Consider the following 57,671-nt stretch of genomic DNA (forward strand, 5'->3'; position numbering starts at 1 on the left):
AACCCGCAATAATTTTTTCAGCACCATTTTCATCAGCCCAAAGTAATCGCTGCATGTCTGTCTCAGTTGAACCAGGAGAAACTAAATTACAGCGAATACCATATTCCGCAAGCTCAAGACCAAGACATTTTGTAAACATCGTTGCAGCAGCTTTCGATGCTACATAAGCAGCCATTTCCATTCTAGGTACACTCGCAGCGTTTGATCCTACAGTCACAATTGCACCAGATTTACGTGACATCATACGTTTACTTACTGATCGAGAGACATAAAACACACCTGTAGCATTTACAGAAAACGTCTTATCCCAATCTTCATCACTTAAAGAGTGAATGGCACTCATCTTCAACACACCAGCAACGTTAACTAAAATATCAATTGGGCCCATTGTATCCTCGACCTGATTTACTGTATCTTCCACCGCAGAACTATCACTCACATCTAAAGGGAACGCTTTCAGGAGACCGCCTCTTGTTGCATGATAATCCGAAAGTTTATTGAGACCTAACATATTCTGATCAACCGCTGCGACCTTTGCCCCTCTTTCCGCAAGCATGTTTGCTACAGTTTCACCAATTCCTTGTGCTGCTCCAGTAACTAAAGCAACCTTCCCATCAAATTCCCCAAAGTTCATATTTTCAATTCCTTTCCTTACAACGAATTGATTCTCTTTATCTTGTATGTTCTCAATGGTAGATTAATAAAGTTAACTTGATTAATCTATAAAAACATTTGAACGAATATCACCAATCAATAATGATATTGAAAATCATTATCAATTAATTCACAAAAATCATACACATATTAAACTGATCAGTCAAGTACAGTTTAAAAGTAATTTCATCTTCACTTATCTAGATAATACTAACCGCACAAACTATGAGAATGATTTTCATTTTCTTTCGCTACAACGAAATGATAATGTTTCTCAATGTTCTTGTCAATCTTTTTTTATTTTTCAGATAAAATATTTTACTATCGTAACATACCAACTCACAGAAAAAATCTTTAATTTTATTATAAATACAGACTTTTCTTCTGTAATTTCTATAAAAATCTTACATAAAAAAATTTAAATTAAAGCTTTAAAATTTCCTTACAATCTATTGTAAAATTTATTATATTTTACATAAAAATCTTTTTTATGAAATAAACTGCATTTATACCGATGTTAATTTTCTCAATAAATTTCTAAAAAATTATTAGAAAAAATTTAAAACTAGATCATGAATATACATCTAAATAGATGGGGTTTTTTGTAATTTTCGTTAACATTCACTATAAATATAAAATAAGAGAAGATGACTTATGAGTGATTTTTGGAGAATTGTAATCCTATTAATAGCTATAGCATTCCTTATACTCTTCGTATTCTTAATATTAAGAACTTTATTCCCAGAGAAAAAATTTGAAAAGAAAGTCGGGATATCTCTAGTTGTGTTAAGTATCCTAACTATACTAATCAATATTTTTTTGATAGGCGGATAGGAATGTCTGGGAATTAGATTTATTGCTGCTTTTGTCCTAGGCGGAACACTCTTAGCCATGCTTGCAAATACAATCATCAATTTATTCTTATCCAAGAAAGATAAGCCCAAGACATACTAATGCCCCTCCCCTTCTGCCAAAAGAAAATTTGATATGATTTAAAAATAAAAACGTTCATTAATTATAAAAATAATTAGTGAACGTTTTTATTTAAGCAACTGAGTTCGCCAAATGGCTGTAATTAATATAGACCTTCTAACACAGGAAGCAATAACATATCCATAGACAAAAAAACTATTTTAATTTGATAAACAGGTTTTTACTTTTCGTTCAATATTAGATATTAATCTTTATCGCAACTATACATTTTTAATTTAGCATTTAAAACATTAAGAACATATCTACACAAAAAAGGTAAGCAAACATATTAAACATAAATAATATGTGCTTACCTTCTATTTTTAAGATTTTATAACATTGCTAAAACTCTTTCTCTTATACTCTTACAACTGTTTCCTCAAAAGTAATTGTCGGTTCTGCAAGCTCCATCATATCAAAGGAGTTTTTCACACGTCTTATAATTGTTTCTTTCAATTCATCACATTTATGTTGATCTAGTGATTTTACAAAAACAAAATTCTTGTAATATAACACATCAGAACCTTTATCTAAAGGGTTTAAAAACATCCCCTCTTTTGTAACAAAAGCGTTAGAGTGTCCAGATAAAGTAGAAATAAATGCTTCTAAAATTCTAGATTCTCTATCTGAAAATTCTTCTTCACATACTACTTTTAAATTCATTTCTGTTATCATTTACACAATCTCCTAACCAAAGTTTTTCCACAAGGAGTCATTTGGCTAGCGTATTTATTACACTTCACTTTTTAAATGAATGTCTTTTTGCAGTTCATAGAACTCACCCGAAAAACTGTAGTAACACTTACTTTCATTACATGATCTTTTTTATCCATAACAAATCTCTTCTTTCGTAATATTATAATTCTGCATTATATTTATAATTCCTTTTTAAAATCCAAAGTTTTTTTATATGTTTTGTACACTTTCTTAACATTCGTATTTTTTGTATACTTTAAATGTTAAGATAATTCGATTTTCTAGGAGGTTATTTTTTTTATGTCTACATTAGATAAAAGATCCATTGTTGAAAGTGTTCCACAAAAAGGATTCTTTGGCCATCCCAAAGGCCTATTCACGCTTTTCTTTACAGAATTTTGGGAGCGCTTTTCTTATTATGGAATGAGAGCAATTTTGCTCTTTTATATGTATTATGAGGTTTCAAAAGGTGGTTTAGGGATTGATAAGGCAACAGCCGCTTCGATTATGGCTATTTACGGTTCACTTGTATATATGTCTGGTATTATTGGCGGCTGGATCGCCGATCGTCTATTAGGGACAAGCCGAACTGTTTTTTACGGCGGCGTTTTAGTTATGTTTGGTCATATTGTTCTATCTTTCCCTGGCAGCATAACTGCATTTTTTGTATCTATGGCACTTATTGTCATTGGTACAGGATTATTAAAACCAAATGTATCTAGTGTTGTAGGAGACTTATATAGCGATGAAGATACAAGACGTGATTCAGGATTTAGTATCTTTTATATGGGAATTAATTTAGGTGGACTTCTCTCTCCTTTAGTTGTTGGTACACTCGGACAACAATATAATTTCCATCTTGGTTTTGGTGTAGCAGCTATCGGAATGCTGATTGGTCTTATTGTATTTGTTGCTACAAAAAAGAAAAATCTTGGTTTAGCAGGAACACAAGTACCTAATCCATTAGCACCTCAAGAACGAACAAAAGTATTTGGAAGAATCGGTATTGGTGCTCTTATTATCATTGTCATTGGTGCAATTACGATTACAACTGGTATTTTAACAATAAAACGTTTTACTATGGTAGTGAGTGTGTTAGGTATCATCATCCCAACTTGTTATTTTTATGTGATGTATCGTAGTCCTAAAACGACTGAAGTAGAGCGCTCTCGTCTTCTTGCATACATACCTCTTTTTATCGCAGGTATTATGTTCTGGTCTATTCAAGAACAAGGATCAATTATTTTGGCGAGATATGCAGATGAACGTACACAATTGCAATTTGCTGGCCTAGAATTACAATCTTCTTGGTTCCAATCTCTTAATCCATTATTCGTTGTATTATTCGCACCTGTATTCGCATGGTTATGGGTGAAACTCGGAAACCGCCAACCATCGACTTCTAAGAAATTTTCTATTGGACTATTCTTTGCTGGAATCTCTTTTTTAATCATGATTATTCCTGCTTATGTAAATGGAACTGAATCACTAGTAAACCCAATCTGGCTAGTACTTAGCTTCTTCCTTGTTGTAATTGGAGAATTATGCTTATCACCAGTTGGACTTTCTGCAACAACAAAATTAGCACCGGCTGCATTCTCTGCCCAAACGATGAGCCTATGGTTTTTATCTAACGCATCAGCTCAAGCGATTAACGCTCAAATTGTTCCACTATACAAACCAGAAACAGAAATTATATATTTTGGTGTAATTGGTAGCATTTCTATTATTCTAAGTGCACTTTTATTTTTACTTTCACCAAAGATTCAAGGATTTATGAAAGGTGTACGTTAATTCTGTTATATAGCACAATAAGAGAGACTAGTTGCTTGCTAGTCTCTTTTATTCTTCCTTTTTCTAAATACTTGTTTTTCCTGTACGTAGAGAGAAAAGAGTGGTTATGGTAAAATATAACTATCGGGAGGTAAAGAACAATGCAACTACCAAAATGTACGAATTGTAGTCTCAATCTTTCTTGGACACAGACATGTAAGCAAACGATGATTGTAAAGAAAGACCCTTTACAATGCCCACATTGCAGCCACGAATTATTTTTTACTGCCAAATCGAAAAAGAGATTGTTTTTCTTAGTCGTACTTTTTCCTATCTTATTTGTGGCTTTAACAGCCTTTCAAGCTCCAACAAGTATATCTCTTCCTTCTTTCATTATCTATCCTACTGTAGTTGTGTTCATTACACCATTTCTTATTGAAGTAACAAAAAATGAAGAAGCTCTATTTTAAAAAGGACGAATCATCTCGTCCTTATTCTAAGTTAACCAAACTTTATAAACGATAGACTTCGGTGTGATATACTCCTCATCAGCATGAATTTTATAATTTGCTGTAGACGATGTACTTGCTTTAACTAATTCATAAACCAATGCGTAAGCAATTTTGGCATCAGTCGTCCTATATCCATCATATAGATTGCCAATTTCATTATAAGCCCACTCATGTGCTTCGCGCTGTGTTTCAAATGTTATTCCATCTTCATGCCAACGGATATTCATGAATAAACCTCCCCCGTTTTAAACGCAAATTTTATATTATTTTTTTTCTTCTCTCCCACATAATCTTTGCTTCCAACAACCTCTTTACACACAGAATATATATTCCTATTGTACAAATATTACGGCTCTCGGATAGTTTCTTAATCGTATATTAGCTACAGTTGACATACATTTGTTACACTAAAAATCATTATGATGAGTAATACGTGTATCAAAGAAAGACACCTTTCATTTTTTAGCATGCTACATCTTTCTACAATCCAATTATATATTTATAAATAAGTAAATACAGATCTTTGCTTTAAAACCTCTACTCCATTATTCTTCATTCGAACTCTAGTCTCTCAATAAACCGTTTTAAAATTTGGGAAGGCTGTTTCTCCTTACGAAGTACCCACCCATAAGAAAGTGGCTTAAGATTAGGAACTACTAAATCAATAGAGACAATTTCTTTTTGATCATTCAATGGATTATTTGCGAATGAATAATCTACACCAATCGTAATGGCTAACTCTTGCTTTACTGCATTATGTATCGCCTGCGCATTATTGGAAATGAACAATATATCCGCTTTTCCATACTTAGAAAACAAATCATTGATACTATCTCGAATATATTCATCGTCATATAGGACCAAGGTCTGGTTTACCAATTGTTCTGGTATAACTGTTCTCTCTAAGGCTAGTGGCGAATTCTTATTTACACCGACAACGATTTTCACCTCTAATAACCGTTCAAATATAAAACGAGTATGTTTTTCCCTCAGCTTTTCTGATAATGCAATAAATCCAATATCAATCTTACCTTGCTGAAGATCGTCTAATATTTCTTTATGTCCCTTTTCATATATTTTTATGTTTACGTGCGGATGATCCTTTTTAAACTTTGCTACGATATCTATTAATACATGCATAGGCCCTGGTATCGTCGCAATTTTTAATTCTCCGCTTAATGTATTGTTGTAGATTTGCGCTTCTTCTTTTAAATCCTTCACTTGCAGTAAAATATCATTGGCTCTCCGAATAATCGTTTTCCCTTCTGCGGTTGGAATCGCACCTAAACCACGCGAACGAGTAAAAAGCATCACTCCGAGTTCTGTTTCAAGTAAAGAAATAGATTGACTAATTGCAGATAACGTAACGTGAGATTGTTGAGCCGCTTTCGTAAAAGAGCCGGTTTTTGCTACTTCAACAATATACGCCATTTGTTCAAAATTCATTGTACTATCCCCTTATTAAGTATTACTTAATTATTAGTAAATATATCTAAATTTTAATGAATTACAAATAGCGTTACAATACAGATAGTTATTATTTTTCTATGAAATAGTAACTTGCATCAACACATCCTAAACAAATTGCAGATTCTGTTTATTTACTTTCTTTAGAGGAAGCAAGTGCAGTAAATGGCAGTGTTGTTATGGTTGACCAAGGATATGCATCTTTTAAATAAAGGTTACCTGTAAAACTATAAAAGATTTTTTAGTTTACTTTCTTTGAAATTACAAATGAAATCAATAGCTAGTTACTAATCTATTTAAAGGTAGGTATAAAACATGTGCGGAATTGCAGGATGGGTAGATTGGTCAATGGACCTTTCCAATCAAAAAGAAACTTTAAAAAATATGACGGATGCTATCGTTCATCGCGGACCAGACGCAGAAGGTTTTTGGTTCTCAGAGCGCGCTGCATTGGGGCACCGTCGTCTCATCGTCATCGATCCAGAAGGTGGCCTTCAACCAATGTTGTATAAAGAGGGAATAGCTACAATTGCTCTAACTTTTAATGGGGAAATCTATAACTATCAAGAACTTCGTATTGAACTCGAAGAAAAAGGTCATGTATTTCAAACAAAATCAGATACAGAAGTATTACTTCATGCCTATCTAGAATGGCATGAAGACTGTGTGCAACATTTAAATGGGATCTTCGCCTTCGGTATTTGGGATGAGAGATTACAACGTCTGATGTTGGGCCGTGATCATTTAGGAGTAAAACCTCTCTTTTTTGCTCAGCGTGGTGACGCCATTCTCTTCGGATCTGAATTAAAAGTATTACTTTCTCATCCACTTGTAAAAGCAGAAGTAGATACAGAAGGGCTTGCCGAAATCTTTTGTCTTGGACCGATGCGTACACCTGGTCATGCCATTTTCAAGGATATACATGAAGTACGTGGTGGTCATTATATGCTATTTACTTCTAATAAAACAAAAACAATACAGTACTGGACACTTAAAAGTAAAACACATACAGATGATCTCGATACTACTGTCGAAACAATCCGTTCTATTTTACAAGATACAGTGAAACGACAATTAGTCGCTGATAGACCTGTAGTATCTATGCTTTCTGGTGGATTAGATTCTAGTGGTTTAACAAGCCTAGCAGGTAATGAATTTATAAGGAATAGGAAGACGCTTCATACCTATTCCCTTACTTTTACGAATGAAGAACAAGACTTTAAAGAAGACTTCCTTCGCCGCGACCGTGATGAACCTTGGGTAAAACGTGTAGCTGAACATGTGGGAACAAAGCATCACTCTATCGAATTAGGTTCAGAAAAATTAATGAAAAATTTATTAATTCCAATGAGAGCGCGCGATTTACCAGGTGTAGGAGAACTGGAAACTTCCCTATATCTTTTGTTTAAAGAAATGAAAAAAGATGCCACGGTCGCTCTTTCTGGAGAATCAGCAGATGAAGTATTTTCTGGATACCCATGGTTCCATCAAGAACAATTCTTAAATGCGGAGATTTTCCCTTGGCTTGTAAACTATTCTTCTATTGCAGATATTTTATCAGAAGATTTAAAAGCAAAAATCAACCCAAATCGCTATCAAAAACAACGCTTCCAAGAAGCAGTTCATGAAATTCCCTTTTTAGAAGGAGAAAATGATCTACAAACGAAACAACGTAAAATGTCTTATATGTTTATAACACGTTTCTTACCATTTATGTTAGAACGTAAAGATCGTACCAGTATGATGACAGGCTTCGAAGTACGCGTTCCATTTTGTGATTATCGCTTAGTAGAATACCTTTGGAATGTTCCATTTGACATGAAAAGCATTGATAATATTGAAAAAGGGATTTTACGCCGCGCTTTCCAACCTGTACTCCCAGAAGATGTGTGTTATCGTAAGAAAAGTGCGTATCCAAGTACAAAGGATGACACGTATTTACAAGGAATTAGTGATTGGATGCTGAATGTGTTAAATGATGCTACATCCCCTATCCTGCCACTAATTAATGTGGAAAAATTGCGAGCGATCGCAAAAGGAAAAGATGAAGTTATCTTCGGTAATGAAGCAAGAGGTTTAATAGATTACCTCCTTCAATTGAATAGCTGGCTTCAAGAATACCAAATTAAAATCGTTTAAATATATTAAATTACATGAAAAATCCCATCCGTGATACACAAACAGATGGGATTTTTCACTTAAAGAAAGTAATCATTCTTGTTCCAAGCTCATTAAATAGATTATTCCATTTAAGGTAAGCTTCACTTTCCTTATGCCTTCTTTAGAATATAACAATAGAAATTCGTTATTTAATCTCTTTAATCCGAGAATACTCCCCTCTTCTACTTGCCATATTTGAAAACACTCTATCCTTTCAGAATACAATCAATACGTCTAATAGCTTCTTCTGGTCCCCCACAAGCTAAGAAACTTTCATTAATTTTTTGTATCCCCTTTTTATATTTTTGATTAGAAAGAACTTCCTTTACAGCATCCCTTAAAGAATGAATATTAATATTGTCTTTAGATAATCTATACCCTGCTTCAAGATCTTCTAATCTCTGTGCTACCATAGGTTGATCTTTATCATGCGGTATAACAACTAATGGTACATGAAAGTGAATTGCTTCATTAACACTATTCATCCCACCGTGTGTAATAAAGACGTCAGATTGGCTTAATACCTCTAATTGAGGTACATATGAAGAAATTATAATATTTTCTGGTACTTGCTTCAGTTTAGTAAAATCTGTTTTCTCTCCAACTGCTATTACAACTTTCCCCTCAAAATCAGCAAAAGCATCCATACAAATATTAAAAAATTGCTCTACTTTATCGAGAACTGTTCCCATAGAAATATAAAGAACTTTCTTGCCTTTTAATTCTTCAAGTGGAAAATGATTTTTTGTCTTTCTTTGTGGAAAGCTTGGTCCAATAAAAATATTATCCTCTCCAAAATCGCTACTATTTGGCTGAAAATATCGGCTTGTGTATACAATACTTAAAGTACCTGTATTATTCATAAATTGAAGCATATTTTTTGGTGAAACACCGAATTCCTCATTCATTTGAGATAATAATTTTTCAGCATTTTCATTACTTTTCAAAGAAAATTTTTCAAAAAATTCTTCCGGCATCAAAAATGATGATGATGATGAAATACCCGGAATATTTAAGTAATCTCTTACTAATTCTCCTGCACCGAATTTATCATAAATAACTAAATCAAAATTAATAGTTTCTGATAATTTTTTAGTGATTCTTAGAATATCCAGAGAAATCTGAATATGGATATTAAAAAATTCTTGAATACCAGAAGGAATTGAAGTATTTATTGATGCTTTTCTAATTAGATCGGAATGAAGATGAACTATCGCCCCAATCCCTTCAAGTCTTTCTTTAAATTTTTCTGTAGTAATGTAATGTACATGATCCCCTCGTTCAGTAAATGCTTTTACCATACCTAGGGTTGGATTGACATGCCCCTCTGCAGGGAAGCCCACTATTAAAATATTTAACATCGGTTATTCACTCTCCTTACATTTCCAAATAATTTAATTGTTATCTAGTGGCTGTTCATTATGTTCCACATTTCTCATTTTAACTGTATCTATATCACTTATCTTCATACAAAAGTCGAAACACTCTCTACAACTTTAGACTCATACGAATTTTGTACGATCCAAAAAGCTGCCTTCAACTTTGGAAGGTGTATTTTTTCTTTTCAACCCTATCAGACCTACACAGGACATTTCATTCAAATATTTTTAGTCATACAATATCAGGTTCAATACTTTAGAGAAAATCAAAAAAACTGTAACTTCTCTCAAAAAGAAGCTACAGTCTTTTCTATTCCTAGCTATAGTATAAAAGCATCAACATGCCACGATAATAACGGTGATATATAGAACGGAAATACATTAAGATACTTAATTACATTTCATAAAAATATTTCAAATAACCCTTGACCTCAACTTAGGTTTAGGTTGTATTCTTTCAATTGTAACGTACTTAGTATAGAATTTGGAGGAAATAAATATGAAAAAATTTGCTTTTGTAACAGGTGCTAATAAAGGAATTGGATATGAAATTGTCCGTCAATTAGCTGAAAAGGATTATCACGTATTTTTAGGAGCTCGTAATGAAGAACTCGGACAACAAGCCGTACAATCTTTAAGATTTTCAAATGTTTCGTTTATTCCAGTAGATATTTCTGACACACATTCCATTCAAAACTCTGTATATAAAATTCTTGAAGTAACTGATCACTTAGATTTGCTCATTAATAACGCTGGGATAATCCCTTGGTAATAAAGGATAAATAATATGAATTATACGATCGGGCAAGTCGCAAAAATGAATCATCTAACCATTTCACAATTACATTACTATGATAATCAAGGCCTATTACCATTTCTCAAAAGAACTGAAAAAGACAATCGAGTTTTTGACGAGGAAGCACTTAAATATTTAGAAATGATCTTATGTTTAAAAAATACTGGAATGACAATCCAAAAGATTAAACAATTTATTGATTGGTCAATGAATGGGGATGATACGATCCCTCAACGATTAAAAATGATGAAACAACAAGAAATCAACGTCCTACAACAAATTCGTGATACTGAAGAAAATCTTAAAAAAATCCAACAAAAAATTGCAAAATATGAACATGAGCTAACTTCAAAAAATCACGATGAACAGTAACTAATGATTATTTCCGTAAATTTAAACATAGCAATATAAAAAACTAATGTACAAACTTAAAGTAAATCCAATTATTATTCACGTAAGAAAATATTGCATATATTTACCGCTAATACTGCTAGAAAATTCATGTTATCATTCATTTATCGAGTTTACATTACTCGAAATGTCTTCCTACACAAAGACATTATACTCTCTTCCCTTTGAATCTCTGTCGCTACAGGGGTTCTTTTTTTTGGAAACTTAGCTAAGTTAGATTGATGCCTAGAACATTTGGGTTATTGCCTTCGTATATTGGAGTGTAGTAAAAAAAGGAGGGATTTTATGTATTGGCAATCACAATCTATTCCTAATTATACAAATTATTCACATCCATATGAGTATCCTCATCAATTTGCTCATGAGACTGATTTCCGCCAGACACTAACCGGTAGATGGCTATGTGATGACGGTGGTCTTTACCATATACATCAGCCTAGTGGTACATCAGAAATATATTGGCTTGGATTAAGTGATGGTGGATTAGGAACTAATTTTACAAATGTATTTGTTGGGGACATTCGACCAGGGGGAATTATAGACGGAAGATGGGGAGATATCCCTATTGGTAATATTATGCAACACGGTAGATTAAGACTACAGGTAGAAGGCGGCGGCACACGATTAAGAGCCCTACAAAAAACAGGTGGATTCGGTGGATCGATTTGGACTAAACAATAAAACAAGCATACGTATGATTCATCTCCTTCATATATCAGTAAAAGAACCGAATCTCCCAGATAGTTTATGGCCCGTAAAAAAGCAAGAATGGCACAAACTATATCGATTTAGACTTAGTCCTTTCTTCAAAATATCGGAAATCTTCAGACTCTCGTTAAAATACAACGAATATAATTCTTTATCAGCCGGCAGTACATGAGATTCGAAATAGTCACATCGTTTACTTTCGAATCTCACTTCTTTATCTCGATAATACATCGAATGCAAAAACGGACATTTCGCCTGGTATATACAATTACCTTCTTTCGGAGTGTAGCAAGCACATGTTTCTCGGATCAATCGTTTTACTCGTATTTCTACTCTCGTAATCTCGCTTCCTTTCTTCTATAAATAAAAAGACGTGAAATGATATTTGCATTTACACGTCCTAATTTATCTGGATATATCTCCACAGTATGCCATTGTCCTCGATTGATCTTACCGCTATCATTTTTCGATAAATGCAGAATAACGCAAAAAATCCGCCCTTTTTTCACGATATTGATAAGGAGAATCTCCCTTTGTATATAAAAATAATATCATACATTAGTTTTCAATAAGTTCCATTATTTTAATAGGAGTATTTAAAAAATCTGTACAGTTGATAACTATTTTTTAATAGTCTAAAAGATGCTTTAGTGGAACACCTATAGAGTTTTCTACAAAAATAGTAGTATTTTTGTTGTAATATAAATATTAATTTCAAATCGACATTAGTAACCACAAGCTGTAATAAATTCTTCTATTTTATTGTTCAAGTCACTTACATGCATGTATTTGTTTACATTTGGATTATTTTCATCATTAAAGTCGTCTTCTTCAATGATTAATGGTGTAGAAGGTAAATGCGCTAGGTGAAGAAGATATTGTGGATCGAGATTAGCTCCATTCAAGCCAATTTCTTTAAACATTGCAGTACCTATCGAATGATATCTTGCAAAATCAGCCTTATGTACCCCTTTCATCATATCACTACCAATTCCTCTCATTACTTTTTCAATAGATGTTTCTAAAACTTTTTGTTTTGGTAAGCAGTTTATACTTAAAATTTTTTCAATATCCACATCTCATTCACATTCCGAATGTCTTACTGGAAGAATTAAAAACTCATCGTCAATTTATTAAATATGAAAAAGAAAAAGCCGGTGATAAATACACCGACTTAGATTTAGTACTTCCTTCAAAATATGGTAATTCTTTAGATCAACGTAGTATTCGCCGATCATTTTATCATATCAGTGAAAAACTGGGATTGCCTCGAATAAGGTTCCACGATTTAAGACATAGTCATGCTACAATGTTGATACAACAGAATGTGAATATCAAGTTAATCTCTGAACGTTTAGGTCATTCGCAAATACAAACAACACTAAATATCTACGCTCATGCAGTACCGGAGTTACAACGATCCGTAGCAGAAAAAATCGATCAGGTTTTCGAAAATTGTGACCAATAACTAAAATCGAGCCAATTCGAGGGTTACTTCACCACAAACCTCGTCTCACTACACCCATCCTTCTGCTTCGTTACTTCTAAAACAGCTGGCATTGCGTTCTTCAACTCTTGTACGTGTGAAATAACACCGATAAATCTTCCTGATTTTTGTAAATCAATCAATGCATCAACTGCTTTTGTTAATGACTCTTCGTCTAATGAGCCGAATCCTTCATCGATAAACATTGTTTCGATAGAAATACCGCCTTCATATGCCTGGATGACATCCGCCATACCGAGTGCTAGACAAAGTGATGCATTAAATTTCTCACCGCCGGACAATGTTTTTACGTCACGCGTTTGGCCTGTGTATGCATCATATACATCTAATCCTAATCCACTTTGACGATTTCGCTTTTCAACTCGTTCACTTCGTTTTAAATAGAATTGTCCGTTTGATAGTTTACGAAGTCTTTCGTTAGCGATTTGAACAATTTGTTCTAGATACTCAATTAAAATGTAACGTTCAAAGGAAATACGACTTTCATTATCTCCTTTCATTACTTCATATAAGTCAACAAGCTCTTGGAAAGCTTTTTCTTCTTCATGAATTTGTTCATCGATTCGTCTAATATTTTCATGTAAATCAGAAATATATACAACTGCACTTTGAGCGCGTTGACGCTTTTCTTTTGTAATATCAAGTTGAATTTCTAGCTCTTTCATTTGTTCTTCTAACGATGTAATATCCGTCCATTCTTTTCCGCTCAATTCACTTGCTAGTTCTTCAATTTGTTTCGCTAATACTTCAAGAGATGAATAATATTTTTGAATTTGCTCGTGTAGATTTTTCATTTCTACATCAGTTAATTTTGCTTCTTTATAAGCTTGCTGGTCTATAAATCCGCCCTTTTCAAGCTCTGTCATAAAGCGAAGTAACGTTTCTTCCTTCTTTTCTTTTGCATGATTTACCTGCTTCACGGATCCATCATATTCAGCTTCCACGCGTATATTTTCATTTTGCCAATGTTGATAAGCTTCTTGGACTTTCTTCCACTCCTCTTCCATAAAGCGAAGTATGCTAGTAGCTTGATCAAATTGCTGCTTCCACGCTTCTAATGTTTGTAAGTCTTCAGGGATTTTCTGCTGATCATGTTCATAGGACGTACGAAGTTGCATGCACTCCATTTCAGTACGGTGCTGCGTTACTTCAGCTTCGCGTTTTTGCTTCTGTAACTCTTCTAATTGTTCTTCAAATTCCTTTAGACTTAGTGCAAGTTGTTTACGCTTTTCTTCACTTGCTTTTAGCGTGTTTACCTCAGCAACCAGTTGCTTTCCATTTTGCACCAACGTACGATATGTTTCGACTAACTCTTCTGAACGGTATCCACGTTTTACGACTTCTTCTATTACTTGCTCATATTGCAATCTGTAGAAGTTCCATTTCTCTTCTACTTGAACATGTAGTTTTTCCGCAACTGTTTTCTTTTCACGCAGTTCATTTAACTGTTTTTCATCAATGGAATCTCCGCGTTCTGTTGCTTTCTTCGGATGATCCACACTACCACATACCGGGCAAGATTCGCCTTCGTGAAGATGAAGAGCTAACATTCCTGCTTGTTCGTTTAACCAACGATGTTCCATCTCTTCATATGCTTTAACTGCAACTTCCACCTTTTGATTTGCAGTTTCTTTCTCTTGTTCATATTTTTGTTTTTCTTGCCAAACATCACATGCTTGCTTTAATACTTTTGCATCTTCTCGCATATTCGTTAATTCTTCTACTTTTGTTACGTACTGCTCAAGAGCTGCTTCTAACTGCTGTAATTCTCCAGCAGTTTGTTGTTTTTTAGAAACCTGTCCTTCTAACTCTTGCTCAAACCTATGAATACCCGCTTTCAGTTTTTCACTCTGAAGTTCGGCCTGTTGTAATTTTGATTTTTTCTCTGCTAATGAAGCAATGATTGGCTGTAACTCTTCTAATCTTTGTACAGTTTTCTTACCTTCTTCACGCACAGACTCCTTGCCCTTTAATTCTTCATACTTCTCCTGTGCAAGTCCAAACGCCTTGGCTGTTTGTTCTTTCTTTACAAATATTTGTTTCAATATTTGCTTTGCATTTTGTTCGCTTTGCACCGCTTCTTCATACCATTGTTCAAATGGTAATAGTCGTTTTGCTTGTTCTGCACGTTTGAAGCGTTGTTCTGCTGTTTCTATTTGTGCACGATTCTCTTGTAAAACCTTTTGTTGTTCTTCTTTCTGCTGCAAAGCTTGGAACTTTTCATTAATAGATTTAGCTGCATGGAAATGAACTTCTACTTCTTTTAATTGCTGCGTTTGTACGGTTTGCTGCGTTTGCAATTGTTCAACTTCCACCTCATAGCAATTTGTTTCCTGTTCAAGAGCCTCAACTACTTGGTGCGTATTTACATGTTCCTGCTGAACTAATGTCTCTAATAATGAACCATCTCGAATCGGTAACTTAAAAACATTACGGAAATATACTTCTCTTTCTTTTTGTTTTTCTTGAAGAACATCTTTCCATTGTTTACGTTTTTGATCTAACAATTCACGCATTAATTTATAACGATCTGTTTTAAAAATACGGCGTAAAATCTCTTCTTTATTTTCTGTTTCAGATGTTAATAACTTTCGGAACTCCCCTTGCGGAAGCATGACAATTTGACTAAATTGATGTTTGCTAAGTCCGATTAAATCTTCTACTTTTTTATTCACATCTGTCACATGAAAACGATCCACACATGGAACCTTCTCGTCATCTATCACTGCATATAATTCAACAGCATGTCCCGTAATTGTTTTATTCCCTTGTTTTTTATGACCAAGCTGCCTCTTTATTTCATATTGTTTTCCTTTCAACTGGAAGGTTAACTCTACACTTGTGTATACATTATCATCAGCAAATTGGCTACGAAGCATACTTGTATCACTACGTTCTTCCCCACTCGCTTCTCCATATAATACATAACAAACCGCATCAAATATCGTTGTTTTTCCAGCTCCTGTATTTCCTGAAATCGCAAAAATACGATGGTCACCAAGATCATTGAAATCGATAACTTCTCGCTGTTTATACGGACCAAACGCCGTCATAATAAGCTGAAGTGGTCTCATCCTCGTTCACCTTCCCGTTCTTGCACTGTTTGTAATACGTCTAAGAAAAGACGTTCTTTCTCTTCTGATAAATCTGAGCCCTTCATTTCTCTATAAAAAGCTTTCAAAAGAGATAAGTCATCTGTTTTATGTCTAGAAATAGTAACTTCATTTGTTTCTGTAAATTCGCGTCTTTGAATAGAACGTTCAACATGCATTGCATTTGGATAGACGGAACGAATTTTCTCCATCGGTTGCAATACAGGATTCTCATCTAATAGTTTCACGAATACATAATCTTCACTTGTTGGATGCTTTAATAAATCATCTATTTTCGCTTCTACTGTTCGCATTTGGCGACGAGGTGTAAATAAACGTTTTTCTATTGTCGTTTGACCTGCTTCATCTAGTTCAACAATATAGTATCCTTTTTTATGTCGTTCTTCAGAAATGGAATACGCAAGTGGCGAACCAGAATAACGAATTGTTTCATTACGTACAAAATGCGCTTGATGTAGGTGACCAAGCGCCGTGTAATGAAACTTGTCGAAATAGTGACTATTTACATATTCAGCACCGCCGATTGAAAGCGGTCGTTCTGCATCACTCGTATTTTCTTCTGCCTCGCCCGAAGAAGTAACAAATGCGTGTCCTACAAATACATGTCTTGCTTCTTGATCCATTGTTTCCGAAAGTTCATTCATGAAAATTCGCATCGCATCATCATGAGAACGAATATCTTCATTTTTCATAACATATCTTACAATACTTGGATCTGCATATGGGACTAAATGAAAATGAACTTCTCCGTGCTTGTCATTTAAAACAACAGGCTCATATGGAAATTGAAATTGTCCAACAATATGTAATCCTTGTTTCTTCATTAAGCTACTTCCAAAATGAATGCGATCGGGACTATCATGATTCCCTGCCACCGCGATTACTGGCGTTTGTAAATCAATTACTATCTTTTGTAATACATCATTTAATAAGTCTACTGCTTCTGTTGGTGGAATTGCTCGGTCATATAGATCACCTGCAATAATTACAGCATCCGGTTTTTCTTCTTGCACAGCTTGAACAAACTGATCTAACACAATTCGTTGATCTTCTGTCATGTACACGCCGTGAACAAGTTTCCCTAAATGCCAATCCGCTGTATGAAAAAGCTTCATTTTCCCCTTCCTTTCTCTCCTCTAATTTACTGATTGTAATGAAACAAGCTGATAGTTAAGTGTTGTTTTTCCATTTTCCCACTCTAACTTTTGAATGATTGCACTACCTATTCTTTCTTGATCTGATTTATATAAAGGTAATATTTCATACACAGCAAATAAGTGATAACCATCTAATATTAATTGGAATACATTTTCTTCTATATGTAATCTCGTTTCTTGTTCATTTGAAATAATCTTTGTATGCATTTCAAACTTCATATACATGCAACCCCTTTTCTCTACTCGCTATACTTTAATAGTATAGTGGCTATTCCTGATTGACAAGTGAATACATGGTGAAGAATACACTTTTATATTTGTTATCCCTTTTTTATTTTTTCTATTACAATACGGTATGTGAAATTATGACTATTTACAAAAATAAAAATGCCCTTTCAGGCACTCTTATTTTTGTAAATAGTCCTTCATTATATAATACAATACAGTAATTAAAATAATCGCTATAAAAAACGAGAATAATGTCACAATATATCCATCTTTATTTAATATAAAGCACAATGAAATAGATAATATAAAAACCGGAAATACGAGACGTACTTTATCCTTAACTTCTTCTGTCGTATCTGTATGATGAAAATACTGTGTAATTCCTACCATGAGAGAAGACAAAATAATAACCGATAATAGCAAAGGCCCTGGCATTCCGATCTCTCCTTTCTCTATTCCCTATTATATACAAACTCTCGCGTCGTTAAAAGTTAGACAATTCAGCTAATACAATAAAATGAAGTTTCTTTCCCGATCATCCCCATACTAATTAGTCATTTTTCTTTTAGTTAAAGATAATACATATCGTATTCCCTTCGTTTTCAATAACTGATGTTGTAATATTCCTTTTCATATGTTGAAATCCTGCAAATATAACTCGTCAAAATATGCAATAGTACAAAAACCATTTCACTACACTTTCTACATGTAAATTTGTTTAGACATTTAGACAGTTTACTCCTATCCTTTCTTTTTAATTAAAGGATTCAAACCTGGCACATTACTTGCATATTTTAAATGATAAAGGACATTTCTACTTTCACCGAGAAATAAGAACTAGACAATATATAAGAGGAGGATTCAAAATGACCGAAAATGTTTTATTTTCCATTGTTGAAAATGGTATTGCATCGATTACTTTAAACCGTCCAAAAGCACTTAACTCTTTATCTTATGATATGTTAAAACCCATTGGCCAAAAACTAAAAGAATGGGAAAAAGATGATCGTATTGCAATTATCGTCTTAAAAGGTGCTGGTACAAAAGGATTTTGTGCTGGCGGTGATATTAAAACATTATATGAAGCTCGCTCTAGTGAAACTGCATTACAACATGCTGAACAATTCTTTGAAGAAGAGTATGAAATAGATACTTATATATATCATTATCCAAAACCAATTATCGCTTGTTTAGATGGAATTGTAATGGGTGGTGGTGTCGGCCTTACAAATGGCGCTAAACATCGAATTGTCACAGATCGAACAAAATGGGCCATGCCTGAAATGAACATTGGGTTTTTCCCAGATGTCGGCGCCGCTTATTTCTTAAATAAAGCACCTGGACAGGCTGGCCGATATGTCGCTTTAACAGCATCCGTTTTAAAAGCTGCTGATGTATTATATATAAATGCTGCTGATTATTATATGGCATCTGAAACATTACCTACTTTCCTTACCGAAGTTAAAAATGTAAATTGGCATAATCAAGATGTACATACAACTTTAAAAGCACTCATTCATAAATTTGCAACCACTCCTAATACTGAAAGTGAACTTACTTCCTTATTAGAAGAAATTAATCAACATTTTTCATTCCATACCGTTGAAGATATCATCCATTCATTAGAGAATGACGGAAGATCTTTCGCTTTAAAAACGAAAGAAACATTACTATCAAAATCCCCGTTCTCTTTAAAAATAACACTAAAACAATTAATTGATGGAAAAGAAAAATCAATTGAAGAATGCTTTGCGACGGATCTGGTGCTCGCTAAAAATTTCATGCGACACGAAGATTTCTTTGAAGGAGTACGTTCAGTCGTTGTCGACAAAGATCAAAATCCACAGTACAAATATAAACAATTAAGTGACGTTTCAGATGAAGATGTAAACCGCTTCTTTAATCTTCTTAATGCATAGCGAAAAAAGCTAGATGAAGCAGCTTATCCACTGCCTCATCTAGCTTTTTCATTCTCATATTATACATTATTAAATTTTCTTTAATCCCTATCTTGAATTGTGTTACACTACTTTTAATTCAATTTTCAAAAAAACGAACAAAGAAAGGTGGAGGGATTGTGGAGAATTATTTTCTTTTTATTATCATGTCTATTTGTCTTATTATTTTACCTGGCCCTGATACTGCAATGGCTACGAAAAACACTCTTACTGCAGGAAAAATAGGAGGAATAAAAACTGTTTTCGGTACATGTATCGCCCTTTTAATTCATACTTTAGCTGCTGTAATTGGGCTCTCAGCTATTATTGTTAAATCCGCTTTCTTATTTTCTATCTTTAAATATGTTGGTGCGATTTATCTAGTCTACTTAGGCATAAAAGCACTTTTATCTTTAAAAAACAAAAACAGCATTGATACGAATGAGCTGCCTATGAAACATGCAGTTGAAAACACATCTTGCTTCCGACAAGGTTTTCTTACGAATCTTTTAAATCCAAAAGTCGCTTTGTTCTTTTTGACCTTTTTACCGCAATTTTTAAATCCTAACCATAATACATTCATTCAATTTCTCATCATGGGACTTACTTATTTAGTTTTAACTGCAATATGGTTTGCCTTTTATATATTCTTAATTGATAAAATAAGTGTCTTTATGAAAAAGCCAACTACTCAAAGATACGTTCAAGGACTTACCGGCATTATTTTAATTGGATTTGGTATCAAATTAGCCTTCGAAAAAAATAGTTAATGATAAAAAATAGACCACTCTCTACTGAGGGGTCTATTTTTCGTACATGTAACAAGTTACATATTACTATTTGTCTATTAAAACCAGCGCTCTGTCACAACTTTCTTACGTGTATAGAATTGAACGCCATCTGTTCCATTTGTTCCAAGATCACCATAGAAGGACGCTTTATTACCAGCAAATGCGAAGAATGCCATCGGTGCTGGAACATTAACATTTACGCCAATCATGCCTGCATCAATATTATCACGGAATGTTTGTGCATGTTTACCACTTGATGTATAAATAACTGCACCATTTGCAAATTTTGATTGATTTGTTAGCTTAATTCCCTCTTCTAAATCTTTTACTCTCACAATACTCAGTACTGGAGCAAAGATTTCATCTTGCCAAATTTTCATATCTTGATTTACTCCATCAAAGATTGTTGCTCCAACAAAATACCCTTCGCCGGCCTCTTCATTAATCTTACGACCATCTACTAATAACGTAGCTCCATCTGCCACACCGCTATTAATATAGCCTAATACACGCTCTTTATGAGATTCACGAATTAATGGCCCTACGTAATTGTCCTCATGGAAGCCATCGCCTACTTTTAATTTACGTGTTTCAGATACTAGTACATCAATAAATTCATCAGCAATTTCATCCACAACAGCTACAACAGAGCATGCCATGCAACGCTCGCCACTGCTTGCAAAAGCAGAACCAATTACACCTTGCACTGTTTTTTCAAGATTACAATCCGGCATAACAATTGCGTGGTTTTTCGCTCCTGCAAGTGCTTGTACTCGTTTTCCATATTTCGTTCCTGTTTCATATACATAGCGTGCTACTGGCTCAGAACCAACAAACGAAACAGCTTGAATGTCCTTATTTTCTAGAATGCTATTTACAACGTCTTTTCCGCCCTGTACTAAGTTTAGGACTCCTTTTGGGAAACCAGCTTCATAGAATAATTCTACAAGTCTCTCAGCTAAAAGCGGTGTTCTTTCCGATGTTTTCAGTACGAATGTATTACCACAAGCGATTGCCAGTGGGAACATCCATAAAGGAATCATCATCGGGAAGTTAAATGGTGTAATACCAGCAACAACTCCGATTGGATAACGCCAAATCGATCCATCAATTCCACCTGCAATATTTGGAAGTGCTTGTCCCATCATTAAGTTTGGTGTTGATGTTGCAAGTTCTACAGCTTCAATACCACGCTGTACTTCACCGCTCGCATCTTTTAATGTTTTTCCATTTTCTAATGTAATAATTTTTGCAAGCTCATCTTTGTTTTCTTGTAGAAGTTGTAAATATTTATATAACTGTCTTGAACGATTCGGAACTGGAATTTTTGACCATGTTTCATAAGCCGCTTTGGCAGCTTCTACAGCACGATCCACATCTTCTTTTGGAGAAAGCGGAACATAAGCGATGATTTTTCCTGTTGCAGGATTTGGGACAGCTTCGACTTCTGTACCAGTAGATTCTACCCATTCACCATTAATATGATTTTTCACTCGTTTAATTTCTGTTGTAATCATTATATTCGCTCCTTTTTGTTTTTAAAAGTAGAGATTCTTTCGTAATGAAAGTATAATCAGCGCTAGAACCATTCATTATTCATGACTAGAGATGAGTTGTTCACTTACCTTCTTATATAAAGCAGCCATGTCCTTTTCACCATATCCCGCTTTACCAGCTTCATCATACAAATTCAATAGCATTTCACTTACTGGCAAGTGAAGTTCACTTTCTTTCGCTAAATCAACTGCAAATCCTAAGTCTTTCTTTAGTAGATTTACAGTAAATCCTGGCTCATAGCTTTCTGGTGCAATAAAACTTTTATAATTACGCTCGTAAATTCTACTTTGCCCGTAACTAACATTTAAAATATCAAACATTTTATCTAAATCCATATTATTTTTCTTCGCTAAAGTCAAAGCTTCACTTACACCTGCTGTGTAGAAGCCTATTAGTAAGTTATTAATGAGTTTTACAGTCGTGCCACTATCAATTTGCTCACTGACATGAAAAACATTCGCTCCTAATACTTCCATCACTGGTAAACCCTTTTCATATACTTCTTTCGATCCACCAACCATAAAAGTTAATGTGCGATTTTCTGCTCCAATTACACCACCGCTAACTGGTGCAGCTAAGAAATCTACTTTCTTATCATCCGCAGCTTCTGCCAATCTTTTATTCAATTGCGGTGCTACTGTACTTGTATCAATTAGGACAACATTCGGATGGCTATTTTCAATCAAGCCTTCTGCTCCGAAATAAACACCTTCAACAGCCCGCGGGGATGGTAAACTTGTAAAAATCAAATCACATGTTTCTGCTAATTTTGCGATGGATAAGCCAATAATTCCTCCTTCTTTCTCAAAGGAAGCTTCAGCATCTTTATTTAAATCGACACCATACACAGTGAAATTAGATTTAACTAAATTTTTAGACATTGGAAAACCCATATTACCTAAACCAATAAAACCAATCTTTTTCATACTGTACTCCTCCTATTTAAACAATATATTTTCCGCGATTTATAATGGCTTTCGCAATTTCTCTCTTTTTCGTAAATAAGTTCGTATATAGAGGTACTGACAGTTGACGGATTTCATCTAGAATAGCGTTTCTATTTTGTTCTTCTTTTACTGCTGCAGAAAGAAGAACAATTGCTACTGACTCTACTTTGCGATATCCTTCTTCACAAAGAACATCTGTTATGAATTGTTTTGTACGTTCTTTTTCCTCACCATTTTTACTTACCGCTTTCTTCGTACGTAGAAATGCTGATTCCATTACATACACATCTTTCAACATGTCTGCTAATACGCGTGAATATTCTTGTTCTTGTTCAATTTTTAATTCAGGAGTTTGAGATAGCGTTTTCAAAGATTGTTTCAATAATTGTTTCGATAATAAAATATAACGATGATTTCGCTCGATATTTTCAAAGTTTCCTTCATCTTTGTGATCCTCTATTTGCTTCATTTGTTTCATTAACATTTTTGCAACTGTTAATCGATTAATTTCATTCGTCCCTTCAAAAATACGACTAATTCTAGCATCTCGGTATAATCGTTCTACCTCATACTCTTGCATATAGCCATAACCACCATGAATTTGTACAGCTTCATCTACAATGTGTCCAAGTATTTCTGAAGCGTTTACTTTATTAATGGCACACTCAATTGCAAATTGAGACATCTTCTGCATGATGCTTTCGTCACTCTCATGAATTGCATCATCAATTACACCCGCTGTCCGATAAGCAGCACTCTCTGCACCATATGTAGCGATGATCATATCGGCAATTTTCTCTTGAATCATCGTGAAATCCACTAATTCTGTTTGAAACTGTTTTCGTTCTTTGCCGTATTGAACAGATAAACCAATTGCTTGCTTGGCTGTCCCAATATTTCCAAAAGCAAGTTTCAATCTAGCAAAGTTAAGAATATTGAGAGCTACGTGGTGCCCCTTTGCAACTTCCCCTAATACATTCTCAGCAGGAATTACGACATCCTCTAAAATAAGTGTCGCAGTCGAAGAACCTTTAATACCCATTTTCTTTTCTTCTAGACCAATTGAAACACCTTCACATGTTCTTTCGACAATAAATGCTGTCATTCCTTTATTTGTCTTTGCAAAAACAACATATACATCAGCCATATGAGCATTGGTAATCCACTGCTTTTCACCATTTAATTTCCAAGCCGTTCCGTCTTCATTTAATACAGCGCTTGTTTTGGCACTTAACGCATCTGATCCAGCATTAGGCTCTGTTAATGCATAAGCCCCAATCCATTCACCTGATGCGATTTTCGGTAAGTATTTTTCCTTCTGCTTTTCTGTCCCGTAATATATATATGGTAATGTACCTACTCCAGCATGAATGTTAAAGGAAACACTAAATGCTCCTGCATATCCCATCTTTTCCGCTACAAGTCCAGAAACTGCTTTTCCTAATTCGAATCCACCATATTCTTCTGGCACCTCTACACTTAACAATCCAAGTTCTCCAGCCTTTTCAAATAACCCTCGAGAAACTTGATAATTGTGCTGTTCGATGTTTTCAATTTGAGGAACAATTTCCTGTTTAACAAATTGTTCCGTTGTTTTTGCGATTAAATCTTCATCACCTGAAAAATCCTCAGGTGTAAAAAAGGTTGTATTAAGCTCCTTATTCAGCGAAAAAAATTCGTCCCATTGCAACTTTGTTTTCTCCATCTGTATCCCCCTATCATTTCGGTCTTCATTTTCTTTATATGCAAAATCTATGCCAAACTAAAAACTCGATAGAACTTGGGCTAAATGAAAAGAAAACGTAAAACTGTCTAGACAGTTTTACATTGTTTATAATAATTTGTTTAGATTTTGAATCGTGACAATTTATTATAAAGAGTCGCCCTAGAAATTCCTAACAATGCTGCTGCTTTTGACTTATTCCCTTTTGCTTCTTTTAAAACACGTTCAATTAATCCACGCTCTTCTTCTTCACGCACGACTTTCATCGCTTCTTGCTTTGCTGGTAGAGACTGAATCATAGGTACTAATTTTTTCTGCTCCATATCTCGATAATAGAACTCTTCTGGTAAATCTTTAGTCCTTATATGTGCATCGTCTGATAGAGCAAATAACCTTTCTAGCACATTGATTAACTCACGAACATTACCTGGCCAATTGTAATGGAACATAAGTCGTAATACTTCCTTGTCCAGTGTCTTTTCCTCAGCACCGTATGTTTGACACAACTTTTGTATATGTTCTTCTACAATGAGCGGAATGTCTTGCTTTCGAAAACGTAGTGCGGGAATATGAATCGGAATGACGTGAAGACGATGATATAAATCTTCTCTGAATGTACCTTCTTTAACCATTTGTTTTAAATCTTTATTGGTCGCTGCGATTAGCCTGAAATCAACAGAAATTGGATGTGTACCACCTATTCTTTCTATCTCTCTTTCTTGCAGGACACGTAAGATTTTCACCTGCGTTAATAGGGACATATCACCAATTTCATCTAAAAATAACGTTCCATGATTGGCAAGCTCAAACTTCCCTGCCTTTCCATTCTTTTTCGCACCTGTAAAAGCACCTTCTGCATAACCAAACAGTTCCGATTCTAATAAATTCTCAGGAATAGCAGCGCAGTTTACACTAATAAATGGACCATTTTTCGTTATACCTGTATCATGTATTGCCCGCGCAAATTGTTCTTTACCAACACCACTCTCTCCAGTAATTAACACAGATGCTTTGGTTTGTGCTGCTTTTCGAGCCATTTTTTTCGTCTCAGAAATTGTTTGACTCTCTCCAAGAATATCTTCAAATCGAATTTGCTTCTTTCTCGGCTTAGAAAACAGTGGTTTTACGGATCCATCCTTTTGATCAAATCTCTCTAATATTTTATAAATATCTGAAATACCTTCATGGATAAGCATTCCTACAGCACCGATCACTCTACCTTGCTTCCAGATGGGCATCCGGTGTACGACTAAATTTTGACCTTGCAAACGATGTACTTGATTTCGCTCTGGAACACCCGTTTTTAGCACAACTGGAAGCCTCGTATTCTCAATTACATTTTCGGCGAGCTGTCCAATAGCTTCTTCCTTCGTTACCCCAACAAAGCAGCTATACGTATCATTAAACATTTGAATAACACCACGTTCATCTACAATGGCAATTCCTTCATAAGCCGTATCAAAGGAAAGAAGAAACCATTCAATTAAACGCTTTGATTCTTTCAATTGCTGTTCTAAAAATGTTTGAAAAGCAAGCAGCTCAGATTGCCCTATCACTCCTTCTAGTACTCCACTCTTCTCGTTTATCACATAAAGTGGTAAACACTTCACTTCTTCCATTTGTTTCTCTGTACTTCCCTGACAAAAATTTTGCTGAGCAATCATGCAAACTGGGGTACACTCATTACTATTTTCTTTCATCCATTGAACACAATCTAATAGTTTTACAATACCAGCCATTCGATTCCCCTCTAGTACAGGTAGTTCATGAGTCGCTGATGCAATGAATAGATCGATTGCCTCTGCAACCGTAGTATTCATTTTCACAAACTGAAAATCATCATTCAGCCATTTTCCTACAGAGTAATCTTCTATAGAGTTCATATGTTTCCACCTCTTTTGCAAAACAATTAGATAATATAAAAAGGCGATGAATCTCCACATCAAGCAGTTGTTTTTGCCAAAGATGTCTCATCATCGCCTTTTCCCATTGTTTTATTGATCTTCAGATAATACCGTTTTTGCAATTCCGTTATCTAATTCCTCAAAATCATGATACGAAATTGTTTCGTACAATTCACTTCTTGTTTGCATATTAGACAAGCCCTCTTTTTGTGAACCTGTTTCTTTAATCAACGTAAATACGCGCTCATATGCTTTCGCTGCAACGCGAAGTGATGTAACTGGATAAATCACCATCTGGAAGCCCATGTTTGCAAATTCTTCTGCACTATAATATGGTGTTTTTCCAAATTCGGTCATGTTCGCAAGTAGTGGAACATTTACTTTACTGTTAAACAAACGGAATTCTTCTTCAGATTGAAGTGCTTCTGGGAAAACAGCATCCGCACCTGCTTTTACATAAGCAATTGCCCTTTCAATCGCTGCATCCAATCCTTCTACACCGCGAGCATCTGTACGTGCTACAACAACTAGGGTTGGTGCGACTTCTTTAATTGCTTTAATCTTTTGGACTAACTCCTCAGTGGAAACAAGTTTTTTCCCATTTAAATGTCCACATTTCTTCGGCAATTGTTGATCTTCAATTTGGACAGCAGCTACATTCGCTTCTACCATTTCTACCGCAGTACGTGCCACATTTAGTACTCCGCCAAATCCTGTATCAATATCAACAAGAAGAGGTAAATCCGTTGCTCTAACAAGGTCTCTTGCTCTTTCAGCTACTTCAGTAGACGTTACAATACCTAAATCTGGTAACCCCTTACTTGCTGTATAAGCAGCTCCCGATAAATAAAGAGTTGAAAATCCAGTATTTTTTGCAACAAGAGCGGCCATTGCATCATGTGCACCAGGAATTTGTAAAATTTCAGGTGCTTCTACTAAAGCGCGAAATCGATTGGCAAGCTCTTCTTGTGTTGACTGTTTACTCACAACCCAAGCCATTCTTATTCCCCCTATCTTAAATTAAGAAAAGATCTACAAATTCATTTACATTCATATTTTCTAATTTTTCTTCATTTAAACAAACTTCATGGATTGTTTCTTGTTGTTTATTAGAATAATGAACTGCCATGTTCGCAGAAAACTTCTGAATAACCTTTGGAATTGCTTCATCTCTACGGAAGCGATGACCAAGTGGATATTCACACTCAACATTTTCTGTCACTGTTCCATCTTTGAAATGAATTTGAACCGCATTGGCGATTGAGCGCTTGTTCGGATCAAGGTAATCTAAACTATATTGTTTGTTTTCTACAACGACCATCTTATTTCGTAATTCATCTACACGAGGATCAAATGCAACTTCATCTTCATAGTCATCTGCAACGATATCGCCTTTTAACAGACCAATTGCAGTAATGTATTGCAAGCAATGATCACGATCAGCTGGATTATTTAACGGACCTTCTTTATCAATAATACGAACTGCTGATTCATGTGTCGTAATTGTAATACGATCAATTTCGTCTAGTCGTTCTTTCACTTCTGGATGTAATTTCACTGCACATTCTGCAGCTGTTTGTGCATGGAACTCGGCTGGATAAGATACTTTAAACAATACGTTTTCCATTACATAAGACTCTAAAGGTCTTGCTAATTTTAGTTCTTGCTTATTAAACAATACATCTTGGAATCCCCAGCCTGGTGCAGATAGCGCTGTTGGATAACCCATTTCTCCTTTTAATGCAGTAAGCGCAAGATGAACACCACGGCTCGTTGCATCTCCCGCTGCCCACGACTTACGAGAGCCTGTATTTGGAGCATGACGATATGTACGAAGACTAGAGTTATCAATCCACGCATGAGACAATGCATTAAAGATTTCTTCACGCGATCCACCAAGCATTTTCGTAACAACTGCCGTTGTCGCTACTTTTACATATAGTACATGGTCAAGACCAACGCGGTTTAAACTATTTTCTAAAGCAAGTACACCTTGAATTTCATGCGCTTTAATCATCATTTCAAGTACATCGCGTACTTTTAATGCTTCTTTTCCTTCTGAAACACGAACGCGGCTCACATAATCTGCAACAGCTAAAATTCCACCTAAATTATCAGACGGATGTCCCCATTCTGCCGCAAGCCATGTATCGTTATAGTCTAGCCAACGAATCATACACCCAATATTAAAAGCACCGCGTACTGGATCAAGTACAAATGATGTTCCTGGTACACGTGTACCATTTGGCACAACAGTTCCTGGCACGACTGGTCCTAGTAATTTCGTACACTCTGGATATTGCAATGCTAAAATCCCGCACCCAAGCGTATCAAGTAACACATAACGTGCTGTACTGAATGCTTCTGAACTTGTTACCTCTTTATTTAATACATAATCCGTAATCTCTTCTAAAATTGCATCTTTTTGTTTAATTTCATTTGTTTTAATCACGCTATCATTCCCTTTCTGTCGAAAATTCGTTATTATTAAGGATGGGTGTCGGTCAAACACCCACCTGGCGGGCGGCCTTAACAACTCCCCAGTTGTTTTTATTTGCTAAGCACATGTCGCTCGCCGATATAATTTACACGTGGGCGGAACAAGCGATTATTTGTATGCTGTTCAATAACATGCGCACATAGCCCTACCGTTCTTGAACTGAAAAAGATTGGTGTATACAGTTGAATTGGAATCCCTAACATCCAATATACTGGAGCAGCATAATAATCTAGATTCGGATAAATACCTTTTTCTTTCTCCATAATCTTTTCTCCAGCTTCACACATTTCATATAATGTATAATCACCTTTTACATCACATAACTGTTTTAAAGCTTCTTTCATCATAAGCGCCCTTGGATCCATCTTCTTCATGTAGACGCGATGTCCAAATCCCATGATTTTCTCTTTGTTGTATAGTTTCTTTTGCAATAACTCTTCAAATTTCTCAACAGTTCCTGCTTCTAAAAGCATGTACATAACTGCTTCATTCGCACCGCCATGTAAACTTCCTTTTAAGGATGCAACCGCTCCTGTTAGAGCACCGTATAAATCTGATTGCGTAGATGCGATAACGCGAGCTGTGAAAGTAGAGTTTGGCATTTCATGTTCACTATATAAAACAAGAGAGCGGTCAAAGATTTTTTCTTCAAGCTCAGTTGGTTTTTTTCCAGTTAACATATAGAAAAAGTTTGCACTATACGATAACTCCTGAAGCGGCCCGATCGGCTTTTCGTTATTTAAAATGTGATAACTATTTGCTACAATATTTGGCACCTTACTTAACAGTTTATAGCCGCGACTTTTGTTAACCTCTAACGAACGATTTTCAATATCATTATCGTAACCAGCTAATGCGGATACACCTGTACGTAATCCATCCATAGGATGCGTTTCTTTTGGCAATGCTTTTAAAACATTGAACACACCTTCTGGCACTTCGTATTCTTCCTTCAATTTCTTTTCAAGTGTTTCCTTTTCATCCTCACTTGGTAGATGTTCTTCTAATAAAAGGTGCACAATATCTAAATAACTTTTTGTCTTTGATAACTCAATTAAGTCATATCCTTGAATAACAATTTCACCTTTTACTGTGTCGAGAAACGAGATTTTCGTCTCCGCTGCCACTACACCGTCTAATCCCGGGGAAAATTTTTCTTCAGCTTTCATTATTATTTCCTCCAATCCTAATAGATCTTCGTGCACATAATTGTAAGCCTTTACAACATTGTGAAACTACATTTCCATTTCAATGTATCAGAGTTTTTAGAAGATTTCAATTTATTTTATAATGATAAGTTTCCTATGCTTTTCCTACTGTAATAAAACTATTTTTTAAGAATAATTTCTAAGTTTTTTATCAAAAAACTCAAAATCCCTTCCTTTTCTTTTGAACCGAAATATATTGATTTTCAACATAATTCCATATAAAGCTTATAACATAACCAATTTACTCCGGATATTTATCGCCGTTCTTCAAAACACAAAAAAGCGAGTTGTATATATACCCAACTCGCTTACACATATTTTATATATCGCTATTAATCCAATACAATTTTCATATAAAATATTTTTATTTTTAATAAAGTTATTATTTTACATAATTAAATTCAATTTCGTCCATTTCCATATGATAACTCACAACTAAATCATAGTCTTGAAAATACCAAATATCATCGGAATCGACAAAAAATCGGATGCCATCCTGTTCAGTAGACACCGCTATATCTTCCGGTTCCTCAAAAGCCAATCCTAAGGAATAACCAAATTGAATCGTGCTATTTCCGCCATATCTAACTACAAATCGAACAAAATTACCACTCTGTATATTCAATTCTTCTTTAAACCATTTGATAGCTCTAGATTCAACTGTAATTTTCATCGTTTTGCTCCAATCAAAAAATTATTATCCTGTATTAATGGGCAGTAAGATCCCATGAAATAAAAAAGATAGGTAGGTTAAAGCCCGATTGGTGAGGGACAACCATCAGCGGAGAATGAAGAAATCTCCTACTGATGGAAGTTTCACTTTATGCAATTTCCTTTTTTGCTAATCGCTGTTTTACAAAAAACATAAAAATTAAGAGAGCTACCACTCCTGAAACCGCACTGGCAGTGAACAAGATACGATAACCAAAAAGTTGTGAAACAAAACCTAATAAAATAGCACCAAGTCCAATCCCTAAGTCAAACGCCGTAAAAAAAGAGGCATTTGCAATCCCTCTTTTACTCGGATCGACAATTCTAAGCATTGCTGCCTGTAAGGTTGGCTGCGCTGAACCAAATCCAATACCGTACAAAATTGCTGCTATAATAACCCCGATTAAACCATTAGAGGTAGTTAAAACAAGTATCGCCAATACTGTTATTAATAAAGCTGGCAAGATTATAAACACCTCTCCGTATTTATCCGATAATTTCCCCGAAATTGGCCGGATAACTGTTAATGCAGTTGCATACACAAAAAAGAATGTACCTGGATTCACATCAATAGATGCTGCAAACAGTGGTAAAAAAGTTGTAATCCCCCATATGCAAATGATAAAAAGAAAATAACAATTGCAATAGGTAAAATCGACTTTTCAAATAGCTGAATTTTTCCTTTTCCTTCTTGCGGTGTGAACGGAATTTTCGTCATAAATGTAAGGAACATTGCCATAAATGACAACAGGGTCGCTAAAAGGAATAACCCATGAAAGGAATAACTTTGTATCATCCACAAACCAATCATCGGTCCAATTGCCATCCCATACCATCCCATTCCTTCTCCACGGCGAGAATTTGGAATAATATCCGTAATGGCTGTTCCAACCGCAGTTGTAGAAACTGCCCATGTCAAGCCGTGAATAATTCGTAAAACGGCTAAAAGTGCAATACTTGCTATCCAATTATATGAATACATCGTAATCCCAAAAAAGATTAGCCCCCAAATGATAAAAGGTCTTCTTCCATATTTATCTAACAATCCACCGATAACCGGTCGAGCAACAACAGCCGCTATCGTAAACATGCCCATCATAAATCCAACTTGAGATTCACTACCCCCTAACTCCTTTATAAATAACGGGAGTGTTGGAACAAGTAAATAAAAACCTGTAAATAAAAATAACATTGCAACAGTCATTTGAATAAATGACTTCGTCCATAATCGCTCCATAAGAATGCCTCCGTATAATCTGTCTCAATACTCATATTTACATTTGTATTGTACATTTTTAATACGAAGTTTCCTTCCGCAAATAGGCGTATTTTTAAATATAAATGGTCTATCGTCGACAGATTGATTAGGTCTTACGACTTTGTGCTTAGTTCCACTGCACAAGACTTACTTATACATTCCAAAATAAGATTACCTGTGCACCTTTATAACGAATACAAGAATATACTGCTACATAATGCAATTTAGGAGTGATTCTTTTATGTATCTATTTCCCCTAAGAATTGCTGTTGCAGCTCCTTCTGTACATGTTTCTCCCGTCCATACTGGAAGTGCTGGTGTTGGTATTGAACTTCCCGCAATTTGGCAGCAATATCAATTACCTAGTGAAGCCACGCCTTCATTTTGGCATTATGGAACCCACTCTGGTCATCCATATCCAGCCACTTCTCCATATGCTGCCCCGCAAATTTTCTATCACTTCCCATCCATATATTTTCAAAATTTTTATGGGACTTTCAATATCTGACTATATTTTCATATATATCACTAAAAACAAATGCAGAAGTGAATAATCAAAAAACGACAGAAGAAATCCTGTCGTTTTCATACGGAGTGATAAACTTTAGTAAAAAAACAAAGCCAGCTCTAGAAAAGAGCCGGCTTTGTTTATCTAGTAAAAATATGATTATTGACCACCGTTTTGGTTTGTATTTGTCTCACCTTGACCATTTCCAACGCTCGGTGGGTTCGTACTAACTTGGCCTTCGCCGTTCCCACCACTTGGCGGATTCGTACCACCTTGGTTATTTTCGTTTCCACCATTTGGTGGATTCGTACCACCTTGGTTATTTTCGTTTCCACCATTTGGTGGATTCGTACCACCTTGGTTATTTCCGTTTCCACCATTTGGCGGATTCGTACCACCTTGGTTATTTTCGTTTCCACCATTTGGTGGATTCGTACCACCTTGGTTATTTTCGTTTCCACTATTTGGTGGATTCGTATTACCTTGCCCTTGGCCATTTTCTCCATTTTGTTTTTGTTCTTGCTCTTGTTTCTTTTTCTCTTCTTCTAGTTGTTGTTTCTTTTGTTCTTCCTCTAGTTGTTGTTTTTGTTGCTCATCATTTTTCTTTTGTTCGTTTGAATTTGAACCGGAATTTGAGTTTGAATTCGACGTGTTCGTATTTGGAGAAGACTCTCGTTTTGCTCCTTTCACACGTAATTCACCACCCTCTGGTATAACACTACTTGGTGCTTTAAAGTGTGATGTATCCGATCCAAATTGACTCATCATTTCTTTAAAAATTTGTTGTGCAATTTTCGTATTTTTACTACTTATATAATCTTCAGGACCATTTTTCATATATCCAGTCCACACCGCCATTGTATATTGCGGTGTATAACCAGCGAACCAACTATCACGTGATGCACTAGCTGGTATACCATATTTCGCTACGTCTGCAGCTGAATAGTTTGTTGTTCCTGTTTTACCTGCAACATCTAAAGAACCTACATTTGCTGCTGTACCTGTACCTGAGCTAACGACAGAGCGCAACATATCTGTCACCATATATGCTGTGTAGTCTTCCATCACACGTTTAGATTTCGGCTCAAAACTTTTTGATTTCCCATCAGGATAAACCACTTTTTTAACAAAGTGTGGTTTCGTATATTTCCCATCATTACCAAATGCAGCATATGCTCCTGCAATTTCAGTTGGTGATGCTTCATTCGTACCAATTGCTGTTGATTCAGGTACCTCTTTACCGAATTTAATACCTAAACCTTCTGCGAAACTTTGAGCTTTGCTAAGCCCTACTTCTTTTGCTGTTTTAATTGCCGGTATGTTGCGAGACATTTTAAGAGCATCACGCATTGTTATCGAACCTTTATATTCTCTATCAGCATTTCGAACCTCTTGTCCTGTTGAATATTTAAAAGGTGAGTCATCAAGCTGATGATACGTTGGCCATTTTAAATATTCAATTGCTGGACCATAATCAAAGATTGGCTTCATTGTTGATCCTGCTGAACGATCTAGTTCAATTGCCATATTACGTCCTTTAAATGTCGCTTTGTTTTCACCACGACCACTACCTATCGCACGAATTTCTCCAGTTTTAGTGTCCATAAATGTGAAAGCACCTTGGAATTTATCATTCGGATAGCTAATAATATTTTTGTTTAAAAGATCATCCGCATATTGCTGTGCTTTCGGATCTAATGTTGTGTAAATAGATAAACCATCCGATCCAACGTTTGCATCTGGCAATTCTTTCTCTACTTCTTTCACCACAGCGTCTATGAATGCAGGATATGGCATTTCAGTTACCTCTTTAGGCGGACGCAGCCCTTCTTTTACAGACACTTTAGATGCTTCTTCCATTTCCTTCTTAGAAATATATCCATGTCGATTCATTAAATGTAGTACTACGTTTCTACGTTCTGTTGCTCTCTCTACATTTTGTGGTTTTGTTGGATCGTAAATACTAGGTCCTTTTGGTAACCCTGCAAGCATCGCAGCCTCTGGTAAAGTTAAATCTTTTAACTCTTTTCCATAATAATTTTCTGCTGCTGTTGCGATACCATATGAGCGGTTCCCTAAATTAATCTTATTTAAATACATTTCTAATATTTCGTGTTTTGAATACTGCTGTTCTAATTTATAGGCCAAAAATATTTCTTGTGCTTTACGCTTAGGCGTTTTGTCCATAGATAAGAAATAGTTTTTAATAACCTGCTGCGTAATTGTACTACCACCTTGCGAGCCATAATTTCCAGTGAGACTAACTAAAACTGCACGTCCAGTACCTTTAAAATCAACACCACTGTGATCATAAAAGCGCGCATCTTCTGTAGCTAAAAACGCACTTTCTACCAATTTCGGTACTTGATCATACGTAATATTTGTTCGCTTTTCTTTCCCATATTCATATACTAGCTTTTTATCTTTATCATAGATTTTTGCTGATAATGGATTAACAAGCTTTGCTTTTTCAAGTTTAGGAGCATCTTTTATCATAATGAAAAAAGTAGTTACTCCCGCTACGAGTGTCACGATTCCAAGTATTAAGCATCCAATTAAAAATTTACGAAAAATAGATGTTTTACCTTTCGTTTTTTCTTTATTTGCACTTGGCTGCTTTTTCTTTTGTACTTGTCTTCGCTCCTCTCGAGAACGATAATTCTCTGACATGTTGCTTTCTCCTGCCTTTCAATTCTCACGCTGATTCATATAAAAATAAAATCAACATATTGATTTCTCCACAATAAATAGGCCTAATTTTAAAAAAGTAGCTATCAAATCCAGGCTTCAAAAAGTAATATCCGTTTCGCATTTGCACATTACTCCAATCATGCAATGCTTCTAGATATTTAGGACAAACCATTTTCTCCTCCATTTTTCTAATATTATTTGCATGTAAAACATAGAATGTAAGAGATGGACTTTCAAAAATCTTATACAGCAAGGTGTAAAAACATATGACCTCGTATAAATAATATACTTTTTTTACATTTGGTCAAATTTTTCTATTGGCATAACTATGGCTAGCAAATCAATAGTGAGATAAAAATATCATAACAATATGAATTTCATGTGAACTCAAGCTAAAACAAGCACACAAAAAAAGTGCTAGTCATAAACACCATGCAACATCCCCATACTATATTTCTATAAATTAGCAGGATTTCCCTTTATCAATATCTAAATATATTTAAGAGAGGAGATGAACTAACATGACTCTATATCCGGTAATTTCTAAAACTTTAGTCGCTGTAGGTTATAATCCATCGTCAATGATTTTACGAATTGAATTTAGAAATGGTACATATGATTTCTATGCTGTACCTGAAAGCATTTATACAGGATTATTAAATGCACAATCAAAAAGCTACTATCATAATACTTATATTAAAAACTCTTTTCGTCACACTAAAATTTAGTATAACTCATATTATAGGGATAATTTAGGTCGGTTTTATCCGTATTATATCTACTCATATGTATGACTGGCAAAGAAATTACACATAAGGTCGAATAATAAAATAGCCGACTCCACAAGGAGCTGGCTTTTCTTATTTAACATCAATTATATCATTGAACTTAAAAGTGCTTTTTTGGTAAAAAGCATCCGTACATGTTACATCCTGCTTTATAGGATCAATATTGATAACAGTCATATAACTGGTAAGGACATAACCATCTTCATAATATGTAATTAGTATTTCCTCTTCGGATAGTAGCGAACTTATTAATTTACTTTCAATTCGTTCTTTAGCGTCCTCGGTTACAATCAGTCGTGATACTTTCGTTTTTTCCTCGATAATCTTTCGTATACCAGCGAATTGTTCCGGCATACTTGCAAACGGAGTCCATTTTACCATTCCTCTCCCTCTTACTTTTGGCATTTTCGCGTTATTCATGATTTATGTCCCCCTAATAATATGTGTCCATATCTTGCAGTCGTGATACTTGTATAAGAAGCACCTCTAATTATGCTTTTTTTCGAAGCGAGTACGTATTTCATCCATCATTTTTGTACGTTTCATTTTCTTTTCGCGTTGTATTACATTATCAAAAGCGAAATTTATTCTTCACCTTTATTCACTAAATTTGTTAACGATATCTGAAATAATCTAATTGACTCCCTTGTATATAATTTCATGCAAAAAATATGTACAAATATGATATCCACCTTCAAATGAGTTGGTCTACTTAAAGTATGTGTTTTTCAAAATCCTTCACTATAATTAATTGAGAAATGAATTGTTCTAGCAAGTTTCTTTTGTATGCTCAATCGATCTTTCTTCTGCCATATAATCACGTAAGAATACTTGACTTTCTCCGAGAGAAACTTCAGTTGGAATATGTTTTTCTGAAATACGGCTGCAGTCAATGCCGTTACGAGTAACACCCTCACTACTACCAGCTTCGTCCTCAAAGAATCAAGTCTCCTTTTGATACATGATACACTCCTAAAAACAAGAACACTAGTTCTCATTATACACGGACTAACGTTCTTTTAGAAGGGGGTTTTTATGAAAATATTGGTTAAAAAAAAAGCGATCGACTAAAAGTGAAAAGTAAAACCGACTCCTATTACAGAGCCGGTTTATTTTATTACTATATTATCGTACCTCGTAATGCCAACCTTTTTTATCCATCCATGTTCTGAATTCGCTTAACTGTGGTTCATAAATACCACCTGTTGTTACAAACGCATAACCATTTGTCGTGAACTCCATTTTAGCCCACCAATTGCGCTCTAGCAGGTATTGAGAAATTTCGGTGCATGCCTGTAATCCTAATCCGCCTGTTATAACATATTTTGAACCATCAGATTCTGTTGACTGAGTAGTTTCGCTTACGAACCAGGATAGCGGTTTATTACCATATAAGTAGTTTAAGTCAACCTTCCCAATACCAGCTATATTTCCTGTTTCAGTATACTGCCATATATCGCACGCATAAGCTGGTTCATTACCACCATAACGCGGAATCCAAAGAAAATCTGCTTGTACTCCACCTAATCCATACTTATTATATAGATGGTGACCTACATATAATCCAACCTTCCATCCTGCATCTTTACAAGTGTTAATAAATGTTTGAGATGCTTCGGCTAATTTTTCAGCCCCACAGCTTTTAAGTGTACCGTCTTCTATATCCAGTACAAGAAACTTAGCATTCGGGCTTGTTCTTGCCATGAAATCCTTTGCTTCTACAACTGCATCTTTAACAGAAACATAACAGCCATACGCGTATGCCGCATGAGGCACACCACGTTGTTCTAAGTTACTCACATAACTTTTATATCTCTCATCTACTGTTCTTGAACCATATTGCACACGACAAATTGCGAGACTAATTTGCGAGGCCGCCACATCCCAATTAATATCACCGTTCCACTTTGAAATATCAATGATATGTTTTTCCACTATTCACATTCTCCTTTCAAAATATCATATTCAAAGCTTGTCTTATGGTTTTGTTCCAATACCTATAACAATACAAATCCTTTAACTTAATGCATGATTATCTAACAATATATATATAGCTTAAACTAGCTAAAATAGGTGTTTGTTTTTCAAATCCAACTTCATACATTTTATATAAACATTAGAACTTCACTATATAAACGAAGTATATACACAGTATTACTTTTAAATCCTTACTTCTTTCAGCATATTTTTTTATTCTACTAGACCAATAAGAAAAAACGACTCCGATTATTCAGAAGTCGCTTTTATTTTCGTATGTACCACTCAATTTTTATTCCGATTATTTATTTTGTCATATGCTTTAATTTGTTTTGTAAGACGTCTATCGGCCTTTTTATCACTTACGACAAGAATCGCATGTATGACTCCTGGCACCCAGACAATTAATGTCAAAAAGAAGTTTATGATTGCTTGAAATGGCTTTCCACAAAGTAAAACAGCAAGTGGTGGAAACAAAATTGCTAATAGATACATCATTTTTATCCACTCCTCTTTATTACTTATCAGCTACCATTATTTATAATAACTTACACTGCTACATATAATAAAAAGCATCCTATTGGACGCTTTTCACTTCATAACCATTTAATTTTCCAATACCAAACAAATCAATTTCTGTATCACTTAATTGCGGAATAAATTTCACTATTTTTGTCCTACCTTGAAGAACTTCCCCTTCAGTAGTAATAAATTCAAACATTGGTTGTTCATTCTTTTTCATGATTTCAATAAAAATCATATCCTGATCAGTAGTGCCACGTACAATGACTTTCCAGTCTAAATAGTTATCGATACTTACATAAGCTACACGAAAATCTATTTCTTCTTTTCTCTCTCCTAAATAAGTGATTTTTTCTAATTCAAACTGTGCCATTTTACTACCTCCCTTTTATTACATATTCGACAGGAAAGAAGAAAAACCTACATGGTATACATATCTACTATTATATTTAAGTATCATATAGATCATGCGAAATAATAATTCCTATATTTCTTGTCCTACTTTCAAAAAGCGTATCATCTTCATACAAATAATCCTTTTAATCGCTTTTTTTGTTTTCTAAACTTCTCTATTGGCTTCTATCATTTCTGTTAGCCCGATTGCTGAAATCACAGTACCAATCGCTTGTATCCAAATACCCGTTAGTCCAATTAATCTCTTATCTTCATTTTCTTTTTCTTCCTTCTCTTTAGCTGTAGTATTTTCCTTATTTATTTTTTCCTCTTTTGATATATTGCGTATCCCTTGATACGCTTGTAAACCTGCTCCTAAAGTTTGCAATGAATTTTCAATTACAATTAGCCATGGAATTTCAGTAATTTCATTCAGTGCCGCTTCCGCTCCAAGAAACGCACCGATAGATTGCAAACTATTTCCTGTAATAATTAAATAATCATTCTCTTCCATTTGCCTTTGCCAATTAAAAAATGTTCCTATTACATTTGAAACATTTCCTAAAGCTAATAGCTTAATTCCTGTTTTCTCTACAGATTCGTTTCTTTTTTTTATTTTCTCCTCTTCGCTACTCACACTCTTTTTTTCCTCTATGCTTTTTTTTCTACCGCATCTTCTTGTTTCACCAGTTGTAATGTATATCCCAGAGCTTGTAATGAACTACCAACAATAACAAGCGCTGATTCAGCATCTTCCTCCCCTACAAATCCTCTTGTTGTACCGATAGCCGCTATAAGATTACCACCTACTTGAAATCATGCCCCTGTGACTTTTAAACTTCTTAGGTTCATATTTTTTCATCGCCTATATTTAAATCCAATTATTCATTTCAGAGTGAAAATTTATAGTGCTCCTATTACAAATTTCTAAACCTCATTACAAAAACTAAACCTTTTTCTGCTATTTTGAAATCCTCGACAATAACACCTGCATTTTCCCATTTTATTTTCTGTATGTAATTATGTGCATGAAAATGTTAGATTTGTAGTCAATTACTACTTTTCAAATAAAAAAGAGCACCAATAAGGCGCTCTATTGTGATAAGGAGTTTTGCGATGAGTATGAAATAAGCTACCTTTGCTTGTTTCATACTTCAATATATACTTGTCCTGTTAAAGTGGTGCACGATATTTATATTTTTTTCTATTAATTTCAAATGTCGCAAATACTATAGAGAGTTTTAACAAAATTTATAATAAATCTCTTACGTTTTTCCTTGTTTCTTCATATAACTCTCGTATTGCACATTCCTTTGCTGTCATCTTCCCTACGTCCAGCAAGTATCTCCCACTGCTTGGGCCATATATTATAACAAATAAGGTATTTCCCTTTATAAAGATGTTAAGTAGTAAATTTTTCTCTTAATACGAGATAACACTCTAGAAAACATGTGGACAAGTCAATGACTTCCCATTTTGATCAGATGTAATAGCAATCATATAAGGAACCGCTTTATGTGACCATATTTCAGGTGTAGGGGAATCTTTTACATACTGCGGAGCACACGAATGAAGCATTGGCGTATTGATACCTCCACCTGGATCTAGCGCAACTACTGCTATTCCTTTCGGTAACTCCAGTGCCATCGATTTCGTAAGACCTTCAATCGCAAATTTTGAAGCACAATACGGCGCAAGTTCAGCCTCACTAGCTCTTCCCCAGCTAGAACTCATATTTATTATAATGCCTTCCTTATTATCGATCATTTCTGGTACAAATGCCCGTATAATATGAACCACCCCATTCACATTAACATTCATGATATTTGTAAATTCTTCTGCTGAAATAGCCCAAAGAGGTGCATTTTTATTAACTAAAGAGGCATTATTTATAAGTAGATTGGGAGGTCCATATTTTTGTAGAATATCTCTTGCCCAATTATCAACAGCTTTATGATCGGAAACATCAATTACTTGAAAATCATGTAACGCATGAAATTGATCTTCAAGTTGTTTAATTTTATTTTGTGAGCGTCCACATCCAGCTACTGTCCAGCCTAACTCATGAAACCTATCAACCATTGCACGCCCTAACCCTTGCGTCACTCCAGTAATTACAACAAGCTTTCCAATAGATTTTCTTTCCAAGTCCCTCATCCTTTCATCATTAGTGTGTAGGAATTCCCTATCTTATTTTAAGATATCTTCTATTTTACAGATTACAAATTTCTTTTACCTCTAACTTAAGTATTATTTCATCTCCCTCCTTAGAAGGAATTTTTATTTTGCTACACAATTTAATATCACCGTATAAGAAAAAGCCAACTCAATTTTTTTCGTCGGCTTTTTATCCCCCTAAATCCCCACAATATCAGCACTATTTTACTTAACTTGTTGATACCTACACAATTTTTCTACATCATTAAAATATACTTCTAACGACTCACCATTACGTTTTATATTTTGCTTCGAAATAAAAGAATTATTAAAATCAAGCGTATAAGCATTTCCATTTTCTTTATTATATGTACCTTTATATAAATCCTCTTTTATTCTATCATTTGTGTACATTTCTACTAAGTAATTTGTTATGGTTTCTTTTTTTTCTGTTTTCACGACAGTTTCAAACTTATAATATATAGGACACTTATTTTGTTGTTCTTGAGATAACTCCCATTCACCGTCTATTCCTTTATTACCACATGCACTTAATAATAAAACACACCCTATAATATAAATTTTTTTATAAGAAGATAAAACCATTACTTTATTCTTCAATTTCAGCCACTCCCTTTTACACAAAGAAACGTTCCAATATAAGAGACAATTGGAAATCATTATATAAAATAACATGCATTTGTGTATTTTGTGTGAATTAACAAAAGTCTTTGTCATGAGACAAAATCACTTGAAATATATCCAATGTTATCTTTTCATAAAATCCCTCAAAAATTATCAAAATAATAATCCTCACTATATCCCAGACAACCTGTATTTCTCCATTTTGAGTAAAACGAGATTCCGAAAAAAGTCTACATGTAGACTTATAAACCATATGATAATTTAAATACTTTCTAATAAAGCAGGTGAAAATTATGCCCTCTGTTGTCGGAAACCTTATCGTCCAAAATAGTAATGGTTCTTTTAACTTAGGCGATTTTTATAATGTATCTCCAAAAGAGAATACGAAAGCTTATAATGGATCAGGAGCATCAAATGTTGCATTTGTCGTGAATACATTTAACGGTGTCAGCGCAACGAATACATTTGATTCTGATCTTGCAGACCAAAATCAAGTTGGAACAGCTTGAAGCGACATACTATCATAAATTATAAACAGTACCATACGGAATTGTTGAAAAATATATCCCATTTTGTGTAACATACGTCGGATAATAATATTGTACAGACGGATGATACAGCTGCATATCTTGCACCTGTGCTTGTAACGCTTGCTGAATCGTCTGTACAGTTCCTTGTGCAGCAGAATACGTTACAGCAGGCATCCTATTATACAAATCCATAATTATTCAACTTCCTTTCATGTAAATCGTCGCACACTATTATATATACTATGGATCGTGATTTTACAACGTTCTAGACTACTTCTCTATCTACTATACATTTTGTCCCCGACAAACAAAATGCACCATAAATTTCTTTCCCCCTCTTCTGTATAAAATTTCAAATCATGTCCATACTGTAACTAGGCTTTAAATAGCTTGAATCCATTTTTCTCAAGAATGGCCTCTGAATTTTTTGTTTTCTCCCATCTCCCTGGGGCTGAGCAGTTAGCTTTTGCTAGCTGCTCTTTTTTAGGGCTTATGTATCAAATAACACTTTTATTTACTAACGATCTTATGCAATAAAAAAAGAGCGCATATTAATGCACTCTAAAAAGGTGTGTAGTGGCATTTTTAATGGGTATGAATAGAATATCAGCGATTTAAGCTTGTCCTACACTATAATTATATGCTTGTCTTTCTCAAAAAGTGCAATAAAAAAAGCACCTCGCCCAGGTGCAATAAAACACGTAGAGGTAACTAACACGTTAGGAACGACCTTTCTTTACTATTGTATGTTGCTCAATTCGAACTATACCTAAAACATTCTTTATATATGTTTATTGTGTAATTATTTTATAACAAAGAAAAAAGTACCCATTTTATAAATACTTGTTAGTCATAACTTTGAAAATGGTATCCTTTTTTAACAACCTCAAATAATCTCCTACCGCACATATTAACCCCTTCAATACACCTGACTTAACCCTTACTTATTTTTATCAATCTTAAATACAGGTGGAATTGCATCATTACCTTTCATATTTACTTTCACCTCTTCGATGGATGAAATATGTTGAGGGTTTAAAAAAACCGATGTTTCCTTTTCTGTCTCTAAATTTTTTTGTATAAGATGAATGAATGTGTTGTATAATTCTCCTTCCTTATTTGAAATTTGTTCGCTAATAACCTTAATCGGATTCAAAGGAATAACATACTCTATGCCGCTATTCATAACAACTTTTGTATAAATCATATGATAACCCCTTCTTACTTTTTAGTAATTTAAAGTGAACAAGATATATATATTCGTTTAAGGGGAACATCATACTAATCATTTTTATTTAAATAATTCCTAACGCATTAGCTTGTCTATGCTCACTCATACTGCTTTTCTTTTCAGGAAAATCATCACGTTTCATTATCACTTCACTGTAATCATAGGAATCTTTTACTTTCCCATTTCCTAAATACTTCACCTCAATGATTTCGTGTTGGTCGTTGTCCGTTCAATTTTCTTATAACGTATCTCATGCTTCTTATCATCTTTCATTTTTTGAAAAAAATCTTTTTATACATGAAATTTCCACTCCAGCCTTTCACAATTAAATAAAACAAGTTATATACTTATATTACGAACAAAACTCACTTACATTATGAGAATCTTATTTGTACAAATAATAAGATTCTCTTGTATACAGTTTTCCCCTTTTCATTTCAAATGTAGTTTCCTTTATCTTGAAGCAAAGTTTTTTTCATATGAAGGCAATACTTAAAAATTACTTTTCCCTTAAATCCATACCATTTGACCTACCTAAATGGATTCCTTTAGAATTATTTATTCCTGCATGTTCCCCAATTTTAAAATTTACATATCCCATTGCTTAAGAGGTTCTAAATTCGTATTGCGATCAAAATCAACATTTAAGCTGTACGGCTTTTTTTAATCCCACATTATCAAACTTATCCATTCGACTTCCTATAGAAGCGAGTTTCACTATAAAGTTTGACATATGATCTCTGTCTGTAAACCTACGCTTCTCAGCCGCTAAAGATAATTCGTACATTATCTTTCTAATAGTAAAGCCAACTCATAAGAGTCGGCTTTACATTTATTGTCTTACTTCATAGTACCAACCACGTGATTTTAACCATGCTTCAAATTTCGCAAGCGCTTCATCACCTAGTCCACCTGTTACTGCAAATGGATTTTCTCCTCGCTTTCCTGGGAACTCAATTTTTGCCCACCAATTGTTGTCTAAGAAAAATTGACCAACTTCAACAACTGCATTTAAACTTAAACCACCTGTTACAATATATTTACTTGCTGCCATATCTAAATTCACTCCTGTCACATCTGATACCAGCGCACGAGCCGCTTTATCAGCGTTTTGATTATATTTTTGCATATCATTCTGATTATCTACGAATAACAGCTCAAAGTAATAATCTGTTTTCGTTTTATTCAACCACCCTAGCTCTGGACGAGATTTTACACCACGCCAATTTGTCCCAAATGCGTTTGCTACTATTTTCCCTAAGCGTTCACAGTTTGCTGAACTGCCGTAGCTAGGGTGATATAATACCTCTGTGCCATTTGCAGTACCATTGAAAGAATTCAGATGAAAAGTCGCATCAAAGCTACTTTTTACTCGCAAATGATTATTTGCGCAGTTTGTCCATATCGCTGTTTGTGTCGTTCCTACGTTGTCCGTACAATCAACTACACTCCAACCTGCTTGTCTAAAATAATGTCCAACACGTTCCACAAAATCACGAGCAACTAATTCTTCTCTTCCATATGAACTGCTTGCTCCAGTAACAATACTATTGTGCCCGGCTGAAATTGCTGCAATTGGCATTATTCATCATCTCCTTTTCTATTATTGTATGCAAAACTTGTCTCATGGTCAGACCAAATACCTAACGTAATTCTATCTTTTAATAAAAAGACAGAGAAACTGTCGCATCCCCACGCCCCAACAGACTCATAAGCAATTAAGCTATCGTATGAATCTACTATTTCTTGTGTAATCTCGTATTCTTCGACAATATGATTTCTTAATTCTTCCTCACACTTACCTTATTGAGAGATACCTTGGTATCAGCGTTTTTCTCATTTCCAATGAATAAAAGGTATTTACAATTTTATACATCAGCTTACGAATGCCATTCTCGATAACAAAACCACATTATTTTCTGTATGAACTTCACCTTTCTAACTATCTCTATTTTTTTGCGTGGTGTTCGTTTGTTTTACTAGAGTTAGAATAGGACAAATTCATTAATTCTATTAAAACAAACAATTCAACTATCACTTATAATTCATTTATTAATATATCGTATTATAAAAACAGGAAGGAGGCAGTAAACATGACAAGTTGTATTTTATTTGTAAACGGTCAGCCTTTTTTAGTTGTTTCAGTTGCTGGAATCGAAGTTCTTAGAATTGAGATTACTCTTGAATTAGCATTAGTTCTACAAGTATTAGGTATTCCGATTTGCTCGTAAGTCATTGGTATGAATTTAAAAAGAGGGCTTCGGCTCTCTTTTTTGTTTCAAATCTCACTCCCTCACCCCTTATCTTTCCTTTACAACAGATTACATGAGCTTATAAATCTATCTGCAGTTTTTTTATCCAAATAAAAAAAGTTTGATTTCAAAGCGATAATTCTCTCCACACACTCGAACTAACTGTAAAAGCCGTCAATATGTTCTCCATTTTCTTTATATTACTTCTTTTTAGATGTCTGATTGCAAAATAAAAAGCACCCGAATGGATGCTGTAATTTCTATTATTCTTACCCTTACATATGGGACAGAAAGTTGTAAGCTAACTTTCTCAACGCTATTATACGAAATTTTTTTTAAGTTCTACTAAAATCACATCCGCCACATCATATAAATCAGCTTTTGGTTTTGCATAAATAATTTTCGTAAGACCATATTTGTGTGACTCTTGACCTGCTACTTCAAGGCCAGATGGTATTTTCTCACGCAATTCAAAGGTAATAATACTGTCACCCGTTTTTATTTCTTTAGCTTTTTGCGGTGGAATATTATCAATTCGAAGTACCTGCTTTTCTTTATCATATCCTGTAACAAATCCTAAAAAGGATGGATTATTTGGAAAAGTTATTGCCAAACGATTTGTTCTTTCATCTTTAATAATTATATGTGGATTTATCATTTACATAATCCTAGTTATTAAACTAGCACATTCATTTTCTATCGAACTAAAATTAGAATTTGATTTGGTCCCGTACGCTTCATAACACGATATCCATTAGTTGTTGCGGTTGCAATCCCTGCATTATTAGGATTACAATATCCCCCAACTTGACAAGTACCATCATCACAAACAAGAAGTTTTCCTACTAAACCAACAGCTACCCATTCAGGTCTATTGAGACGTGAACTACAAGATATATTTGGGTCCCATGCTGGATTAATTTTCTTTCTTCTTTCTATACGTTTAGGCACAATTACATTTCCTTCATTATCAGTTATAGCCGCTATGATGACATCTTCATAAACTTCCCTATTCCACTCATCCAATAAGTATTTACTACACGCTGGATCTTCTGTATCCGCCAATACTCCCGGGCGAGAACTAGTAATACCTAAAATATAATCGTCATTTTTATTTGCTTTTCGTATTTTATCACTTGCACCAGCAAAGGTAACGAAGTATCCAACATCAATTGGTTGACCATCTATCGTTTCAAACATTTCTGCATAGTCACAAGCCCCAGCAGAAGTTATATATCCACTAGCTGTTACCAGACTGTCAAAACAAGCGGATCCATCATTTAAAATTTTCGCAACTACACCAGTGGTATCACATTGAAATGAGCCATTTACCAAATACCAAGAAAAAGGAAGGTCTACTGCAGGATTAGGCCCTCCCAGCTGGCCCATAACATGAACACCCGTTAAACCATTTGCACATGTCGCTAAGCCCTCTGTGTGAGAAAAATCCCCATCAGCTATTGTGAGAATCCCTTCTGCATGCGAGGCTTCTCCAATGGCCTCAGTACTATCTCCTTCCGCATGCGAAAAATCTCCACTCGCTATTGTTAGAGAACCTTCCGCATGTGAGGCAAATCCACTGGCCTCGATACTATCTCCTTCCGCATGCGAAAAATCTCCACTCGCTATTGTAAGAACACCTTCTGCATGTGAGGCGAATCCACTCGATTCTGTACTATCTCCTTCCGCATGCGAAAAATCTCCACTCGCTATTGTTAGAGARCCTTCCGCATGCGAGGCAAATCCACTGGCAATTGTATCAACTCCTTCCGCATGCGAGTTAGGTCCACTGGCTTGAGTATTATTTCCTTCCGCATGCGAAAAATCTCCACTCGCTATTGTTAGAGAGCCTTCCGCATGCGAGGCAAATCCACTGGCAATTGTATTAGAGCCTTCCGCATGCGAGCCAAATCCACTGGCTTGAGTATTACTTCCTTCCGCATGCGAGCCAAGTCCACCGGCAATTGTATTAAGTCCTTCCGCATGCGAGCCAGCTTCACTGGCTTCGGTATTAACTCCTTCCACATGCGAGCCAAATCCACTAGCTTCTGTATCAAATCCCTCCGCATGCGACGCTTCTCCATCCGCAACAGTTTGTCTTCCCTCTGCATGGGAACAATCTCCATTTGCTACCGAATTACATCCCTCTACAATGGAGGCAAACCCATTAGCGATCGTATCGCTTCCCACTGCAAAGGAGCACTCCCCAATAGCCTGTGCATTACACCCTGGTGTAAACGGCGGTCCAGTTGGCCCGGTTGGACCTTGTGCTCCTGTCGGTCCAGCTAAAGGGATCAAACATTGAAGCGGTATATGTGGTCCTTTTTTAAATTTATCCATCTACATTCACCTCTCTTAAATATAAAACCACTTTTCTAAACACATATACCACAGCGTATGAATCTACAAACATACAAGTATAAGAAAAATACCCATGTACACTACATGAAACCGATTAGATTAAGCCTTATTTCACGTTCTGACCATGGATAAATGTATACAGCTCCTATTTCAGCACAAATTGTAATCATAGGTCATAAATACAATAGATTAACAAATCCACGCATATATTTATCAAATAAAAAGCCTCGCCATAAGGCAGAGCGAATGTAAGACTGGATACACATAGCAATCTATAGTAACAGCACAAAAGGCTATTATTTCATTTTCATAAAAAAGTTTTTGTAAAAAAACTAGTTAATCTTTTTTTATTTTTTAATTTATCAATACTGAAAATTCCCAAGAAAGAATATTAGACAACTACTATGTAGTCATGAGAGAAAAGAATATGACAACCTTTCCTTGTCATACTCTTTTCTAAAAGGATAAGGGTGTGACAATGTTGAATAGAAAAAACGATCAAATTGTTATTCATATAATAAAAGGTTCAACAATAAAAAAGTTTTTAATCTTAGACTTAGTTACTGGAACAGGAATTTATTATGCAGTCAAATTTATCTCTTCAAGTGTATTAATTGCAATTGTTGGTAGTATCATGGGAACCGAAGGTATTAAAAAAATACCTAAATTCAAAAAAAACACAAATTGAAACACATCATGTTTTACACTGTATACATTCAAAACATGATAAATAAAGAGATTAGAACACCCATGATTAAAAAAGAATAAGCTAGCATGAAGCTAGCCCTTTAGAGAATCCATATAATGATTAGTAATACATTCATTTTCTATCGAACTAAAATCAGAATTTGATTTGGTCCCTTGCGCTTCATAACACGGTATCCATTAGTTGTTGCGGTTGCAACCCCAAAATGATTCGGTTTGCAGTATCCATTAACTTGACATGTTCCGTCATCTCGAACAAGAAGTTTCCCTACTAATCCAACAGCCACCCATTCGAGTCTAGCAAGCCGTGAACTACACGGTATATTTGGATTCCAATTTGGATTAATTTTCTTTCGGATTTCTACACTTTCTGGTATAATCACATTTCCTTCACTGTCTTTTATCGCTTCCTTCACAACATCTTCATATATCTCTCGGTTCCACTCATCCAATAGATATTTAGCACATTCAGGTTCTTGTGTATCTGCTAATATTCCGGGACGTGAACTCGTAACTCCCAAAATATAATCATCATTTTCAGTAGCTTTTCGTACTTTTTCACCATCTAATGTAACAAAATATCCAACATCAATTGGTTGACCATCTATCGTTTCAAACATTTCTGCATAGTCGCAGGCTCCAGCAGCAGTTATATATCCACTAGCTGTTACCATACTGTCAAAACAAGCGGATCCATCATTTAAAATTTTTGCAACTACACCAGTGGTATCACATGGAACCAAACCATTTACCAAGTACCAAGAGAAAGAAAGGTCTACTGCAGGATTAGGACCTCCCAGCTGCCCCATAACATGAACACCCTCTAAACCATTAGCACATGTCTCAACACCTTCTGTGTGAGAAAAATCCCCATCAGCTATCGTTAGAAACCCTTCCGCATGCGAGATAAATCCACTGGCAGTTGTGATATTTCCTTCTGCATGTGAGGCAACTCCACTGGCTTCAGTTTGGACTCCTTCCGCATGCGAGAAATCTCCACTGGCTACTGTATCAGCTCCTTCCGCATGCGAGACAAATCCACTGGCTATCGTGCTCCCCCCTTCCGCGTGTGAAAAATCCCCACTTGCTTCTGTATCCATCCCTTCCGCATGCGAAATCTGTCCACTCGCAATTGTACGAAATCCTTCCGCGTGTGACCTGTCTCCCCTCGCTTCAGTACTATCTCCTTCCGCATGTGAAATACCTCCACTTGCTATCGTGCTTCCCCCTTCCGCATGCGAGATAAATCCACTGGCAATTGTAAGAATACCTTCTGCATGCGACCCACCTCCACTGGCAATTGTAGACTCGCCTTCCGCATGTGAGGCAAATCCACTTGCTTCGGTACTATCTCCTTCAGCGTGTGAAAATTCTCCACTAGCTCGGGTACTTCTCCCTTCTGCATGAGAAGCACTTCCACTGGCAATTGTTCCAAAACCTTCTGCATGGGAATCTACCCCACTGGCTACTGTAGAGAGTCCTTCCGCATGTGAACTTTCCCCACTAGCTATTGTTCCACTTCCTTCTGCATGCGAAGAATTCCCACTGGCTTCGGTACTACTCCCTTCCGCATGCGAGGCTTCACCATCCGCAATAGTTTCCCTTCCTTCCGCATGTGAACAATCTCCATTCGCTACCGAATTACATCCCTCTACAATGGAGGCAAACCCATTAGCAATCGTATCGCTTCCCACTGCAAAGGAGCATTCCCCAATTGCTTGCGCATTACATCCTGGTGTAAACGGTGGTCCGGTTGGTCCGGTTGGTCCAGTTGGTCCAGTTGGTCCTTGTGCTCCTATCTCTCCAGCTAAAGGGATCAAACATTGAAGCGGTATATGTGGTCCTTTTTTAAATTTATCCATCTACATTCACCTCGCTTAAATATAAAACCACTTTTCTAAACACATATACCACAGCGTATGAATCTATAAGCCTACAAGTATAAGAAAAATACCCATGTACGCTACATGAAACCGATTAGATTAAGCCTTATTTCACGTTCTGACTATGGGTAAATGTATACAGCTCCTATTTCCATTTTGGAATTGCTCATAAATTTTCACTTCGTTAGAAAATCTGTTAGAAGTTTTGAGAGAAGATTTCTCTCTACTAAAAAACTTCTTTGCGTATTCCTTTGCCATTCACCCATCTCACGATAATCTCTTTTTAATTTTTTAATTACTGTAATTAGTTTCTTTACGACTTTGTAAATCTTTTTATTTAAATGTACAATTGTATAAAAGCTCTCACATTTTGAATCGAGGTGACAATCATGAGAAGTTTTGGTTCATTAGTAACCTCTACTATCTGTTCAGTAATCCTTATAATTTGGAATACTTATTCCTTCTATGACAAATTCACAACAGGAAATACATATTTTTGGATTAGCGGCATCATAGCTGCGATATTCCTTCTATTCTTTATCAGAGACATGCAAGATCTCATCAAGAAAAACTATAAAACTTCAGAATCAAAATAAGGATTCTTCATTGGTTCCTTTTTCTATGAAAAATAAAAAAGCAGAAGGTTCACTTCTGCTTTTACTGTAGTTTTAAATGTAATATTGGATAAGGACGACCTGAATCGTCTGTTGGTTGCTCGCTGACAATCGAAAAACCATTTTTCAGGTAGAACTTTTTCGCATTTTCATTATCTTTATTCACATCAACAGTCTTTACCCCGAAATTGTTAATTAATAGTTGAATAATTTGTTTTCCGTATCCTTTTCCAATTTCATTAGGATCTAAAAATAACATCTCTAAGTGATTTTGATTTATAGCTGAAAATCCAATTAATGAGTTCTCAACATACCAAATTCGTACATCAAGATGAGGAAAATACAAGGGGATTTCTCTTTTAATTTCCTGTTTATCGTCGAAACTTAAAAAACTATGAGTAGCTGTTACAGATTTTTCCCATAGGTTTAAAATAATATTATAGTCATTAGTCGTTGCTTTTCTGTTTTGCATAAATAACCCTCCTTTTCTTTTTTACCACGCTCCTTTCTATTGTTTATTTAATGATCTTTTTTGTATAGCTCCAACTCATATATGATTTCACATTTTCACTCTTTTCAATTTTAATTAGCTATATTACCATCAATTCGGCATAATTAAATTTTTAATATCATTATATCTGTTTTATTTTCCTATTTTCAAATAAAGCAGTACATTTTTTCAAATAAAAAATGTTATTTAGTGACTTTATTGTTTGTTGAATCCCTGTATTCAATATGGAATTTAAGTTTTAAACAACTTTAAAAAACTTCCCATAAGAATACTAAAAGCCACGCTAATCCATTCCTGTTTAACATGATCCTCTCACCCCTTATTTTTCCCTTAGCCACAAATAAGACGCTATACCGATCACAGCAGCGCCTAGGATAATTGATATTATTTTAATCATTTCCGAAACCTTTTCAACTTGTTCATCACTTTCTCGTCCTTCTTCAGAATATATTCTCTTTTTGTATCAACAACTTCATAAGGTCCCTTTGATTTATGAGTTCTATTTACTTTTAGCCCCTTACAATAATGTCACATTTACGTAAGGTAATTAGATAGTTCATTTATTTTTTCAATGTAATAATAGATGTATAAGAAATCATAATAAATTTTTAGAGGTGAAACACATGAAAGGAAACAATGTCTTATCTTCTTTAAGTTACTTTAGTATCTTTTTTGCACCATTTCTATTGCCAATCATTATTTATTTCGTAGCAGAAGAAGAGGTTAAATGTCATGCGAAAAAAGCACTTTGGACACACCTTATTCCCTATGTAACTATATTTATTGGTTTTCTAGTATCTGGAGCACTGAGCTTTAGTACATTAACTGAAAACACAATAGGAATTTCTCTAATAGGAACCTTTGTTATCGCTTTTGCAGCAAGTATTTACTATTTCATTTGGAATATTGTAAAAGGTGTTAAAGTATTAAAAGAAATATAATAAAAAGCCAAACTAAATATTTAGTTTGTTTTTTTAATTTCACCTTAAATATCATGCTCATCCACCACCATCACTTTCTATCCAAATGTTCATTTTGTCCAATAAAAGAGAGCACCCATATAATAGATGCTCTTTTGTGAAAGGAGCTTTAAGCCTCGCTATAACCATGAAAACTTGTCCCACACTCCAATATATGCTTGTCCTTCACAAAAGGTGCATTTATGTATTAAACTACTCCTATATCCTAAGGAGGAATCCAATGTTTAATTTTCGTGCAATACTACTCATTTTGTTTTTCCTGTTATTTATATATGGTTTAATCATTCTAGCACTAACCTTCTCAACAGGAGGATAATTCATCATTAATATTTTTCACCTTTTTAATACAAGCTATTTATTAAAAGAAGTCAATAGCTTAACGTTGATTTCATTATCAAAATTCCCCTTTTTTGTTGGGATTTTGTCGATGTTTTTAATAAAAACTCGATCTAATAACATTTAATTTTAATTTACGGATTTTTTAATATGCAAAAATGCATTAAGTTTATAGTTGATAATCACCTTAGTTGTAACTATAATGATTACAGGTTGACAAACACAAATTCCAACCTTCAAATACAGCATGAATGGAGATGTTATGAAATGAATATGAAAAAAGTAGTTTTAGCTGGTGCATTAGGATTTGCAGCACTTGCAGGTACAAATTTACCAGGTTTAGAAGTAACGAAAGCTAGTGCAGCTTCTGTTGAATCGAACACAACAACAATTGAAGGTCGTGTAGTTGAAGTTACAGAAAATGCATTTTATATTGAATCAAAAGAATATAATGATAACTTAGATAATCTTGTTAGAATAGAAGTAGATTTTAACCCCAATGTAAAAGTAGGAGATCAAGTAAAAGCTACTGGATTCATGTGGAGAAATTTCAGTACATTTATGACCGCAACTACTGTTGAACAGGTACAAGATAATAAATCGTTAACTCCAGGAATTCATTATGATAAACAAGGAAAACCAGATTTTGCAATTGGAACGATTACAAAACAATATAAGTTTACTTATGACACAAATGAATCACAAGACTTTGTGATTGTAACATACCCAAATAAAGAAGGAAAAGCTCTTACAGTACACGTTGCTTTATCATCAAACAATAAATTTAATGTTGGTGACACAGTAAAAGTTAAAAACATCTTAGAATGGATAAGATCTGATCACTTCGAAACAGACGAAATAAATATGGAAAAAATGAATGAAACTAAAACACCAACTGTACAAGATGATCGCTGGATTTGGTCTTAATCCAAAATTAAATCCGCGTGAATCTTAAATAGAAGCCAATCTCCTTTAAAATAAATATATAGACCAATAAAAACCTTGTAGAAGTACTACAAGGTTTTTTGATTTCTTATTAAAATTTGACTACTCCATAAGGATAATCTCATTTCTTCATTATTTTCTTTCTAACAAAAACTCTTATAATCAAATCATCCTTAATGAAATAGCGATTAATGGGATTACATTTTTCTTCTTATAATAGTAATGGTCCTTCTTCATCGATAACTCATTATAGATAAGGCTGTCTTTTAACTTATCTCCATTTAGGTATTTCATCTTAATGATCTCAGCTTCGTCATAATCCAAAACGTATTTTAATTTCTCCCCTTAGAGATACGATCGAGCCGAGCAGTTAACTTTTGCTAGCTGTTCTTTTGATATTACAACTTTCACATAAGGGCTAATACATAAACGATTTTACTGAAATCGCATATTATATTAGTAAATACACCTTCAATATTACCAAAAGGCGATTTGGCGATAATCGCCTTTTTATTGATAGAAAATATACAAATTGTGAAATAATATCATTTAGGAGCTGATTTGCATGACAAAAGTACCTATTGTATTCACTGTTCCTCCTAATTCTAAAGTTACAGTTACATTTTTTTCACGTTGTAATGAGGAAATTACAAGGGTATCTTTAATTAACCAAATGCTTAAGCCTCAACGTCAGGCCCTCACCGAATATCCAGATTACAGAAGATATGAAACTGAAGTACAATCATTATCAAATTGTTAATCGTACAAGCTACTACACAATTACCCTAGGTGACTGGGGCTTTATTTCATTTAAAATGAAATTTTTGTTATACTCATCCAATGTAATAAAGCCACCGTATTTTTCCACATGCTTTAGAAGAATAAATTGTAAATGTGGATACTTGTACGCAAACATTTTCTTCTTCACATTGAACGTTTCTGTGACCACACCTTTGATATCGATTACTTCCACATCACCATTTGGCAAATAGACTATGAAGTCCGCTATATATGCAATTATGAGTTGTTGTACTCCTGTTTTTCTAAAAAAACATAAATTGATCTCAACGATTAGCAAGTAGTTTTAAGAAGCTATCTATTTTTTCGTATAAGACGTTTTATTTCACATATACTACCTATGAACCTGTTTACCAATACGAGTCATTTTGGTGTTTTGAATTTTCCTTCTTGGGATAAGCATTTTTGCTTATCCCATTTTGTTGTATATATTTTTAAATTTACGTTAACACTATTTACAAGCGTGATTTCTGGTTCTTCGTAGTTCTTTATCCAGAGTAATCTTTCTCCTTATAAGGACAGCAGGTACGACTGCTTGTCCTTTTTTGCTTATACCGCGTACACTCCCTTATCATTTATTATTCATACTCAATATAATAAACCATATTTATTTACTTATTATGATATCCTTAGTTACCCATATCTTATATTTTGTGTAACTGTCCTAATCGCTGAACCCCTTGGTATTCTTAACTTTATAAGGCTTTCTATTTTGAGTTACACAACACATAAAAAATGATGAATTGTAAAATACAAAAAATAAAAAGGATTTTGCTATATTTTAAATTTCGTCATAGCCTTATCTATTGCATCTTGGTTAACACCAATATATCTTAACGTAACTCTTTCAGATGAATGATTGAATATCTCCATAAGCAATGCGATATTCTTTGTTTGCATGTACATATGATATCCAAAGTCTTACGCAATGTATGTGTGCCTATTTCATCTAATCCGAACTCTGCCGCTGTAGCTCTAAGTATCTTGTATGCCATACTGCGACCAATCAGTTTATTCTTTCCTTCTCGACTCTTAATCAAGTAATCATTATCTTCTCTTTCTTCAATATACCAACGGAGTTCTCTTTTTAATGCTGGAGTCAATTGAATACGCTTCTGTTTTCCTGTTTTCTTTTCCCTCATTGAAATGTGACTTCCTTTTAAATCACTGACTTTCAATTTGAGAATATCACTAATGCGTAATCCTGTATTAATTCCCATTACAAACAGAATATAATACTACTCATTCTTTTTACATTTGTAGCAATTTGTTCAATTTTTTCCTTAGTAAAGGAGTTTAAAAAGCCAAAGAAAAATACTATTTTGATTTTCATTGACCTCTCGCTTTTTATAGGAATGATATTATTAATAAAAGAAATTTTAATTTAATTTACATATACAACTCTTCTCCTCTGAATAAAACCCAATATTCCGTCAATACTGTAGATAGGCCAACCAGCCAAAACTCATTTAAATTTCTTTCTCCTTGTTCCCCCTTGGAGGATGAGCAGTTAGCTTTTGCTAGCTGCTCTTTTGTTTTTATTGTCACCTTTTCATTCAGTACCCATATATTGTATTGAGTTGGTTGTTGTGGTTCATTTTAAGTCACCTTCAAATAATTCGATTCACACGTCCTATGAAAGAGCACTGTTCGAACGTGCTCTTTTTGTGTTTTTCCGAATAAAAATCCAAATCCTGGTCATAATATATTTACATCTAGATTTACTTCTATGATAGTAATCTTTTCTCCAACTCTCCCTGGAGCCGAGCAGTTAGTTTTTGCTAGCTGCTCTTTTTTTAAACTTGTCCGAATAAAATTCAAGTTCCTGTCCATACTACATAAAGGTTGCTCTCTTCACAGTGACAGCAGCCTGACGCCTTTTGGGTCAACATGTTGAAATGGAGCAGTTAACTTTTGCTAGCTGTTCTATTTTGTAATATTCACCATTAGTAACCATTATAATTACAGATTATTATATAAAAGCTCGAAGAAATCGAGCTGTTATACCCATTCCCCTAGGAAACAAAGGTTTTGTTTTATGCAAAATGAAGTTTTTATTCAATTATTTATCCAAAAGAAATCAGGATTTATAATATTCATTTTTTAAAAGTGAATATACCTTGGAATCACAATACCTATCATCAATTATTACGTTTTGTCTCAATGTCCCTTCGTAAGTCATCTTTAACTTTTGCATAACTCGTTCAGAAGCTGTATTTCTTACATCACATCTTCCTTCAATGCGATTCAAATCTAATTCCTGAAAACCAAAATTTATTAATTCTTCTAAAGCCTCAACAACAACTCCCTTACCCCAATACATTGAGCCAATAACAGCCCCTAAAGAAGCGCTATTATGTGGTAGTTTCCAAATACCACAGGTACCAATCACTTTCTGATCTCCCTTAGAAAGGAGAGACCATATGAAAGATTTCCCCTCTTTATTTGTCTCAATCATTTTTTCTAATAAAATACGAGTTTCATCTTTAGTTTTGTGGACTTCTCTAGGTACATGTGTAGTTGTTTGAGGATCTGAATAGACTTCAAATAAATTATCTAAATCATATAAATCTAGTTTTTTTAGTAAAAGGCGCTTTGTTTCTAATTTTTGTATTTCATTTTTATTTTTCATCTCTCATTCTCCTTTGCTACTAAAATAGCGTTTTTGTTCAGTTTTCGTAATCTTCCATACCTAAGGCAGCACGTGCTATCTCACCCATCTTATTAACCCTCTCATAAGCTTCTTTATTTGGCTCAAGTCGCTCATCTTCAATT

At 34.7% G+C, this 57,671-nt stretch carries 52 protein-coding genes and 9 pseudogenes (1 of these 61 cut by a window edge); 19 read left to right on the plus strand and 42 right to left on the minus strand.

Annotation, left to right across the window (positions count from 1 at the left end; genetic code table 11):
- Both AZF08_RS25525 and AZF08_RS25535 read right to left on the minus strand, forming a co-directional pair.
- A protein-coding gene (locus AZF08_RS25525) for a 2,3-dihydro-2,3-dihydroxybenzoate dehydrogenase (protein ID WP_033674844.1) crosses the window boundary here: on the minus strand, positions 1-634 show its 5' portion. 152 nt of this gene lie to the left of the window's left edge; only the first 634 of its 786 coding nucleotides appear in the window; its start codon is at positions 632-634; its stop codon lies off the left edge, out of view.
- Positions 635-1,983: 1,349 nt separating this feature from the next.
- A complete protein-coding gene (locus tag AZF08_RS25535) occupies positions 1,984-2,301 on the minus strand; it encodes a hypothetical protein (RefSeq protein WP_033674846.1) in 318 nt (105 codons plus the stop codon).
- 321 nt (positions 2,302-2,622) lie between these two features.
- On the opposite strand from AZF08_RS25535, the gene AZF08_RS25540 reads away from it, so the two are divergent.
- Positions 2,623-4,116 (plus strand): peptide MFS transporter, encoded by a 1,494-nt coding sequence (locus AZF08_RS25540; protein WP_033674847.1) that lies wholly within the window; start codon positions 2,623-2,625, stop codon positions 4,114-4,116.
- 140 nt (positions 4,117-4,256) lie between these two features.
- Positions 4,257-4,565: a TIGR04104 family putative zinc finger protein gene (locus AZF08_RS25545; protein ID WP_033674848.1), complete on the plus strand. Its 309-nt coding sequence runs from the start codon at positions 4,257-4,259 to the stop codon at positions 4,563-4,565.
- A 26-nt stretch (positions 4,566-4,591) separates the two neighbouring features.
- Here the strand turns inward: AZF08_RS25545 and AZF08_RS25550 are convergent, their stop codons facing one another.
- Positions 4,592-4,834: a hypothetical protein gene (locus AZF08_RS25550; RefSeq protein ID WP_033674849.1), complete on the minus strand. Its 243-nt coding sequence runs from the start codon at positions 4,832-4,834 to the stop codon at positions 4,592-4,594.
- 325 nt (positions 4,835-5,159) lie between these two features.
- Positions 5,160-6,053 (minus strand): LysR family transcriptional regulator, encoded by an 894-nt coding sequence (locus AZF08_RS25555; protein WP_033674850.1) that lies wholly within the window; start codon positions 6,051-6,053, stop codon positions 5,160-5,162.
- Positions 6,054-6,175: 122 nt separating this feature from the next.
- Here AZF08_RS25555 and AZF08_RS31640 point away from each other — a divergent pair.
- Both AZF08_RS31640 and asnB read left to right on the plus strand, forming a co-directional pair.
- Positions 6,176-6,286: pseudogene (locus AZF08_RS31640) on the plus strand (SDR family NAD(P)-dependent oxidoreductase); the annotation flags it as partial.
- Positions 6,287-6,389: 103 nt separating this feature from the next.
- A complete protein-coding gene (gene asnB / locus AZF08_RS25560; RefSeq protein WP_033674851.1) occupies positions 6,390-8,213 on the plus strand; it encodes an asparagine synthase (glutamine-hydrolyzing) in 1,824 nt (607 codons plus the stop codon).
- Between the two features lie 227 nt (positions 8,214-8,440).
- On the opposite strand, the gene AZF08_RS25565 is transcribed toward asnB, so the two are convergent.
- On the minus strand, positions 8,441-9,595 hold the full coding sequence (locus AZF08_RS25565; protein WP_033674852.1) for a macrolide family glycosyltransferase: 1,155 nt from the start codon (positions 9,593-9,595) through the stop codon (positions 8,441-8,443).
- 517 nt (positions 9,596-10,112) lie between these two features.
- Here AZF08_RS25565 and AZF08_RS25570 point away from each other — a divergent pair.
- From AZF08_RS25570 to AZF08_RS25580, 3 genes and pseudogenes are all read left to right on the plus strand, one after another.
- Positions 10,113-10,373: pseudogene (locus tag AZF08_RS25570) on the plus strand (SDR family NAD(P)-dependent oxidoreductase); the annotation flags it as partial.
- A 27-nt stretch (positions 10,374-10,400) separates the two neighbouring features.
- The gene (locus AZF08_RS25575) at positions 10,401-10,781 is read left to right on the plus strand and encodes a MerR family transcriptional regulator (RefSeq protein ID WP_033674934.1); all 381 of its coding nucleotides are present in this window, start codon (positions 10,401-10,403) and stop codon (positions 10,779-10,781) included.
- A gap of 324 nt (positions 10,782-11,105) precedes the next feature.
- The gene (locus AZF08_RS25580; RefSeq protein ID WP_033674853.1) at positions 11,106-11,501 is read left to right on the plus strand and encodes a hypothetical protein; all 396 of its coding nucleotides are present in this window, start codon (positions 11,106-11,108) and stop codon (positions 11,499-11,501) included.
- Positions 11,502-11,528: 27 nt separating this feature from the next.
- On the opposite strand, the gene AZF08_RS32305 is transcribed toward AZF08_RS25580, so the two are convergent.
- Together AZF08_RS32305 and AZF08_RS25585 are read right to left on the minus strand one after the other, a co-directional pair.
- On the minus strand, positions 11,529-11,840 hold the full coding sequence (locus AZF08_RS32305) for a hypothetical protein (RefSeq protein ID WP_161486812.1): 312 nt from the start codon (positions 11,838-11,840) through the stop codon (positions 11,529-11,531).
- A gap of 413 nt (positions 11,841-12,253) precedes the next feature.
- Positions 12,254-12,604 carry a hypothetical protein gene (locus tag AZF08_RS25585; protein WP_033674854.1) on the minus strand — a complete coding sequence of 117 codons (351 nt, stop codon included), beginning with the start codon at positions 12,602-12,604 and terminating at the stop codon, positions 12,254-12,256.
- Between AZF08_RS25585 and AZF08_RS25590 the strand changes: the two genes are divergently transcribed.
- Positions 12,544-12,996 (plus strand): tyrosine-type recombinase/integrase, encoded by a 453-nt coding sequence (locus tag AZF08_RS25590; protein ID WP_082246071.1) that lies wholly within the window; start codon positions 12,544-12,546, stop codon positions 12,994-12,996. The genes AZF08_RS25585 and AZF08_RS25590 overlap by 61 nt on opposite strands.
- Positions 12,997-13,019: 23 nt before the next feature.
- Here AZF08_RS25590 and AZF08_RS25595 read toward each other — a convergent pair whose 3' ends face one another.
- From AZF08_RS25595 to AZF08_RS25610, 4 genes are all read right to left on the minus strand, one after another.
- Positions 13,020-16,109 carry an AAA family ATPase gene (locus AZF08_RS25595; protein WP_033674856.1) on the minus strand — a complete coding sequence of 1,030 codons (3,090 nt, stop codon included), beginning with the start codon at positions 16,107-16,109 and terminating at the stop codon, positions 13,020-13,022.
- The gene (locus AZF08_RS25600) at positions 16,106-17,263 is read right to left on the minus strand and encodes an exonuclease SbcCD subunit D (RefSeq protein WP_033674857.1); all 1,158 of its coding nucleotides are present in this window, start codon (positions 17,261-17,263) and stop codon (positions 16,106-16,108) included. Before AZF08_RS25600 ends, AZF08_RS25595 begins: the two co-directional genes overlap by 4 nt.
- 21 nt (positions 17,264-17,284) lie before the next feature.
- The gene (locus AZF08_RS25605; RefSeq protein WP_033674858.1) at positions 17,285-17,524 is read right to left on the minus strand and encodes a DUF2584 family protein; all 240 of its coding nucleotides are present in this window, start codon (positions 17,522-17,524) and stop codon (positions 17,285-17,287) included.
- A gap of 186 nt (positions 17,525-17,710) precedes the next feature.
- Positions 17,711-17,968, minus strand: a complete 258-nt coding sequence (locus tag AZF08_RS25610) for a hypothetical protein (protein WP_033674859.1) — start codon at positions 17,966-17,968, stop codon at positions 17,711-17,713.
- A 431-nt stretch (positions 17,969-18,399) separates the two neighbouring features.
- Here AZF08_RS25610 and AZF08_RS25615 point away from each other — a divergent pair, with 431 nt between their 5' ends.
- Positions 18,400-19,452: an enoyl-CoA hydratase/isomerase family protein gene (locus tag AZF08_RS25615; protein ID WP_033674860.1), complete on the plus strand. Its 1,053-nt coding sequence runs from the start codon at positions 18,400-18,402 to the stop codon at positions 19,450-19,452.
- A 155-nt stretch (positions 19,453-19,607) separates the two neighbouring features.
- The gene (locus tag AZF08_RS25620) at positions 19,608-20,240 is read left to right on the plus strand and encodes a LysE family translocator (RefSeq protein WP_063177407.1); all 633 of its coding nucleotides are present in this window, start codon (positions 19,608-19,610) and stop codon (positions 20,238-20,240) included.
- Between the two features lie 77 nt (positions 20,241-20,317).
- Here the strand turns inward: AZF08_RS25620 and AZF08_RS25625 are convergent, their stop codons facing one another.
- From AZF08_RS25625 to AZF08_RS25665, 9 genes and pseudogenes are all read right to left on the minus strand, one after another.
- Positions 20,318-21,778 carry a CoA-acylating methylmalonate-semialdehyde dehydrogenase gene (locus AZF08_RS25625; protein WP_033674862.1) on the minus strand — a complete coding sequence of 487 codons (1,461 nt, stop codon included), beginning with the start codon at positions 21,776-21,778 and terminating at the stop codon, positions 20,318-20,320.
- 75 nt (positions 21,779-21,853) lie between these two features.
- Complete coding sequence (locus AZF08_RS25630) at positions 21,854-22,744, minus strand: NAD(P)-dependent oxidoreductase (protein ID WP_033674863.1); 891 nt, start codon at positions 22,742-22,744, stop codon at positions 21,854-21,856.
- A gap of 16 nt (positions 22,745-22,760) precedes the next feature.
- Positions 22,761-24,470 (minus strand): acyl-CoA dehydrogenase family protein, encoded by a 1,710-nt coding sequence (locus AZF08_RS25635; RefSeq protein ID WP_033674864.1) that lies wholly within the window; start codon positions 24,468-24,470, stop codon positions 22,761-22,763.
- A 140-nt stretch (positions 24,471-24,610) separates the two neighbouring features.
- Positions 24,611-26,371 carry a sigma-54-dependent Fis family transcriptional regulator gene (locus AZF08_RS25640; RefSeq protein WP_033674865.1) on the minus strand — a complete coding sequence of 587 codons (1,761 nt, stop codon included), beginning with the start codon at positions 26,369-26,371 and terminating at the stop codon, positions 24,611-24,613.
- 111 nt (positions 26,372-26,482) lie between these two features.
- Complete coding sequence (prpB, locus tag AZF08_RS25645; protein WP_033674866.1) at positions 26,483-27,391, minus strand: methylisocitrate lyase; 909 nt, start codon at positions 27,389-27,391, stop codon at positions 26,483-26,485.
- A gap of 16 nt (positions 27,392-27,407) precedes the next feature.
- Complete coding sequence (gene prpD / locus AZF08_RS25650; protein WP_033674867.1) at positions 27,408-28,844, minus strand: 2-methylcitrate dehydratase; 1,437 nt, start codon at positions 28,842-28,844, stop codon at positions 27,408-27,410.
- Between the two features lie 98 nt (positions 28,845-28,942).
- Positions 28,943-30,061 (minus strand): citrate synthase, encoded by a 1,119-nt coding sequence (gene mmgD / locus AZF08_RS25655; RefSeq protein ID WP_051725751.1) that lies wholly within the window; start codon positions 30,059-30,061, stop codon positions 28,943-28,945.
- A 421-nt stretch (positions 30,062-30,482) separates the two neighbouring features.
- The gene (locus AZF08_RS25660) at positions 30,483-30,773 is read right to left on the minus strand and encodes a HesB/YadR/YfhF family protein (RefSeq protein WP_033674868.1); all 291 of its coding nucleotides are present in this window, start codon (positions 30,771-30,773) and stop codon (positions 30,483-30,485) included.
- A gap of 148 nt (positions 30,774-30,921) precedes the next feature.
- Positions 30,922-32,048 (minus strand): annotated as a pseudogene (locus AZF08_RS25665) (MFS transporter).
- Between the two features lie 262 nt (positions 32,049-32,310).
- Here AZF08_RS25665 and AZF08_RS25670 point away from each other — a divergent pair.
- A complete protein-coding gene (locus AZF08_RS25670) occupies positions 32,311-32,577 on the plus strand; it encodes a hypothetical protein (RefSeq protein ID WP_033674869.1) in 267 nt (88 codons plus the stop codon).
- A 159-nt stretch (positions 32,578-32,736) separates the two neighbouring features.
- Here AZF08_RS25670 and AZF08_RS25675 read toward each other — a convergent pair whose 3' ends face one another.
- Both AZF08_RS25675 and AZF08_RS30610 read right to left on the minus strand, forming a co-directional pair.
- Positions 32,737-35,247, minus strand: coding sequence for a transglycosylase domain-containing protein (locus tag AZF08_RS25675; protein WP_063177405.1), 2,511 nt, complete (start codon positions 35,245-35,247; stop codon positions 32,737-32,739).
- A 25-nt stretch (positions 35,248-35,272) separates the two neighbouring features.
- On the minus strand, positions 35,273-35,440 hold the full coding sequence (locus AZF08_RS30610; protein WP_156029087.1) for a hypothetical protein: 168 nt from the start codon (positions 35,438-35,440) through the stop codon (positions 35,273-35,275).
- 349 nt (positions 35,441-35,789) lie between these two features.
- Here AZF08_RS30610 and AZF08_RS25680 point away from each other — a divergent pair, with 349 nt between their 5' ends.
- On the plus strand, positions 35,790-35,996 hold the full coding sequence (locus tag AZF08_RS25680) for a KTSC domain-containing protein (protein WP_033674871.1): 207 nt from the start codon (positions 35,790-35,792) through the stop codon (positions 35,994-35,996).
- A gap of 132 nt (positions 35,997-36,128) precedes the next feature.
- Here the strand turns inward: AZF08_RS25680 and AZF08_RS25685 are convergent, their stop codons facing one another.
- From AZF08_RS25685 to AZF08_RS25720, 8 genes and pseudogenes are all read right to left on the minus strand, one after another.
- A complete protein-coding gene (locus AZF08_RS25685) occupies positions 36,129-36,476 on the minus strand; it encodes a YolD-like family protein (protein ID WP_033674872.1) in 348 nt (115 codons plus the stop codon).
- Positions 36,473-36,956, minus strand: a pseudogene (locus AZF08_RS30300) (DinB/UmuC family translesion DNA polymerase); the annotation flags it as partial. The pseudogene AZF08_RS30300 and the gene AZF08_RS25685, both read right to left, overlap by 4 nt.
- 225 nt (positions 36,957-37,181) lie before the next feature.
- Positions 37,182-37,991: a GH25 family lysozyme gene (locus AZF08_RS25695; RefSeq protein ID WP_033674874.1), complete on the minus strand. Its 810-nt coding sequence runs from the start codon at positions 37,989-37,991 to the stop codon at positions 37,182-37,184.
- A gap of 327 nt (positions 37,992-38,318) precedes the next feature.
- A complete protein-coding gene (locus AZF08_RS25700; protein WP_033674875.1) occupies positions 38,319-38,531 on the minus strand; it encodes a YqaE/Pmp3 family membrane protein in 213 nt (70 codons plus the stop codon).
- 79 nt (positions 38,532-38,610) lie between these two features.
- A complete protein-coding gene (locus AZF08_RS25705; protein ID WP_033674876.1) occupies positions 38,611-38,928 on the minus strand; it encodes a hypothetical protein in 318 nt (105 codons plus the stop codon).
- A gap of 186 nt (positions 38,929-39,114) precedes the next feature.
- A pseudogene (locus AZF08_RS25710) lies at positions 39,115-39,743 on the minus strand (DUF6944 family repetitive protein).
- Positions 39,744-40,388: 645 nt separating this feature from the next.
- Positions 40,389-41,096, minus strand: a complete 708-nt coding sequence (locus AZF08_RS25715; RefSeq protein ID WP_033674877.1) for an SDR family oxidoreductase — start codon at positions 41,094-41,096, stop codon at positions 40,389-40,391.
- Between the two features lie 234 nt (positions 41,097-41,330).
- The gene (locus tag AZF08_RS25720; RefSeq protein WP_407639512.1) at positions 41,331-41,726 is read right to left on the minus strand and encodes a hypothetical protein; all 396 of its coding nucleotides are present in this window, start codon (positions 41,724-41,726) and stop codon (positions 41,331-41,333) included.
- Positions 41,727-42,043: 317 nt separating this feature from the next.
- Here AZF08_RS25720 and AZF08_RS25725 point away from each other — a divergent pair, with 317 nt between their 5' ends.
- Positions 42,044-42,259, plus strand: a complete 216-nt coding sequence (locus tag AZF08_RS25725) for a spore germination protein (RefSeq protein WP_033674878.1) — start codon at positions 42,044-42,046, stop codon at positions 42,257-42,259.
- Between the two features lie 12 nt (positions 42,260-42,271).
- On the opposite strand, the gene AZF08_RS25730 is transcribed toward AZF08_RS25725, so the two are convergent.
- The 4 genes from AZF08_RS25730 to AZF08_RS25740 all read right to left on the minus strand — a co-directional run bounded on the left by AZF08_RS25730 (position 42,272) and on the right by AZF08_RS25740 (position 45,093).
- Positions 42,272-42,472: a DUF3947 family protein gene (locus AZF08_RS25730; protein ID WP_033674879.1), complete on the minus strand. Its 201-nt coding sequence runs from the start codon at positions 42,470-42,472 to the stop codon at positions 42,272-42,274.
- Between the two features lie 748 nt (positions 42,473-43,220).
- Positions 43,221-43,487, minus strand: coding sequence for a hypothetical protein (locus AZF08_RS25735; RefSeq protein ID WP_033674880.1), 267 nt, complete (start codon positions 43,485-43,487; stop codon positions 43,221-43,223).
- Positions 43,488-43,575: 88 nt separating this feature from the next.
- Entirely contained in the window at positions 43,576-43,710 is a 135-nt protein-coding gene (locus tag AZF08_RS31910; protein ID WP_265182904.1) for a hypothetical protein, read from the minus strand.
- A 633-nt stretch (positions 43,711-44,343) separates the two neighbouring features.
- Positions 44,344-45,093, minus strand: a complete 750-nt coding sequence (locus tag AZF08_RS25740) for an N-acetylmuramoyl-L-alanine amidase (RefSeq protein WP_051725752.1) — start codon at positions 45,091-45,093, stop codon at positions 44,344-44,346.
- A 511-nt stretch (positions 45,094-45,604) separates the two neighbouring features.
- Between AZF08_RS25740 and AZF08_RS28250 the strand changes: the two genes are divergently transcribed.
- Positions 45,605-45,742: a DUF3956 family protein gene (locus tag AZF08_RS28250; protein WP_064504775.1), complete on the plus strand. Its 138-nt coding sequence runs from the start codon at positions 45,605-45,607 to the stop codon at positions 45,740-45,742.
- A 340-nt stretch (positions 45,743-46,082) separates the two neighbouring features.
- Here the strand turns inward: AZF08_RS28250 and AZF08_RS25745 are convergent.
- Positions 46,083-46,406, minus strand: a pseudogene (locus tag AZF08_RS25745) (rod shape-determining protein MreC); the annotation flags it as partial.
- Between the two features lie 53 nt (positions 46,407-46,459).
- On the minus strand, positions 46,460-48,103 hold the full coding sequence (locus tag AZF08_RS25750; RefSeq protein WP_063177406.1) for a peptidase G2 autoproteolytic cleavage domain-containing protein: 1,644 nt from the start codon (positions 48,101-48,103) through the stop codon (positions 46,460-46,462).
- 499 nt (positions 48,104-48,602) lie between these two features.
- Here AZF08_RS25750 and AZF08_RS25755 point away from each other — a divergent pair, with 499 nt between their 5' ends.
- On the plus strand, positions 48,603-48,812 hold the full coding sequence (locus AZF08_RS25755) for a hypothetical protein (RefSeq protein ID WP_033674881.1): 210 nt from the start codon (positions 48,603-48,605) through the stop codon (positions 48,810-48,812).
- A gap of 139 nt (positions 48,813-48,951) precedes the next feature.
- Here the strand turns inward: AZF08_RS25755 and AZF08_RS25760 are convergent, their stop codons facing one another.
- A complete protein-coding gene (locus AZF08_RS25760) occupies positions 48,952-50,691 on the minus strand; it encodes a peptidase G2 autoproteolytic cleavage domain-containing protein (protein WP_051725755.1) in 1,740 nt (579 codons plus the stop codon).
- A 410-nt stretch (positions 50,692-51,101) separates the two neighbouring features.
- Here AZF08_RS25760 and AZF08_RS31645 point away from each other — a divergent pair, with 410 nt between their 5' ends.
- Positions 51,102-51,308 (plus strand): hypothetical protein, encoded by a 207-nt coding sequence (locus AZF08_RS31645; protein ID WP_082246073.1) that lies wholly within the window; start codon positions 51,102-51,104, stop codon positions 51,306-51,308.
- A gap of 61 nt (positions 51,309-51,369) precedes the next feature.
- On the opposite strand, the gene AZF08_RS25765 is transcribed toward AZF08_RS31645, so the two are convergent.
- A complete protein-coding gene (locus AZF08_RS25765) occupies positions 51,370-51,798 on the minus strand; it encodes a GNAT family N-acetyltransferase (protein WP_033674882.1) in 429 nt (142 codons plus the stop codon).
- Between the two features lie 662 nt (positions 51,799-52,460).
- Here AZF08_RS25765 and AZF08_RS25770 point away from each other — a divergent pair.
- Together AZF08_RS25770 and AZF08_RS25775 are read left to right on the plus strand one after the other, a co-directional pair.
- Positions 52,461-52,778, plus strand: coding sequence for a DUF4870 domain-containing protein (locus AZF08_RS25770; RefSeq protein ID WP_033674883.1), 318 nt, complete (start codon positions 52,461-52,463; stop codon positions 52,776-52,778).
- Between the two features lie 642 nt (positions 52,779-53,420).
- Positions 53,421-54,080: an ATP synthase F0F1 subunit alpha gene (locus tag AZF08_RS25775; protein WP_033674884.1), complete on the plus strand. Its 660-nt coding sequence runs from the start codon at positions 53,421-53,423 to the stop codon at positions 54,078-54,080.
- 180 nt (positions 54,081-54,260) lie between these two features.
- Here AZF08_RS25775 and AZF08_RS32070 read toward each other — a convergent pair.
- A pseudogene (locus AZF08_RS32070) lies at positions 54,261-54,434 on the minus strand (ArpU family transcriptional regulator); the annotation flags it as partial.
- A gap of 229 nt (positions 54,435-54,663) precedes the next feature.
- On the opposite strand from AZF08_RS32070, the gene AZF08_RS25785 reads away from it, so the two are divergent.
- Positions 54,664-54,858, plus strand: coding sequence for a hypothetical protein (locus AZF08_RS25785; RefSeq protein WP_033674885.1), 195 nt, complete (start codon positions 54,664-54,666; stop codon positions 54,856-54,858).
- Positions 54,859-54,870: 12 nt separating this feature from the next.
- Here the strand turns inward: AZF08_RS25785 and AZF08_RS25790 are convergent.
- From AZF08_RS25790 to AZF08_RS25800, 3 genes and pseudogenes are all read right to left on the minus strand, one after another.
- Positions 54,871-55,116, minus strand: a pseudogene (locus tag AZF08_RS25790) (DUF1064 domain-containing protein); the annotation flags it as partial.
- A gap of 554 nt (positions 55,117-55,670) precedes the next feature.
- Positions 55,671-56,131: pseudogene (locus AZF08_RS25795) on the minus strand (tyrosine-type recombinase/integrase); the annotation flags it as partial.
- An 845-nt stretch (positions 56,132-56,976) separates the two neighbouring features.
- The gene (locus AZF08_RS25800; RefSeq protein WP_033674886.1) at positions 56,977-57,528 is read right to left on the minus strand and encodes a GNAT family N-acetyltransferase; all 552 of its coding nucleotides are present in this window, start codon (positions 57,526-57,528) and stop codon (positions 56,977-56,979) included.
- Positions 57,529-57,671 lie beyond the last annotated feature (143 nt).

The sequence above is a fragment of the Bacillus gaemokensis genome, from assembly GCF_001590835.1.
Lineage (GTDB): Bacteria > Bacillota > Bacilli > Bacillales > Bacillaceae_G > Bacillus_A > Bacillus_A gaemokensis.

What these genes read in the sequence shown, in the direction of transcription:
- AZF08_RS25535 (WP_033674846.1), bottom strand. Translation starts at nt 2,301, where the DNA reads ATGATAACAGAAATGAATTTAAAAGTAGTATGTGAAGAAGAATTTTCA.
- AZF08_RS25540 (WP_033674847.1), top strand. Translation starts at nt 2,623, where the DNA reads ATGTCTACATTAGATAAAAGATCCATTGTTGAAAGTGTTCCACAAAAA.
- AZF08_RS25545 (WP_033674848.1), top strand. Translation starts at nt 4,257, where the DNA reads ATGCAACTACCAAAATGTACGAATTGTAGTCTCAATCTTTCTTGGACA.
- AZF08_RS25550 (WP_033674849.1), bottom strand. Translation starts at nt 4,834, where the DNA reads ATGAATATCCGTTGGCATGAAGATGGAATAACATTTGAAACACAGCGC.
- AZF08_RS25555 (WP_033674850.1), bottom strand. Translation starts at nt 6,053, where the DNA reads ATGAATTTTGAACAAATGGCGTATATTGTTGAAGTAGCAAAAACCGGC.
- asnB (WP_033674851.1), top strand. Translation starts at nt 6,390, where the DNA reads ATGTGCGGAATTGCAGGATGGGTAGATTGGTCAATGGACCTTTCCAAT.
- AZF08_RS25565 (WP_033674852.1), bottom strand. Translation starts at nt 9,595, where the DNA reads ATGTTAAATATTTTAATAGTGGGCTTCCCTGCAGAGGGGCATGTCAAT.
- AZF08_RS25575 (WP_033674934.1), top strand. Translation starts at nt 10,401, where the DNA reads ATGAATTATACGATCGGGCAAGTCGCAAAAATGAATCATCTAACCATT.
- AZF08_RS25580 (WP_033674853.1), top strand. Translation starts at nt 11,106, where the DNA reads ATGTATTGGCAATCACAATCTATTCCTAATTATACAAATTATTCACAT.
- AZF08_RS25590 (WP_082246071.1), top strand. Translation starts at nt 12,544, where the DNA reads ATGTTTCTAAAACTTTTTGTTTTGGTAAGCAGTTTATACTTAAAATTT.
- AZF08_RS25595 (WP_033674856.1), bottom strand. Translation starts at nt 16,109, where the DNA reads ATGAGACCACTTCAGCTTATTATGACGGCGTTTGGTCCGTATAAACAG.
- AZF08_RS25600 (WP_033674857.1), bottom strand. Translation starts at nt 17,263, where the DNA reads ATGAAGCTTTTTCATACAGCGGATTGGCATTTAGGGAAACTTGTTCAC.
- AZF08_RS25605 (WP_033674858.1), bottom strand. Translation starts at nt 17,524, where the DNA reads ATGAAGTTTGAAATGCATACAAAGATTATTTCAAATGAACAAGAAACG.
- AZF08_RS25610 (WP_033674859.1), bottom strand. Translation starts at nt 17,968, where the DNA reads ATGCCAGGGCCTTTGCTATTATCGGTTATTATTTTGTCTTCTCTCATG.
- AZF08_RS25615 (WP_033674860.1), top strand. Translation starts at nt 18,400, where the DNA reads ATGACCGAAAATGTTTTATTTTCCATTGTTGAAAATGGTATTGCATCG.
- AZF08_RS25625 (WP_033674862.1), bottom strand. Translation starts at nt 21,778, where the DNA reads ATGATTACAACAGAAATTAAACGAGTGAAAAATCATATTAATGGTGAA.
- AZF08_RS25630 (WP_033674863.1), bottom strand. Translation starts at nt 22,744, where the DNA reads ATGAAAAAGATTGGTTTTATTGGTTTAGGTAATATGGGTTTTCCAATG.
- AZF08_RS25635 (WP_033674864.1), bottom strand. Translation starts at nt 24,470, where the DNA reads ATGGAGAAAACAAAGTTGCAATGGGACGAATTTTTTTCGCTGAATAAG.
- AZF08_RS25640 (WP_033674865.1), bottom strand. Translation starts at nt 26,371, where the DNA reads ATGAACTCTATAGAAGATTACTCTGTAGGAAAATGGCTGAATGATGAT.
- prpB (WP_033674866.1), bottom strand. Translation starts at nt 27,391, where the DNA reads ATGGCTTGGGTTGTGAGTAAACAGTCAACACAAGAAGAGCTTGCCAAT.
- mmgD (WP_051725751.1), bottom strand. Translation starts at nt 30,061, where the DNA reads ATGAAAGCTGAAGAAAAATTTTCCCCGGGATTAGACGGTGTAGTGGCA.
- AZF08_RS25660 (WP_033674868.1), bottom strand. Translation starts at nt 30,773, where the DNA reads ATGAAAATTACAGTTGAATCTAGAGCTATCAAATGGTTTAAAGAAGAA.
- AZF08_RS25670 (WP_033674869.1), top strand. Translation starts at nt 32,311, where the DNA reads ATGTATCTATTTCCCCTAAGAATTGCTGTTGCAGCTCCTTCTGTACAT.
- AZF08_RS25675 (WP_063177405.1), bottom strand. Translation starts at nt 35,247, where the DNA reads ATGTCAGAGAATTATCGTTCTCGAGAGGAGCGAAGACAAGTACAAAAG.
- AZF08_RS30610 (WP_156029087.1), bottom strand. Translation starts at nt 35,440, where the DNA reads ATGGTTTGTCCTAAATATCTAGAAGCATTGCATGATTGGAGTAATGTG.
- AZF08_RS25680 (WP_033674871.1), top strand. Translation starts at nt 35,790, where the DNA reads ATGACTCTATATCCGGTAATTTCTAAAACTTTAGTCGCTGTAGGTTAT.
- AZF08_RS25685 (WP_033674872.1), bottom strand. Translation starts at nt 36,476, where the DNA reads ATGAATAACGCGAAAATGCCAAAAGTAAGAGGGAGAGGAATGGTAAAA.
- AZF08_RS25700 (WP_033674875.1), bottom strand. Translation starts at nt 38,531, where the DNA reads ATGATGTATCTATTAGCAATTTTGTTTCCACCACTTGCTGTTTTACTT.
- AZF08_RS25705 (WP_033674876.1), bottom strand. Translation starts at nt 38,928, where the DNA reads ATGGCACAGTTTGAATTAGAAAAAATCACTTATTTAGGAGAGAGAAAA.
- AZF08_RS25725 (WP_033674878.1), top strand. Translation starts at nt 42,044, where the DNA reads ATGCCCTCTGTTGTCGGAAACCTTATCGTCCAAAATAGTAATGGTTCT.
- AZF08_RS25730 (WP_033674879.1), bottom strand. Translation starts at nt 42,472, where the DNA reads ATGGATTTGTATAATAGGATGCCTGCTGTAACGTATTCTGCTGCACAA.
- AZF08_RS25735 (WP_033674880.1), bottom strand. Translation starts at nt 43,487, where the DNA reads ATGATTTATACAAAAGTTGTTATGAATAGCGGCATAGAGTATGTTATT.
- AZF08_RS25740 (WP_051725752.1), bottom strand. Translation starts at nt 45,093, where the DNA reads ATGCCAATTGCAGCAATTTCAGCCGGGCACAATAGTATTGTTACTGGA.
- AZF08_RS28250 (WP_064504775.1), top strand. Translation starts at nt 45,605, where the DNA reads ATGACAAGTTGTATTTTATTTGTAAACGGTCAGCCTTTTTTAGTTGTT.
- AZF08_RS25755 (WP_033674881.1), top strand. Translation starts at nt 48,603, where the DNA reads ATGTTGAATAGAAAAAACGATCAAATTGTTATTCATATAATAAAAGGT.
- AZF08_RS25760 (WP_051725755.1), bottom strand. Translation starts at nt 50,691, where the DNA reads ATGGATAAATTTAAAAAAGGACCACATATACCGCTTCAATGTTTGATC.
- AZF08_RS31645 (WP_082246073.1), top strand. Translation starts at nt 51,102, where the DNA reads ATGAGAAGTTTTGGTTCATTAGTAACCTCTACTATCTGTTCAGTAATC.
- AZF08_RS25765 (WP_033674882.1), bottom strand. Translation starts at nt 51,798, where the DNA reads ATGCAAAACAGAAAAGCAACGACTAATGACTATAATATTATTTTAAAC.
- AZF08_RS25770 (WP_033674883.1), top strand. Translation starts at nt 52,461, where the DNA reads ATGAAAGGAAACAATGTCTTATCTTCTTTAAGTTACTTTAGTATCTTT.
- AZF08_RS25775 (WP_033674884.1), top strand. Translation starts at nt 53,421, where the DNA reads ATGAATATGAAAAAAGTAGTTTTAGCTGGTGCATTAGGATTTGCAGCA.
- AZF08_RS25785 (WP_033674885.1), top strand. Translation starts at nt 54,664, where the DNA reads ATGACAAAAGTACCTATTGTATTCACTGTTCCTCCTAATTCTAAAGTT.
- AZF08_RS25800 (WP_033674886.1), bottom strand. Translation starts at nt 57,528, where the DNA reads ATGAAAAATAAAAATGAAATACAAAAATTAGAAACAAAGCGCCTTTTA.